Genomic DNA, 57,671 nt, shown 5'->3' on the forward strand with positions numbered 1-57,671 from the left:
CCCACAAGCAGCACCGCCGCCAACCCCAGAAGCGCAAACGGCCGCCGCCCCCGGCCTTCATCGAGGGGGACCTGCGTCGTTGCATCGATATCAGGGAGTACGTCCACCCGCGGCGGCTCAGGCACCTCGGCTTCAGGCACAGGCACAGCCGCGGCGATCGTCTCCACCGCTCCCAGAAACCGGTAGCCCCGCCGAGCGACGGTCTCCAGGTATCGCGGCCCTGCGGCGCTGTCCTGAAGCGCCTCCCGCAACTTCGCAGCAGCCACTCGCAGGTTGTTATCGAACTCTACAAATGTCTTCTCGCCCCACAGCCGGTTGCGCAACTCTTCACGCGTCACGATCTCGCCGGGAGTCTCCAGCAGCACCATCAGCATCCTAAAGGGGAGATCCTGGATGCGGACGCGGTGTCCATTCCTCAGCAGCAACCCAGCCGCAGGCTGAGCCTCAAAGTCGCCAAACAGAATCCGCCGCCCACCGCGCGCGGGACCCTCCGCAGCCCCTTCAGACGCAGTTCCAGACGGAGAGTTTCCAGATCCAGGAACGATGGCGGCCATGAGTCATCATAGCAATGGCCTTTTGGCAAGCCCCCCGCGTTCTTCGCGCGCGGTCATAATCAATTGATTACAAAAGCGATAGCTGTTACCACCCGCTTAATAATCAATTTCTTTGACTTAGCCCCTCCCGGTGCCGCCATCTATCTCCAATGTCAAAACTTAGCCTGGTCTCAAGTGCTCCCTCGCTCTTGCCGGATGCAGTGTCTCCCGGTCGTCTGGTAGGACGTCTTCTGGTTGCTGCCGCGCTCTGCCTCGGAAGCCTCTGTCCCGCGCACGCTCAGAAGGCCACCGAATCCCTGGTCTACTCCTTTGCCGGAACCACGGACAGCCAGGTCCCAGCCGCGAGCCTCATCCAGGCCGGCGACGGTCAGCTCTACGGAACTACCATCGGAAACTTCTTCACAGACTATGGCTCCGTCTACAAACTCGGCCTGAATGGTGCATACACCACCGTCTACAAATTCGGCGGCATCACGGACAGCGCCACGCCCTTCGCCCCGCTCTACCAGGCCGCGGACGGCAACCTTTACAGCACGACCTACGGCAATCTTCTCTTTGGCACTGACGGAACCGTCTTCTCCATCACTCCTGCCGGAAAGCTGACGACACTCTACAGCTTCACAGGAGCGACCGACGGTGCCAATCCTGAAGGCGGCCTCGTCCAGTTGAGTGACGGCACCTTCTTCGGTGCCACTCCCAATGCAGCCACAGGCTACGGAACGCTCTTCCAGATCGGCACAGCCAAACCCCTGACTACTCTTATCTCCTTCAACAAGTTCAACGGTGCAGGCGCAATTGCAGCCCCCGTAGAGGGAACCGATGGCAACTTTTACGGCGTAAGCGGGGTCGGCGGAGCCAGCGGCTTCGGTTCCATCTATCAACTCACACCGTCCGGAACGCTCACACCGATCTACAACTTCACCGGCCTGGGCGACGGAGCCTCCCCCTTCGGCCCGCTGATCGAGGGCCCGGACGGCAACTTCTACGGCGCAACAGGAGCCAACGGTACAGTCAAGGGCGCGGACAAGAACGGCACCATCTTCCGCATCACTACCGCTGGCGTCCTCACCACCCTGCACGTCATGAACCCAGCCACGGATGGATCGAGCCCCCTGGCTCTCTTTCTCGGCGGCGACGGCTTTCTCTACGGCAACACGACATCCGGCGGCGCCAACAGCGACGGCACCATCTTCCGCGTAAGCCTCACCGGCACCTTCACCAAGCTCTACGACTTCGCCACCGGTGATGCCACCGCCCCCCAGATGGGTCTCGTCCAGGCCAGCGACGGAACCTTCTGGGGCTCCGGTTCCTCAGGCGCTGCCAACAGCCTCGGCGGAGTCTTCAAACTCACGCTCTCCCCAGCTCCGCCCGCACCCGTTACCCTCACCGCCTCAGCCTCCACCATCAGCCTTGGAGACCCCGTCACCCTCACTTGGACCGTCACCAACGCCTTCTCCAACACCATGCGCCGCTGCAACGCGTCCATCTCGCCCGCGCCCGCATCCGCCGCCGGATGGTCCGGCACGCAGCCCGGAAAGTTTGACTCCACCACCAATCTCTGGAGCGGCTCCACCACCATCACGCCCGCCTACCCCGGCGTCTACACGTACGGCCTCACCTGCGGCGGCACAGAATCCACCACAGCCACCATTACCGTAGGCAACGCGGCCGCGCTCACCATCACCACGCAGTCTCCGCTCTCCACCGCTTACATCGGCGTCCCGTACGCTCAGACCATCGGCGTCAGCGGCGGCGTACAGCCTTACACCTTCGCCGTAACGGTAGGCTCGCTGCCCGCCGGCCTAGCGCTCAACCCCACCACCGGCGCAATCACCGGCACACCAACCCTCACCGACTCCAGCGACTTCACCGTCAAGGTCACGGACTCGGACGCCGCCGGCGCATCCTCCGCCACTGCGAACCTCTCCATCGCGGTCCTGCAACCCCTCAAGCTCGTAACATCCTCGCTGCCTGACGGACGCCTGGGAGTCGCCTACTCCCAGCAGTTGACCGCCTCAGGAGGAACCGCCCCCTACCGCTACACACTCTCCCCCGGCAGCGCCCTTCCGGCCGGCCTCACCCTCTCATCCGGAGGCCTTATTTCTGGAATACCCACTGCCGCCGCAACCAGCAACTTCGCCGTCCTCGTCTCTGACTCCGGCTCGCAGTCCATCTCTGCAAATCTCACCCTCACCATCGACCCGTTGATCACCACCACCGGCAAGCTGACCCTCACCCCCGCAGCCATCAGCGTCGGCGGCACCACAACCGCCTCACTTACCATCACCGCGCCCGCCGGCTCTCCAGCCATGACGGGAACCGTGCAGTTCACACAGAACGGCCAGCCCATTGGCTCACCCGTCGCGCTCACCAATGGCACCGCATCCCTGACGACCCCGGCCTTCACCACCACCGGCACCGTAGCCGTAACGGCCTTCTATAGTGGCGACGCCAACTTCCTCGCCCTCGGCTACCCCTCCGCGAACCTCACCGTCAGCGTCGCGGCCCAACCCGCACTCGTCATCGCTCCCGCTGTAGCCACGGTAGCAACCGGCGCTGATGTATCGGTGACCGCAACCCTCGCCAACTTCGCTTCAGGCGCAGCCGTAACCATGGCCTGCAGCCACCTCCCCACCGACGTCACCTGCTCCTTCTCAAACGTCACCACCACCTCCGCGACCATCACCATCCACACCTCCACAACCTCCGCCGCCCTCGCGCCTGAACCCAGGACCGCCACCAGCGAGCTGATGCTCTGCGCCCTGCCCGGAGTCATTCTGCTCGGCCTCGCAGGACGCCGCAGACGAAGGTCGTTGCATCGTCTCCTGATGCTCTCGGTCGTGACCCTCATAGGCCTTTCCATCGCAGGCTGCGGCAGTCACACCACCATCGACCACGCCGGCACCGGAACTTCCGCCATCACCGTCACCGCCACCGCGGGCGCCCAGACTGCAAGCGCACAGCTCTCCCTGGTGGTTCATAACTAAGCCGCCCGCCGCGCCGCCGCTCACGGATTCGATACCCATCACGCACGGAACAAGTTGGAGAGGACTGCCCATGATTCGCAGCTCATTTGAAGTTTCCACCATCGGCATGCGGCGCATCGCCCGCGCCATGATGGCTGCCGCCCTGCTCGCACTACCCGCCGTCTCACTCGCCCAGACCGCAGTACGAAACCTCGTCACCTCCCCGGTCGATAACGCCATCCGCAGCACGCTCCACGGCTCCACGCCACCGCTGGTCCGGCTCTCGCAGGATCACGGCGCGCTCCCGGACTCCACTCCCGCCAACCGCATGCTGCTCGTCCTCAAGCGCTCTGAACTCCAGCAAGCCCAGCTTGACCAGGCCCTCGCCGACCTCCAGAACCCTCACACCGCCAGCTATCACCACTGGCTCACGCCGGACACATTCGCCACCCGCTTCGGTCCCACCGACGCCGATATCACCGCAGCCAATACCTGGCTCACCAGCCAGGGCTTCGCCATCAACAAGCTCTCCAAGGGCCACACCGCCATCGAGTTCTCGGGCACCGTAGCCCAGGTCCGCAACGCCTTCGGCACACAGCTCCACAGCTACACCGCCCCGGACGGCCGCGCCTTCCACGCCAACAACACCGATCCCCAGATCCCCGCAGCTCTCGCGCCCGTAGTCGCAGGCGTAGCAGCGCTCAACAACATCCCCGCCCAGGCTTACTCGCACGTCGTAGGCCAGGCAAGGTTCGACGCCAAGACTCACGCCGCCACGCCAATCAACTCCGCCAACTGGACCTATCCCGTCTCCACCGGAGGCGTCTACCTCGTCACCGCACCCGGCGATCTCGCACTCCAGTACGACATCAACCCCCTCTACACCGCGGGCAACAAGGGTGACGGTGAGATCATCGGCATCGTCAGCCAGGCCGGCGTAGACAACACCATGGTGGCCAACTACCGCAAGCTCTTCGGCCTCTCCACCACCAACCTCCCCACTGAGATCGTCGACGGCTTCGACCCCGGCATCAATGGCGACGGCGCAGGCATTGAAGCAAACCTCGACGTAGACGTTGCAGGCTCCACCGCGCCCAACGCATCCCTCTACGTCTACACCGGTTACGACACCCTCGTCAGCCTCGGCCTCTTCAACGCCGCCATTCGCGCCGTCGATGACAACCGCGCAGACGTCATCGGCATGAGCTACGGCATCTGCGAGCCCACGCTTGGCCTCGCCGGCAATCTCCTCTTCAACCAGCTCTGGGCACAGGCCGCTGCACAAGGCCAGACCGTCATCGTCTCCTCCGGAGACAGCGGCGGAGCAGGCTGCGATAACGGCCAGTCCTCCGGCTTGCACGGCCTTTCCGTCAACGGCATCACCTCCACCCCCTACAACCTCTCCATGGGCGGCACAGACTTCTACTACGCCGCATACGGCAGCAGCGGTCTCGCCGCCACCGTCAATAGCTACTGGAACAAGACCGCCTCGCCTTCCCCCAGCACCAGCATCCTCAAGGTCATCCCGGAGCAGCCCTGGAACGATGCCTTCGGCCTCAATGCCGGCGGCCCACCCACCACGGGCACGATCGCCGCAGGCAGCGGCGGCCCCAGCAGTTGCGTCAGCGGAGTCTCAGCCCCGCCAACCGTAGGATCATCGGTAGACAGCTTCATCTCCTGTGCTGCCGGAACGCCCAAGCCCTCCTGGCAATCCGCGCCCGGCGTCCCCACGGACGGTGTACGCGACATCCCCGACATCAGCCTCTTCGCCGCCAACGGAGCCAACTACAGCTTCTATCCCATCTGCGCCGTCGCCGGTGACTGCCTCGCCTCCACCGTCGATCCCACCACCGGTGCCATGCAGATCACCGGCGTCGGCGGAACATCAGCCTCCACGCCCCTCATGGCCGGCATCATGGCCCTCATCGACCAGTCCCTCAAAGGCCGCCAGGGCAACATCAACTACGTCCTCTACTCCCTCGCCAACTCCACCCCGGCCGTCTTCCATGACATCACCGTTGGCAGCAATAACGTCAACTGCACCCAGGGCACGGCCAACTGCGCCCTCGATAAGAACGGCTTCTACTCCTACTCCAACTACGCGGCAGGGAAGGGCTATGACCTCGCAAGCGGTCTAGGCTCCATCGACGTAAACGCCCTCCTCACCAACTGGTCCAAGGCCACCTTCGCCACCACCACCACGTCTCTCTCCGCCTCATCCATGAGCTTCACCCACGGCTCCCCCACTATCCTGACCTCGGTCGTCTCCTCGACCACAGGAACCCCCACCGGAGTCGTCTCGCTGGTCGCCACCAGCACAGCCTCGCCGCAGACGGGATTCGGCACGATGGGTCTGTCGAACGGCACCGCCCAGTCCACCCTCACCTCGCTGCCCGCAGGCACCTATCAACTCCTCGCCCAGTACGGCGGCGACGCCACCTACGGCCCCAGCATCTCTGATCCCGTCACCATGACCGTCACCCCGGAGAACACCAGCCTCGCCGTCTCCGGCCTCTACTACGGCGTGACCAGCACCGGCGACACCGGCCCTATTCTCCCTATCTCCAACAACATGACCTCGCTCTACGGCAGCTTCTTCTTCATCGACGTAAAGCTCTTCGGCTCATCCTCCACCGCGGCCGCACCGGGCGGTCTCCCCTCCGGCATCGTCACCGTGCTCGATAACGGCAAGACCGTCACCACCCTCCCCACCTCTACCTCCGGCTTAGTCGAACTCCAGACCGGTTCGCTTGCCGTCGGCACCCACGCTCTCACCTTCGCTTACAGTGGCGATGGCAGCTTCAACGCCGCCACCTCCACGCCCTTCAACATCATCATCACCCCCGGCGTTCCGCAGATCAGCTTCGCTTACTCCGTTCCTGCGGGCATGCCCATCGGGGCCATCCTCAACGTTCCGGTAGAGGTCTCGAGCTCTGCCGGCCAACTGCCCCTGACTGGATCGTTGACGATCACCTTCGGCTCCCAGACCAGGACCATCTCAAACCTGCAGCAGTCCAGCTTCGGCGGTCTCTCGTCCATCGGCTACGGCACCGTCACCTTTGACACCAGCACCGCCGGGACCTTCACGCTGGATGCCTCTTACTCCGGGGATTCAAATCTCGCGCCCGTCGCCCACGCCTACAATCCAACCTCCGTCACCATCCTGAAGAGCGCCCTCACGCCGACGATCACGACCCTCACCATGAGCGCCAGCACCATTGGCCCCAACCAGACCATCAACGCCATCGTGAAGGTCACCGGCGGTGCCACCGCCCCCACCGGCTACCTCGCCCTTTTCCAGAACAGTAACTTCCAGACCATCCTCGTACCCCTGGACGCCACCGGCTCAGCCGTCATTCCCGTCAAAGACACCGCAATCCTCGGCAACGGCAACGTGCAGTTCCTCGCCAGCTACGGCGGTGACAGCTACAACTCGGCCAGCATCTCCAACGTCCAGGTCGTCGCCGCCAACACCGGTGAGTTCTCCCTCACCGTCTCCCAGCCCGCCGTCTCCATGTCCGCCGGCACCACTGCCACGTCCATGGTCGCCGTCGGCGCACCGTACGGTCTGCGACTCAGCGGCACCGTCGCCCTGAGCTGTGCCGTCTCCTCCCCAGCGCTCGCCTGCTCACTCTCGTCCTCCTCCCTTACCCTCCCCACCGACGGAGTCTCCGTCGCCAACTCCACCCTCACCATCACCTCCCAGGCCGGCACCGTAGCCGCCCTCCAACCTCACCCCGGACTTCCTCTCTCGATCCTCGGCGGCTCGGGCACCCTGTTAGCCCTCTGCATGATCGTCCTGCCCTCAGCCCAGCGCAAAAAGCTCCCCGCCATCCTCGCCATCTTCCTCCTGGCAGCGGCCTTGTGGCCCACCGCCGGCTGCGCCACCACCACCACGACCACCAATCAACCCCCCGTCAACACGGCATCCTCAAACGCCGGAACCTACACCGCCACCGTGACCTCCACCTCCGCCGGCATAACCAAAACCCTGCTCGTCAAGGTGGTCCTCAAGTAAACTGCCTCCAACCATGACCGCAGACGACTTCAAACGAATCGCCCTCAGCCTACCCGGCGCGGAAGCAGCCCAGCACATGGGCTCGCCTGACTTCCGCGTCGGCGGCCGAATCTTCGCCACCCTCGCCCACCTCAACCTGGGTTACGGCAACCTCATGCTCGACCCCCAGCACCAGCAGGACTTCCTCGCTGAAGCCCCAGACCTCTTCCTCCCCGTAAAAGGTGCATGGGGTCTCAAAGGCGCAACCCACATCCGCCTCGCAGCAGCCAATGAAGCCGTCCTCACCGGAGCCCTCCAAGCCGCATGGAAGCTCAGACTAGCCCGCAATAAAGGAACGCCTCGCCCCAAACCCTCATCCAACCACGGATGAGAACCATCACCCTTGAAGAGCACTTCGTCACCGACTCCTTTCTCCGCGCCACCGGCGCTTACGACAAACCCGCTCCCCCCTGGCTCGCCCAGCTCCAGCCCAAGCTCCTCGACCTCGGAGACGGCCGCATCGCCGCCATGGATGAAGCCGGCATCGACCTCCAGGTCCTCTCCCTCGCCGCCCTCGGCTTTGACGCGCTTGACGCCGCCACCGCCACACCCCTAGTCCATGACATCAACGACGAGCTGGCCGCCGCCGTTCGCGCCAATCCCACCCGCCTCGCCGCCTTCGCTTCGCTCGCCCTCAAAGACCCTCAATCCGCAGCCCGGGAGCTCGAACGCGCCATCCAGAAACTAGGCTTCCGCGGCGTCCTCCTCGACGGCACCACCGACGGCCTCTTCCTCGACGACCCCCGCTTCACCCCCGTCTTCGAAGCCGCCGTAGCCCTCAACGTCCCCATCTATCTCCACCCCGCGCCGCCCCCGGAGTCCGTCTTCGACACCTACTTCACCGGCCTCCCCGAAGGTGTAGGCCAGATGCTCTCCATCGCCGGCTGGGGCTGGCACGCCGAAACCGCGCTCCACACCCTCCGCCTCATCACCAACGGCGTCTTTGACCGCTACCCCACCCTCCAGCTCATCATCGGCCACATGGGCGAGATGCTCCCCATGGCCCTCGCCCGCACCTCCAAAGCCCTCTCCCACGCCGCCAGGCTCCGCCAGCCCGTCGCAGCTTACTTCCAATCCAACATCCACCTCACCACCAGCGGCTACTTCACCCAGCCCCCCCTGCGCTGCGCCCTGGACGTAGTCGGCATAGACCGCCTCATGTTCTCCATCGACTACCCCTTCAGCGCCAACACCCTCGGCCGAGACTACCTCACCGAACTCGAGCAGACCCTCACCCCGGAAGACCTCGCCAAGCTAATCCACCGCAACGCCGAGTCCCTCCTGAATCTTTCTTAGCCTTCAAAGGTCGAGGCCTTCTTTCATGTTCACTCGCCCGGTGCAGACCTTGGAAGAACTCGTTGTCAGTTATGCTTGAGCTTGCTTGGGTAGCCATCGCGTTTGGAAAAGCCCGGTAGTCCTTACCACTCAAGAGTACCGCCCACGCGACCCGCGCCAGCTTGTTCGCCATCGCGACAATCAACACGTTCTTCGGGCCCTCGTCTCCAGCGCTGTCATCCATCCACACAGAGCGATGCGGTCTCGCTTCGATCTCAGCACCACTGCCCGTGCTCCATGCACCAGGATCTTGCGAAGATAGCAGTTGCCGCGCTTGCCGATCCCATATAGCTTCGCCTTGCCGCCAGTCGAGTACTGCCTCGGCACCAGACCCATCCAAGCCGCGAACTCTCGCCCCTTCTGGAAGGCTGTCCCGTTGCCAATCGAAGCGATGATCGCGGTTTCCACCAGCGGCCCGATACCCGGGATTTGACGCAACCGGATGCAAGCTGCATCGATCGAAGCGATCCGTTTCACTTCATCGTTCCTCTCGACGATCTGAAGCTCCAGATCCTTCCACTCGCTCCGCAACATTGCGACCAGGTTCCGCATTCTCGAGGTGAGGTTCTCGCTCGCGTTCTCCAGCACCTCGGGGATCGCTTCTCTCAAGCGGATCGGGCTCTTCGTGAACACCATGCCGCATTCTAAGAGTAAGGCACGAATCTGGTTGATTACAGAAGTTGATGAGTTGCTTCTGGATAACTTCTTCTTAAACCGCACCTAGCCGTTATCGCCAAGGGCTACAAGATGAAAGGTTGTCTTACCAAGGTCAATGCCTACCGAACGAATCTGCATAGCGAAGTCTCCTGAAAGAACCTGCCTACAAGATGACTCACCCTTCAGTGAGAGATCAAGCGGCGCTCCATCTCAGTAACACCGTTTTATTTAACGAGTGACATAGAGGTAAATGGAGTCACCCGCACGCGATCCATCGGGTCTTCATATGTGGAGCGTTGCAATGTTGTCGCGCACAAGATGAGCTAGCGCAGGCACAACTTGGAGCCGTCCTGCGGAGCCCTTCAGCGCCCTGTTGCATACCGCATCCATTGCGATCACCATCATTAATCCACCCTTGCTTCACCTGCACTCAGGGAGTCAGCCCCTTGAGCCGGCTCCCTTCTTTTTGCAAGCTCTAGAGTAATCAACCGAAGCGACCACCCACCCCTACCAGACCTTGCTGACCACAATCTGAGGCCGCGCGCCATGCCCGTCGACCGCCTCGGTTTCGATGATCACCTCAAAGTTCGCATTCCCCTGGGCGATGGCACGGATCGATTCGAACTCAGGCGACGTCAACAACTTGCCCGCAGCCTGCGTACCCTGCGAAGAGATCCCCGCCACCACCACCACGGGCTCCCCCGTCAGCCGGCTGGTGAAGCGTGCCACAATCCCGTAGTCGTGAGCGATGCGCTTATGCGGCATATCGATGTCCACCGTCCAGCTCTTCGCACCGCCTGAGCTGGAATCGAGAATCCGCCCCGTCCGGTGATCCGGAGCCTCCTCAAAGACGAACGGCAGGTCCCGCATCAGCCGGATCGTCCACGCGTTATCGAGCGCCCCAATCAGAATCGCCGGCTCCGTCTGCAACTGATCCAGCGCCACCTCGGAGGACGACACGAACTGAAAACGCCGCCCTTGCCGATCGATCTGGCTGGCAATGCGCGCCCCGATGTCGGTGTCCTCAAGAGACAGATTCGGTGACACAGAAACACTCCGTCGCTGAGTCTCGGCGTCCTTAATATTGTCGCTGCCGATGACGGGCATCACGATCAACGCACGCTCGGAGTTCGCCATGAGGCCGGACCAGAACTGATCCTGTGGCGTATGTGACTGCTTCCACATCCGCTGGATCAGCGCTCCGGTCACCCCCACCAGAAGAACGCCTAGCGTCCCGGCGACCAGTGGCCAGCGCAAGCCGCTCAGGCGCTGCCGCCCAGTCCCCTCGGGCAGCTCCTGGACCGCTTCAACAGGAGTCTCACCAGCCGGCGTAACGGCTTCGGCTAAGTCAGCTTGCGGCTGCTCTGCCTGATCAGCAGCCGCGGCATCCTCCCGCACCGACCTCCGGAACCGGGGCAGATAAGACCCCGGCGGCAGCTCGATGCGGATCTCGTCGCTATGTCCGTCCTCGTAGTAGTACTGCGCCAGCTTCTTCCGCAGCTCGGTAGCGGTAACCCGCACGATGGGATCGGAGTTGTTGTCGTAGTCCGGCTTGCGCCCAAAGACCTCGATCCCGACGGTCCGTTCCTTGGTCGATCCCTGCCCGCCCTGCGCAAGTGAAGTGTCGACGATGTACCGCAGAAAGATAGGCAGACGCTTGCTCTGGTGAAAGAGCGGGTGCTCCAGAATGCGCTCCACCTGCCGGTCAATATCCTCCCGGTCCTTCGCGTTCATAGGTTCCGGCTCGACCGCCAACTTAGTCACCGCCCTGCCGCTCTCCACCATCGCATGCCTCTTGAAGCCTGTATTATACAGGCCCTTCCCGACGTGCGTAGCGGCAGTAAGCCATTGATAAAAATGGCCTTAGCTTCAGGACGAGAAGCTGCGCAGGGTACGTACTGTAATGCACGCTTCGGACGGTCCTATCAGCCGGTTAGAGTGTGCGGCGTTGCATAAGTAATCAAAAACGCGTCGCGAAAGGCAGCAGCCTTCGCCAGACGCGTTAGATCACAACCCGCATACGCCGGGTGCATCAGGTCCCCTTGGAGGTTTTGTGAAGCAGATCGTCTCAAACGTACGGCAGCATCGATTCGGCTCAGTCAAACTACAGGCAGCCGGGCTGACCTTAGGGCTCGGCTCTCTCTTGTCAACGCCCATCCTCCTGGCTGGATCGGCAACCGCCTTGGCGCAGAACACAAACGCCACTATCCGGGGTCAGGTGCTGGACCCCGCCGGCGCCCTGGTGCCTAACGCCACCGTCGTCATCGTCGAAAAGAACACCGGCGTCACAGCCTTCCGCGGCCCCACCGATTCAGCCGGTGTCTTCGTCGCCCCGCAGGTCATCCCCGGCACCTACACGATCACCGTAACGGCCACCGGCCTCAAAGCTGCGGTCATCGACAACCTCATCGCCAGCGTCGCACAGGTCGCCAATGTAGATGTGAACATGCAGATCGGAGCAACCTCCGAGGTCGTCACGGTCCAGGCCAAGGGAGAACAGTTGGCAACCAGCACCTCCGATATCTCCACCGCCATCTCCCCCGAAGACGTCCAGAACATCCCCGTCGTCGGTCGCACGGTCGAGTATCTCTTCGCCCTCGTCCCGGGCGTCACCCACGGCGGCTCGGGAGACACCCCCTCAACCTCCGCGATTTCGTTCAACGGCAGCCGCTCTCTCAACTCAGAGATACTCCTCAACGGCGTCTCGATGATCGTCGCTTCCACCGGCGCTCCCGTCGCCCTGCCTTCGCCGGACGGTATCGACCAGGTACGCATCTTCACCTCAAACGCCCCCGCTGAGTACGGGCGCACCTCAGGCGGCGTCGTCACCGCCAACTCAATCTCCGGCACGAACGTCTATCACGGCAACGCCTACTTCCTGATCCAGAACGAAGCACTCAACGCGAACTCTTACTTCAATAAGCTGACGCTGGTCAACGGGGCGGTGATTCCTCGCGCACGCGACCGGTTCTTTCAGGCGGGCGGCTCGCTCGGCGGCCCCGTCTGGATTCCGCATCTCTATGACGGGCATAACAAGACATTCTTCTTCGTGAACTACGACCGCACGATCTCCAATGCACCAACACTGCTATCTCTCACCGTCCCAACCGCCGCCCAGCGCACCGGAGATCTCTCCAACGCGCTTGCGACCACCGACGCACTCGGCAGAGCACGTACAGCGCAAAGGATCTTTCAACCAACCGGCGTAAACTCTCCTGCCTTCACCAACAACCAGATCAGTCCCATCGATCCCGCGGCCGCCAGAATCTTAGCGCTTCTGCCTCTGCCCAACACCCCGGGCACCTATGACGCGACCAACAACCGGTACACCGGGAACTGGACCTCGCAACAAGCGCCAGTCAACGATACCCTCCGTCTCGTCGCCCGGCTGAACCAGCAGATGACGACCGCCGACCGCATCAGCCTGAATCTGTACCGTTACAACTCCTCCGCGCCAAACCCGGTGTACTACAACAATCCGCTCCTCAATTCCACCTTCGATTGCACCTGCAGCAATGCGTGGCTGCCGTCGATCGACTACACCCGCGTCTGGAGCCCCTCGCTGGTGATGGACCTCAACCTCGGTTACTTCCGCAACGTCGTCATCCGCAACCCACCCGGAGCCGGTCTGAACGCCAAGCAGCAGACCGGCATCGCCTCCCTGCCGCTCGATCAGATGCCGGAGCTGACCTCCCCTGGCTTCAGCAACATCGGCTCCGATACCAACACCGATCAACTGAATACCACCAACACCTTCACCCCCTTCGGCTCGGTAACCAAGACCGTGGGTCCGCATACCTTGAAGTTTGGCGCGTCGCTGCGCAAGAATCAGTTCAACTCCTTCAACCCCTCCGGCAATCCGGAAGGAACGCTCGCCTTCAGCGGAACCCTTACCAATCACGGGACTACGGGCAACGCCAACACCGGTCTTGCCGACTTTCTCCTGGGCAAGATCACCACCGGCAACTATCAGCTCCCCATGCCGGAGACCGGCCGTCGCAACTACAGCCTGGGCGTCTTCGCGCAGGACGACTGGAGAGCCACCCCGCGGCTCACCATCAACGCGGGCCTTCGTTACGAGTATGAATCGCCCATGACGGTCAGCAAGAACATCTACACCCGCTTTGATCCGAACTCAGGCCAGTTGCTTGCAGCCGGCCTCAACGCCTCCAACTCGCTCAACATCAACACGCCCAAGATCGACATCTCGCCGCGTTTTGGCCTGGCTTTCAGCGTTGACGATAAGACTGTGATCCGCGCCGCATTCGGCACCTTCTACGGCACCGTCTTTCAGAACCTCGGAGGACAGGTAGCCTTCCCCGGCTACGACGTGGTCGATTCGTACAACAGTCTTGGAACCGCCGTCGGTCAGCCCTTCTCGCTCTCGCAGGGCTTCCCTCTGAACGCCACGCGCGACCTGAAGAATCCATTTGCCGCGCTCGTAGGCGCGTCAGCCTCCAACCCCTTCACCATCTCCGGAGTCTCCTTCAATCAACTGAATCATCTATCGCTGGTACAGCAATGGAACCTGGGCGTTCAGCGCAGGCTGCCGCTCTCTCTCATCCTGGAGGTCAACTACGTAGGCAACCACGCCCTGCACCTGCCGTATGTGATCCCGGTCAACATCGTGCCGTTCGGTCTATCGGACGCAGTCACCCAGACCAACACCACCACCGCAACGCAGAACGCCAAACCCTTCCCCACCCTCGGCAGCTTCACCGTCACCAACGATGTAGGCAACTCCAATTACAACGGACTCCAGGTGACCCTGCGCCGTCAGTTCAACACCCAGCTTGCCATCCTCTCCAACTACACCTTCGCCAAGAGCCTGGATGATGGCAGCAGCATCTTTGCCAACGGAGTCCCCAATGGAACGGCCAACCCGCAGTACATCGCGGACCCTGCCCTTCGGCGGCAGGACTACGCGGTCAGTAACTTCGATACCAAGCACACCCTGAACATCGCGGTCGTGTACACGACTCCCGGACCCAAGTGGCTGCACAACATTGTGATCTCGCCCATCTTCTACGGCCACACCGGCCTGCCGCTCAACATCACTCAGACCAACGAGGTCCCCAACGCCTCACAGCAACGGCCCAACGGAGATAGCTCGCGTCTTAAGCTCGCCCACACCACCCTCAACGGCTCAGCCTTGCAATATCTGGATAACCCTTCGATCGACAAGACAGCCTTCCCGCTCACTCCCACCGGCCCCATCTACTCCACCATCAACGGCGTTCGGACCCGCATCGTTGAAACCGGCCTGGGCAACGTTCCTCGGGACTCCATCCGCGCCCCCGGCGAGGTTGAGTTCGATGCATCCGTCTCCAGGTCGTTCACGGTCTACAAAGCGGTCAAGTTCCAATTCCGCGTAGATGCCTTCAACGTCCTCAATCACACCAACCTCTCTCCTCCCAGCACCTCACTCACCGTCACGGCCGTCGGCACCGCTGCCAGCTTCGTCAACAGCTCAACCTTTGGCGAAATCACCGCCGCACGCCCCACCAGAAGACTTCAGGCACTCGCCCGCTTCACCTTCTAGGGCCATTCACCACATACAGCCAGAAAAAAGAGAAAGCATCCCGTACATGAAGCCTCAACCAAATCGCCGCACCTTTCTTCAAACTGCAAGCGCCGGTCTCCTCGGATCGGCGCTCCCCGCCCCACTCCTCGCGCTCAGCGACAACAAACAGCCATGGACCCCACTCGGTCGCCTCGCCCAGGAAAAGAACATCTCCTTCGGCTTCGCGCTGAACTACCGCCTGCTCTCCGGCAACCAGGACTACGACGCCCTCGTCTCACGCGAGTGCACCATCGTCACCCCGGAAAACGCCATGAAATGGGAGGCAGTCCACCCGGAGCCTGACCGTTACACCTTCACCCAGGCCGATGCCATCCTGGACTTCGCCCAGCAGCACGCCATGAAGATCAGAGGCCACGCCTTCTGCTGGCACCGCGCTCTGCCCGCCTGGGTCACCCATGACGTAACTAAACAAAACGCGGAAGAAGTCCTGCGCCAGCACATCGCCACGGTAGCCGGCCGCTACAAAGGAAAACTCCACTCCTGGGACGTCGTCAACGAGGCCATTCAGCTAAAGGACAATCAACCCGGCGGCTGGCGAAACTCCTTCTGGTTCCAGCAGCTCGGTCCGGCATACCTGGACATCGCCTTCGACGCCGCAAGCCAGGCCGATCCCGCCGCCATCCTCACCTACAACGACTACGGCCTCGAGTACGAAAATCACTCGGACAGCGCCAAACGCAAGGCCGTCCTCACCATGCTGCACGATCTCAAAAAGCATGGCATCCCCGTCCGAGCCCTAGGCATGCAGTCTCATCTCCGCGCCGGCACAGGAGAGAGCTTCGGCAGCGACCTACCTTCCTTCATCAAGGAGGTCCGCGACCTGGGCCTGGAAATCTTCGTCACCGAGCTCGATGTCGACGACAGCCACCTCACCGTACCGGACCTCGCACGCGACAGCGCCATCGCCGACGTCTACAAGCGCTACCTCGATCTCGTCCTCTCAACCACCGCCGTATCGGTCGTCATCACCTGGGGAGCCTGGGACATCGTCAAGGTAACGGGAGCGGAAGCCACCTCCGGCCCAAGCGCCCAGCATCCCTTGCTCTTCGCCCCCGGCGGCCTCCCCAAGCTTGACGCGGCCTTAGTCGCACAAAGCTTTCGCACCGCTCCCCTGCAGCACCAGGTCCGCGGCTGAAGAACCATCGGCATCTATCCCGCCCGTTCGCGCGTGGAGACGCCAGCGCGGATTGTAGATCGAGGAAACAACCCAACGCTGTGCCGTTTGGAACACTGGCTGCATATCGTTCGTGGAATGGCTCCTGAGCTTTCATCGCGGCTATCTTGAGTTACCGAAGCATATTCGGACCTCCCGGCTTACAGAGTCTGCAGAGGTTGGAGGCCGCGAGATCCAACCTCTGCTCAGCCACCAATACTCGCTCGTGCCGTATCACCACGTTGGGAACCCTCCACATGACAGCCGCTCAAGAAACCTATCAGGCCAGCCCCAAAGAGGTCAGAACCCTGTTTGAGGAGCGGCACAAGCAACTCTGCGCCAGGACAGACCGCAGCATCGCCTTCATCATGTGCATGCAGTGGATCATCGCGATCCTCGCCGCCTACATCATCTCCCCACAGACCTGGCAGGGCTCCAGCCCCTCGATTCATCCCCACCTCATCGCCGCCATCTACATCGGCGGCCTCATCACCCTCTTCCCCGTCTACATGGTCATCCAGTTCAGGGGCGACCGCTTCACCCGTCACATCGTCGCCGCCTGTCAGTTGCTCATGTCCGCGCTCCTCATCCACATCACCGGCGGACGCATCGAGACCCACTTCCACATCTTCGGCTCGCTGGCATTCCTCGCCTTCTACCTCGACTGGCAAGTCCTCCTCACCGCCACCGTCACCACCCTCCTCCATCATTCTCTCTTCGGCTACTTCGCCCCCGTGTCCATCTTCGGCACCGTCAACGCCAGCGCCTGGCGCTTCTCTGAACACGTCCTCTGGGTCGTCTTCTTCGATATCTTTCTCATCATCTCCTGCACCAAAGGCATTCAGAACCTCAAAGACGTCGCCCAGCGTGAAGCCGACCACATCTTCCGTTCCTTCCACGACTCCCTCACCGGCCTCGCAAACCGCGCGCTCCTCCAGAAAGCATTTGAAGAAAACAACGCCACCTCGCCTGAAGACCGCGTCCTCATGGTCATGGATCTTGACCGCTTCAAGCAGGTCAACGACACCCTCGGTCACCGTGTCGGCGATCACGTCCTCGTAGAAGTCAGCCGAAGGATGAAGGACATCCTCGGCGAAGAAACCCTCCTCGTCAGAACCGGTGGCGACGAATTCGCCGCGCTCATCGACAACCCATCTTCCCTTCAGACAGTCGAGCTCCTAGCCTCTCGCATCGTCAGCATCCTCACACTCCCCATCCTCTCCGGCGAACACATCATCCAGATCGGCGTCAGCATCGGCATCTGCCCCCGCGATCAGGTCAACGCATCCCTCTCCGATCTTCTGCACTGCGCGGACCTCGCCCTCTATAAGGCGAAGAACACCGGCCGCAACCGCTACCTGGTCTTTGAGGAAAGCATGAAGGCCCGCTCCCTGCAGGAGATGAGCATCGAGTATCGCCTCCGCAGCGCCATCGACCAGGGCAGCTTCAAGCTCCACTATCAGCCCATCGTCAGCGCCGATGCAGTCCTGCTGGGTTTTGAGGCGCTCCTGCGCTGGGAAGACGGAGCCAACGGCGAGATCCCTCTCAGCGACTTCCTGCCCGTCGCCGAAGACACCGGCCTCATCGTTCCCCTCGGCGAGTGGGTCATCCGCGAGGCTTGTGCCCAGGCCGCCGCCTGGCATCGCTCCGGCAACAAGCTCGTCAAGATGTCCGTCAACGTCTCAGCCCGCCAGCTCGCCAGCGAGTCCTTCGTCGGCAACGTCCTGCGTTGTCTCGTCGAGTCCGGCCTTCCGCCGGCGCATCTCTGCCTTGAGATGACAGAGAACGTTCTCGCCCAGAACTATCCCGAAACCTCCGGCCCCCTGCGTCTCCTCAGCAACTACGGCGTAGAGCTTTCCATCGACGACTTCACCATCGATCCATCCTCATGGACCTACCCGGCCGACCTGCCCATCCACACCCTCAAGATCGACCGCCGCGTCACCAGGGCCATGATGCAGTCCGACGACTACGCGGAACGCATCGGCGCAGCCATCGGCATGGCCCACATGCGCCGGCTCACCGTCGTGGCAAAAGGAGTCGAAACCAGGGAGCAGTTGGAGCTCCTTAGAGGAATGGGCTGTGACGAGATTCAGGGCTTCCACATCTCACAAGCCGTCTCCTCAGAACGCGCCAAGGAACTCCTGGAAACCTACTCCAAGGTCGATTATCTCTCCACGAGCTAGTCGCACTCGTCCACAGTCTTGCCCCACCATCCCCCCCCGGAGCTGCGGTACACTTCAGCCAGGTATGCTCCTCCCTTTTTCAATCCGTAAGACCATTTCGATTAGCAGCCGTGGCGCGCCTTAGAGGCCAGCGACCCTGCTGCCCTGAGCCGCCAAACGCGAAAGCGATGGCGGCTTTTCTCTTGCCCTGAAAGGAGCCCACCGTGCAATGTACCTACCAGATCCTCGCCACTCCGCAGCCGCGTGTCCTCGCGCGTGTACTCCAGCTCTTCGACCAGCAACTCATGCTCATGCAATCTCTCGTCTTCACCCAAAGCGAGGTCGAGAGCCAGATCCGAATCTCCGCCGAGATATAGCCCGCGCTGGCCCATCGTCTCCAAGCAAAGCTCCTCCATCTCTTGGCGATCGAAGACGTTCAGCTTGAGATCTCCTCGAGTCACAACGAACCGGAGGCCTCTCAAGCGTGAGTCGGATAAAACCGAACCCAAAGCAATTCGTCTTACCGGCAACCTGAGCCCTCCGCACCCCAAAACAACAGAGTTGGTCAAACGCCGTTTTCCACGAACTAAGCAGGAACACAGGGTGCCCCATCCTCAGACGGCAGTTCATCGTCGGATAGGGTGGGGGACCGCTCCCCTTACCCCAGGCGCGCAAGAAGAAGCCGACCGATGATTGTTGACGGGTTCTGCTCGAGCGCCACTCCAAGATAGTCTGGCAAGATCCCGGGCGTTGAATCGGTACTTGCGGAGCTGGCGCACGGCTATCGAATAAACGCAACTTGAGAACAACGGATTTGAACATGTGGAAGCCTCAATCAGCAGATCGAAAGAAATTTCTTACATACAAATGAAGTCGGCTGGATCTTTAGCGCTCCCCTTTACTGCAGATGAGGGCGGCCAGCTCTTCATTGAAGAGCAATCAAAGTACATAGCCTTGTGGAAAGACCTATTTTCAGATTTTGCACATATTTATCATTTTTAGATTGAATACGATTATGTATACTATTGCGAAATCATTCGTCATTGAGGAGTCATTATGTGTACGTCTTTCAAAGGATCCAAACCCATATTTCTTGCGATGTTTGCTATGTGGGCGAGTATCCCCACCCCCGGGCTCTCGGGGCAGGGAACGCTTGCCGACTATCAGCGTGGGCATGAGTTGCAGGCGAAGGCGAAAGGGCTGGTGGTAAACACGCCGGGGCCGACGAACTGGATTGGAGAGACGGACCACTTCTGGTACACGCGGGCGGTAAAGGGCGGGACGGAGTTCGTGCTGGTGGATGCGGACGCTGGAACGAAGAAGGCCGCGTTCGACCAGGAGAGGCTCGCGGGCGCGATCTCAAAGGCGACGAATCATCCATACACGGCGTTGATGCTGCCGTTTGCGCCGATGACGGGGCGTGGGGGTGCGGCACGGCCGATGCCGGGTGCGGCGATGAGCGCTCCGCTGACATTTGTCGATGGGGAGAAGGCGATTCAGTTTGGAGTGAGTGGATCGTTGTACAAGTGTGGGTTGGCGGACTACTTGTGTGCCAAGACGGGGCCGGTTCCCGAGGAGGATGGGCGGGGTGGGCGTGGGGCGAGTCCGGAGGACGAGGCTCTGATCAGTCCGGAGGGTCCGGGGGGCGATCCTGTGGATGGGCTGGAGTATCAGCCGCCAGCTTCGCAGGCCAACGATGCTGGGCACTACGATCGGGTACAGCATGCTTGTGCGGAGGTTCCGCAGGGTGGTGCGGGACGTGGGCGCGGGCAAGTGCGTGGTGGCGCTGGTGGGGCGAGGTTGGGTGTGGGCTCGCAGTTCCTTGGGCAGTTGCCGGCAGAGGCTCCGGAGACGTGTGCTTCGTTCGATGGGAAGTGGGTGGCTTACATTGAAAACTTCAATGTGTTCCTGAAGCCGGTGGGCGGAAAGGAAGACGGTGTTCCATTGAGCTTCGATGGATCTGAGGGGAACTACTACTCGTTACGGACGCTGGCCTGGTCGCCTGACTCAAAGAAGCTTGTGGCTTACCACACGCGGCCTGGATATGACCGTGAGATCACGTATATCGAGTCCTCTCCAAAGGACCAGATCCAGCCAAAGCACACGACGATCCACTACGCGAAGCCGGGCGATACGCTGGACATTGCTTATCCGGCGCTGTTCGATGTGGCGACGAAGAAGGAGACGGAGATCGATCATGGGTTGTTCCCGAATCCATATTCGATCAGCGCTCCGGTGTGGTGGAAGGATGGACGCGGGTTTACGTTCGAGTACAACCAGCGCGGGCACCAGGCTTATACGGTGATCGAGGTGAATGCACAGACGGCACAGACCAGGCCCCTGATTGCAGAGGAGACGAAGACCTTCTTCTATTACAGCAATCTTGGACCGGGGCTTTCGGCGGGACGGAAGTATCGGTATGACGTCAACGATGGCAAAGAGATTATCTGGGCCTCCGAACGCGATGGATGGGAGCACCTTTATCTATATGACGGCGTGACCGGCAAGGTGAAGAATCAGATTACGAAGGGTGACTGGCTGGTGCGTGAGGTTGAGCACGTCGATGAGGCCAAGGGGCAGATCTGGTTTTATGCGGGCGGGATTGTGCCGGGGCAGGATCCCTACTTCACGCAGTTGTATCGGATCAACTTCGATGGGAAGGGCCTGACGAAGATGACGGATGCGGATGGGACGCATACGGTTTCGTTCTCGCATGACCGCAAGTTCTATACGGATACGTGGCAGCGGATCGACCTGGCTTCGGTGGCGCAGTTGCGGAAGGCGGACGATCAGAAGGTGGTGATGGACCTGGATAAGGGTGATACGTCCGCGCTAACGGCAGCTGGGTTCAAGTTCCCTGAGGTTTTCGTTGCGAAGGCGAGAGATGGAAAGACGGATATCTGGGGGACGATTACGCGGCCGATGAACTTCGATCCGGCGAAGAAGTATCCGGTGATCGAGAACATCTATGCGGGTCCGCAGGGGTCGTTTGTGCCGAAGACGTTCAGTGCTGTCGCGCCGGATCAGGCGATGGCCGAGCTTGGGTTCATCGTGGTGCATGTCGATGGAATGGGGACGAGCAATCGCTCGAAGGCGTTCCATGATGTGGCGTTCAAGAACCTGGGCGATGCGGGCTTTCCGGACCGGATTCTGTGGCATCAGGCTGCGGCGGCGAAGTATCCGTACTACGACATATCGCGGGTGGGGATCTTTGGGACTTCGGCGGGTGGGCAGAGCTCGCTGGGTGGGGTGCTGTTCCATCCGGAGTTCTATAAGGTCGTCGTGACGAACAGCGGATGCCATGACAACCGGATGGACAAGATGTGGTGGAACGAGCAGTGGATGGGGTGGCCGCTGGGACCGCAGTATGCGGCTTCTTCCAATGTGGACAATGCTTACCGGTTGCAAGGGCGAGCGTTGATCGTGATTGGTGAGATGGACAGTAATGTGGATCCGGCTTCGTCTTTGCAAGTGGTGAATGCGCTGGTGAAGGCACATAAGCACTTCGACATGATCTATATCCCGGGGCAGAACCATGGGGTTGCGAGCTTGGGGACGGAGCACTATCGGGATGATTACTTTGTGCATTACCTGCTGGGGGTCGAGCCTCCGGACTGGAACAAGGTTTCACTGCCTGCCGACGATGCTGCTGCTGGAAACTAAGGAGAGCACATGAGCTTTGGACGAGGAAGACTTCTGGCGCAGGCAGCGGTGTTGATGGTTCCGGCTTTTGGGCTGGCACAGTATCGGCAGGAGCCGGGGCACTCGCTTGGGACGGTGACGACGCAAGGGAACCTGATCGTACTGACGCTGGATGAGGGTGTCCTGGGGAAGGATCATCTGTTCAACCTGGCACATCGTACGATCCGGTTTACTCCTGATGGCGTGCGGTACAGGGCGGAGAACGTGGCGGAGCAGTGGGATGCGGATTTTGGTCCAGAGCTTCATGGCAATGAGGCGACGCTGACGAAGTTTGCGTTTCCCTTTTCGGGGAAGAGCTGGAGTTCGATCTCGGTGGGGATGACGGGGTCGATGACGTTTAGTGAGGCGCCGCTGGCTCCTGAAGGCGGACGGCGTGGGGGTGGGATAGAGATTGAGCGGTTTGCGGAGCTGTCGCAGGCTGCGGCGGGGCTGATCAATACGGTTCCGGCGATCAGCGTGTTCTTCAAGCCGCGGATGTCGGGGACCCGGTATGTGAAGGAGTTGGCGGACCGGGTGGTGTTGACGTGGAGCCTTACGGAGCCGGTGGGCGGGGTGCAGGATATGACGTGGACGCCTACGGTGAACAAATTCCAGGCAGTGCTTTGGAAGGATGGGCGGATCAATCTCACGTACGACGAGGTGCATGCGCAGGACGCGATCGTTGGGATCTATCCGATGGTGGCGGGTGGGTTTGAGAAGGAGATTGGGTCGGTTGCGGGGGAGGATAAGAGCGGGATCGCTCCGAACCTGGATGTGATGAAGGTGAAGCTGAGCGCGGTGGATGGACTCTTGTTGAAGGCGACACTGGAGACGAAGGGGCCGGTGCCGGCGGCGAACGATCCTGCCGCGATGGGGGTGACATATCGAGTCTGCCTCGACAAGAAGAAGCCGACTGGAGACTGTGCGGTGGGCGGTCAGTCTGATGCTGTGTGGACCGTGCAAGCTGGCGGCGGGCGTGGGGGACGCAGAGAAGGGGCGACTCCAAGGTATGTGGCTTCCGGGATGGGGATTGCTCCGGGCGTGAAGATTGACGGTAATACGATCTCTTTGCAGGGGACTCTGCCGGCTGGGTATAAGAGCGGCGATACGGTGTATGTTTCGGCTGGGGTGCAGACGGCTGGGAAGACTGTGGACCAGGTGGCGGCGCATGAGGTGAAGCTGGTGGGGCTTGGGAGTCCTGCGGTGGATCTGGCTACGGTGAAGAAGGGCGATGGACCGTTTGCGGTGGCCTATGAGTCGTTTCACTATATGAGGCCGCCGCGTGCCAACGATCTGACTTGCTCGGTGATCAAGGCGCTGGGGGATAAGTACGACATGCTGGCCTATTACTCGGATTTCAGGATCGATAATCCTGAGGCTGGGACTTCCAGTACCGGGCCGCTGGGGGGTGGGCCTGCGGGGGGTGAGGTGACGGGGATTGGGGCCAAGCAGCGGAATCTGGCGAGCTACTGCAGCCAGGGGCGGTTTCAGTGGCAGTTCATCCAGCCGGTGTATGTGGGGGCGAACCAGATGCAGGAATATCCGCCGGATGGGTTGAAGGAGGCGGATACGCATAACCTGGTGAGCTACTCGCACCAACTGGAGGAGCGGACGTCGAATGGGAAGATCCCGCCGTACGACTACGCGATGTCGCAAATTGGGCATGAGATGGGGCACCGGTGGTCTGCGTTTGTGTCCGCCAAGGTGAATGGGGAGACGATCCAACTTGGGCCGACGCACTGGGCCAAAGGCCTGCAGGCTCCGGTGGCGTTTCCGTATCAGCGGCCTACGGAGGCTTCTGCGATGGGTGGTGGAGTCTGGCAGGACAACTTCGACGGGACGTTTACGCAGCTCGATGATGACTACTATGTTCCTGCTACGGGCTGGTCTTATCTGGATCTGTATCTGATGGGGATGATCTCGCCTGCGGAGGTTCCGGAGTTCTTTATTCTGCGGAATATGGTGGCGGCGGGTAAGGATGCGAATGATCATGCGATCTACAAGGCAGACCGGACGAAGGTGACGGTGCAGGATGTGATTGCGGTGGAAGGGCCTCGGCTGCCGGCTGTGGATGCGGCGCAGAAGGGGTTTAATACCGGGATGGTGGTGGTGGTGGAGCATGGGAAGATGCCTAGTCCGCTGCTTGTCGAGCGGGTGAATGGGATTCGGGAGCGGTGGATGGATTACTGGACTACGACTACCGGTTACCGGTCCACGATGACGGCTGATCCGAAGTAAATGAGGGGGGGTGGGTTACCCCCCACCCCCCCGTAAATGATGCAAAGTCTTCATTCGATGTTACTTAGGTCTGGACTGCCAAGATAAAGTCTTTGTTTTGTTAGGTGTGTATCTGCAAAGTCTTCATTCCAGGGCACTTGACCGCATCATGGGACGCACTTTATTTCGGGTGCGCCTTGGGCTAGAAGACTAGCCCGAGGCGGAACTGGAAGGCTCGGGATGCGGGTGAGGTTCCGGGTGAGGTGGATGCGATGACCGCCGGGCTGGTGTTGATGGCGGCCGAGTTGCCAGGGCTGCCGGGTCCGTAGGTGAAGCTGGGATGGTTGAAGACGTTGAGCATCTCAGCCTGGAAGTTCAGCTTGACCCACTCGGTGACCGGGAGAATCTTTGAAACGGAGAAGTCCGTGTTGACGAACTGAGGAGCGGTCAGGAAGACCTGCTGACCAATAACGCCGGGGGTGGATTCGCTGGCGACCTGAGCGACGCCATTGGTCTTGGTGAGGACGGCCGGATTAAGCAGCAGAAGCGGGGTGGAGACGCTCGGGCCGGGATAGTAGCCGACCGATTTTTGGAGCTGTTTGGCGTTGATTCCCGTGAGCACGAGGCCGGAGTCCGAGGTGTTGACGGTTGCGGTGCCGCCGGTCAGTTTGAAGTTTCTCCCGGACTGCCAGGTCAGGATGGGTGAGACGGTCCAGTTGTTGAGGACCTGCTTCATGAAGTAGCTATGGCCGGAGAAGGGCAGGGTGTAGACCGCGTAGGCCTTGAGGGCGTTGCGGATGTCGGATGGAGCGGGGTTGCGGTTGAGGCGCAGGTTGCGCAAGGTGATGAAGTCTACGGTCCCCGAGTCCGAGGTGGTGGTGTAACGAGTGCTGAAGGCGTGGCTATAGGTGTAGTTGACCTGGAGGGTGAGACCGTGTCCGGGGGGGTGCTTGATCTGGGTCTGAAGACCATTGTATTGCGACGATCCGGGGTCGGAGGTGAGCCTTGCAGTTCCAGAGGAGTATGGATTGGCCTGGAAGAAGTTGATGGGGTAGGCTGTGGCACCGACATATCCGAGTTTCGTGCAGGGGGCGAAGGTTCCTCCGCCTACGAGATTGCAGAAGTAGGTGCTGTTGGTGGCGATGGCGTTGGCGAGTGCGCCTGCCTGGCCTGATTGAACGTAGTTGATGAAGGTGGAGTTCTTGAAACCAGCTCCGGCTGCGCCTCCGAAGGCCTGGTTGAGGATGGGGAGGTCGGCGCCGTAGAAGGAGGAATTTCCGCCTGTACTTTTGGCTAGATCTGCCTGAGCTTTCTGGAACTCGGCGAGGAAGCCGTTTTCATAGATGTTGACTTCATTGATGTTGAAGGTCTGCCAGGCGTGGATGACATGGTTTCCGACATAGTTGGCTTCAAAGGCGGTGTTATAGCCGAGCTTGTGCTGAACGCCGAAGTACCAGCTTTCAACGTAAGGCGAGCGGATCTTGGGGTCCATGGCTGACAAGGTGTTGGTGAAGGTGAAGTTGGACTCAGGCAACGGGAAGGCAAAGGTTGCGGGTGAGGTGTTGAGGGTGGGGATGGTGCCGAGGGTGATGGAGCCGGGCGTGTACTGGCCGGTGCCGGTCCCAGGGAGGATGCTGGCGCTCTGACGGATGCCGGGGTTGGTGCTTGATGCTGCTTCCCAGTCTCCCCAGCCTTCGTCATAGTGCGAGATGGAGAAACCGCCGCGGACGACCATCTTTCCACCATCAAAGCCGGGGTTCCAGGCGAATCCGGCGTTGGGTGCGGGCTGGTTGAGGTCTGCGGAGTAGGTAGAGGGACGGAGGTAGATCTGAGGGTTGGCGATGCCGCCGAGTGAGCCGGGTGCGAACTCTCCGGTGGAGGGGCCGTAGAGGTCTGCAATGGTCGGGCTGGTGTAGATGTTGTTGGTGTTGTGGGTGGTGCCGGAGAACTGATAGCGCATGCCATAGTTGAAGGCGAGATGCGAGGTTGGACGCCAGGAGTCCTGGAAATAAAAACCGCCTACGGTCTGGGCTTCCTTGATGACAAGATCGCCGAGGACCTTGTAGTTGCCGGATGCTGTGTCGTAGGCGTTGGAGCCGGCGATGGAACTGACGCGACCGGTGAGGGTGGCATAGAGAGACTTGAGGTTATTGAGGTCCGGTGTGCTGCTGCCGCTGGTAATGAGGCCGGGGAAGTTGGCTTGGTTGAAGAGGCCGGTGTTGGCGGGGTCCGTAGTGGATATGCCGAGGGTGCTGACGGGCGGGTTGGAGATGGAGAGATCATGCGCGGTGGAGTTGCGCAGGTCCCCGCCGAAGGTGAAGGTGTGCTTGCCCTTGTTCCAGGTGACGTTATCGAAGACGTCGCGGACGGGGTTGTTGCGGGGCTCCGGGAGCGCAGCGGTATAGAGAGTTGGCGCGGCGACTGAACCGCCGTTGGTGAAGGTTGGGCTGGCGTAGAGGATGTTGTTGATGGCGGCGTAGGGAGTGAAGGAGGCGGTGACGTTGTAGCGCTCCTGATCGTTGAGGAGGCCGAGGTTGACCTGGTTGACGATGTGTGGGGTGATGGTCCAATCGGTGCCGAAGGTGAGGGTGGAGTAGCTGGAACGGAACTCGGTGTGGGTGGGGTCACCGGCGTAGACCTGGGAGCCGGGCAGGCTGCGCCACCAGAGGTCGTAGGCGATGTGAGCGTCGAGCGTTGGGGTGATCTGGTAGTCGATGCGCTCCGTGGGGTAGACGTTCTTGGTGATGGTGTTGAAGGACCAGTTCTCAAGATTTTGATACGGCAGAGGCGTGGCCTTGGCGACGGCGCCCTGGTTGTAGGTGTTGATCTGGGAGAGCTCACTGGCGATACGGGGGTTGATGGTGGAGTTGAAACCGGCGGTAGCTGCGGCGTTCAGGACATTGACGGGGTGGACGACGTTGGCGGAGTCTGTGTACGTGATGTTGCCGGCCTGGGCTGCGGTGGTGAGGGCGTAGGCAGTTACCTGGGTTTTGCCGTTGGCGAAGTTTTGCTCGTAGTTGGAGAAGAAGAAGACCTTGTTCTTCCAGATGGGGCCGCCGATGTTGCCGCCTTCATCGTTGGTGTGGGTTTTGGTCTTGGCGATTCCGGCTGCGTCGTTGCCATAGCTGTTGGCGTTGAGTAAGCTGCTGGAGTACTGCCAAAAGGCGCTGCCGTGATACTTGTTGGTGCCGCGTTTGATCTGATAACGAAGGGCGACTGAGCCTTCCGCGCCAGCATCCGCGGTCAGGCTGGAGGTGGAGACGGAGATCTCTTCCACGGCTCCGAGGCGAACGGGGGAGGGGGAGTAGTTGCCGGAGGTGCTGGTGCGGAACTTCTGGAAGTTGCTGTTCATGCCGTCTACGGTGATGTTGATGGCGGCTGCGGGGAGGGCGTTGAAGGTGGCGTAGCGTGCGTCGCCGGCGCTTTGGGAGCCGGGGGCGAGCTGGGTGAGGCTGGAGGCGTCGCGACCGTTGAGGGGCAGGTCCTGTACGGCGTCGGGCTTGATGGTTGCGGCGAGGGTGTTGGTGGTGGTCTCGAGGACTTCACTGCCGGAGATGACCTCGACCTCCGTGTTGGCGGCTCCGAGGACGAGGGCGACGTTGAGGTTGATGCTTCGGCCGGTCTCGATGCCGATGTCTTTGGTGACCGTGGTGGCAAAGCCGGGGTAGGTGGTGGAGAGGATGTAGGTGCCGACCTGGAGATCCGAGAAGGTGTACGCGCCGACGGAGTTGGTGGTCTGGGTGTTGCGGGAGCCGGTGGCGGGGTCGGAGATGATGAGTTTGGCGTTGGGTATGGCTGCGCCGGAGGGGTCGGTCACGGTTCCTGCGAGATTGCCGGTGGTGGTGGCTTGCGCGCCTGCTGGAGGGGTGGCTGCGAGGAACATGGTGGCGAACGCGAGGAGGGTAAGGGTCAGTTTCCGGAGCATATCGTGGCCTTTCTTTTTATCTTGCGTATTCTCGCATGTACTCTATTTTGTATTTGTAAGAAATTGCGACGACAGATAACCGACAGCAGATGCGCCAAGATGGAGGCTTATCCTCCGATCCTGGAGATCGGCGTGAAGCTGGAGCGGTGGTTTTGAAATCAGGAAGTAAGTTGAATTTATTAGGAATATTGCGATGTGTCCATCTTTTTTCGAGTGCTTCGTACTTTTTCGTTCAGCGTCGATGGAGCGGGTCCGTAAGTTGAGCGGGCGATGAAGCGAAGGGTGAGGGGTGATCAGGGAGAGCGATTCGGGTCGACGGGGGCGCATATGGAACATCTTCATCATTCGAATTCCAGTAGCACCCATACTTTATTGAATACGCAGGCTGGGCATCTGGGAATTTTGCCGGCTGTCAAAAGCAGCTGTGTACGTTGGTGTATACATGGACACACGCTGCTTACTTTCTCCAAAGGACTTCCAATTGCATGCAAGGTCTACGAGTGGTTGCGGGACTTCTCCTGCTGATTTTCTGCACCGAGTGCAAGGCCGAGACGCTGCAGGATTTTGCGAAGGAGTTCTGGGCTTGGCGGGCGCGGGAGCAGCCGTTCAGCGCGGATGATATTCCGCGGATCGACCGGCCGGCGGATATGAAGATCGACTGGTCGCCCGCTGCGATCGAGCGGGACCGGTTGGAGTTGGCGGGGTTTGAGGTGCGGTTTGCGCGGCTGGCGGATGCGTCGGCTCCGGTGGCGCGACTGGTGGACTACCGGCTGATGGGGTCGGCGTTGGCGAGGGTGCATTGGGAGCTGGATATCGACAAGCGGTGGCAACGCGATCCGAGCTTTTATGTCGATCAGACGCTGGGTGCGATCTACCTGCCACTGCTGCCGCCGCCGCCGTTCGAGGTGGAACGGCAGAGTGTGCTGGTGGCAAGGATGCGTTCGTTTCCAGAGACGGTGAAGGCGGCGAAGGCGAATCTGACGGATATGCGGCAGCCGTTTGTGGACCTGGCGACGGGGGATCTGGATAGGATCGGCGAGCGGCTGGGTACGGTAGTGACGGAGGTGAAGCCGAAGCTGGATGCGGAGCATCGGCGGGCTCTGGAGGCTGCGCTGCCGGGGGCGGTAAAGGCTCTGGAGGAATACAGGGCGTGGTTGCTGGTGCAGAAGGGACTGAAGCAGGAGACGGCGATCGGGCGGGAGAACTATCTCTACTTCCTGCGGCAGGTGGCGCTGGTTCCTTATACGCCGGAGGAGATGGTGCTGATGAGCCGGCAGGAACTGGATCGGACGATGGCGTTCTCGGCGTATGAGGCGGCGCGTAATGGAGAGTTGGCTCCGCTGCCGGTGTTCAAGAGCGTGGACGAGCAGATGCAGCGGGAGGAACGGGATGAGGTGGCGATCCGTGCGTATATGGAGAGTCACCATATACTTACGGTTCCTAAATGGATGATGCATTACCGAAACTTTGAAGTGCCGGCTTATGTGAAGCCGCTGCAGGGGATGGGGCCGGCGGACGATCTGACGTCGCCGACGCGGCTGACGCAGAATGGGACGAGTTATATTTCTGCGCCGAAGCCGGGGCCGCAGGGGTTCTTTGCGACTTCGCTCGATCCGCGGCCGATCATTTTGCATGAAGGCGTGCCGGGGCACTACTTTCAGGAGTCGCTGGACTTTGCGAACGCGGATGCGATCCGGCGACACTACTATGACTCGGGGCCGAATGAGGGGATCGGGTTTTATTCGGAAGAGATGATGATGGTGGCTGGGCTATTCGACCAGGAGCCGAGGACGCGGCAGTTGATCTATAACTTCATGAAGCTGCGGTCGTTGCGGGTGGGCGTGGATGTGAAGCTGGCGCTGGGTGAGTTTACGCCGGCGCAGGCGATGGATTATCTGTCGAAGACGGTGCCGATGAGTATGGGGACGGCGCGGGGTGAGGTGGCGCTGTTTGCTTCGGCGCCTGGGCAGGCGATCACGTATCAGATTGGTAAACTGCAGATCATGAAGCTGCTGGCTGATGCGCGGTTGAAGCAGGGGAGTGCGTTCTTGCTGCTGACGTTTCATGATTTTGTGTGGGCGAATGGGAATGTGCCGCTGTCCCTGCAACGTTGGGAGTTGCTGGGGGATGCGAGCGAGGTTCCGGCGTTGAAGCTTCAGTAGATTGTTTGTGTGAGGGTTGGGATGCGTTCAGTCATGTTGGGCCTGGTGGTTTGTTTGTGTGCGGTGCATGGGCTGACTCAGGGCAGGCGACAGGCCAATGCCGCAGGGCCACATGTGTTTGGCGATCTGAAGGTTGAGCAGTATGCGCCGAGCAGGAGCTACCACGTTGAGAACTACAAGGTCACGGCGCGGATCGACATGGAGAAGGGTGAGATCTTTGGCGATGAGGTTGTGACACTGCGGCCTTTGGGGGCGGGGCTGAAGAGCTTCTATCTGGATAGCTCGCAGTTGCAGATCGATCATGTAACGCTGAAGGGGGCGGCGCTACCCTTTCATCTGGATGGGGATAAGCTTTGGGTCACGCTGGATCGTGGGTACTCGCCTGCCGATGCTCTGGATGTACGGATTGTCTATCATGGCAATCCGCAGGGACGTCCGTTTCCGGATGCGGGGTTGAGCTTCATTCGGCCGGATGCGGTAAACCCGAAACGACCGCTGGAGGTCTGGTCTTATGGGTGGCCGCAGAACAACCACTTCTGGTTCCCGTGCTGGGATTATCCGAATGATAAGTCGACCAGCGAGGTGATCCTGACGGTGCCCGAACCGCTGTCTGTTGTGTCGAATGGGGCGCTAGTGAAGGAGACTCATGCAAATGGGCTGGCTACCTATGACTGGGCGGAGCAGGTGCCGCATAGTGTTTATCTGGTTTCGATTGCGGTGGGGCCCTGGACGAAGTACAGCCAGAGGTATGGGTCGAAGGCGGTGGACTATTACGTGCCGCCGGGGGTGGATGAGGCGACCGCGCTGCGGTCGTTTGGACTGACGCCGGAGATGATGGCTTTCTACTCGAAGATCTATGGGGTGGACTATCCGTATGAGAAGTATGCGCAGACGGCGGATCATGCTTTCGGCGGGGGTACAGAGAACATCAGCGCGACCAGCCTGGCTGAAACGACGTTGCATGATGCGAGGGCAGAGCAGGATTTTCCGAGTCTCGATCTGGTGTCTCATGAGCTGGCGCACCAGTGGTTTGGTGATCTGATCACCGAGTGGAGCTGGGATGATGCGTGGTTGAGCGAAGGGTTCGCAACCTTTTCAGCGGCGTTGTATCGAGGTCATCATGAGGGTTACGATGCATTCCGGTATCAGATTTATGAGGATCAACAGACGGCGATGCGGGAGGATATAGGGCGGTATCGGCGGCCGATTGTGGATCGTCACTATACGAAGCCATGGGAGATTCTGGATCGGACGACGTATCAGAAGGGCGCGGCTGTGCTGGATATGCTGCGCTATGTGATGAACGATGGCGTGGAGAAGACACCGACTGCCGATGAGCCTTACTTCAGGGCGTTACAGGCTTATCTGACTGCGTATCGTGCGGGTAATGTGGATACGCAGAACCTGATCGATATGATTCGGAAGACGACTGGGCTGGAGTTGAGCTGGTTCTTCGATGAGTGGGTGTTCAAGGGTGGATATCCGGAGTACGAAGTCAGTACGGCCTATGACTCCGCCAGGAGGGACGAGGCTGTGACGGTGCGGCAGACGCAGACTGTCGATGCGGTGACGCCTTTGTTCGATATGCCGGTGCACCTGGTTTTTCATGGTGCGCATGGGGAGCGGCAGGATGAGATGGAGCGAGTGCATCAACTGGCGGAGACGTTTCATGTGACGGTTGGGTGGACGCCGGTATGGGTGGAGTTCGATCCGAACGATCATATTTACAAGACCCTGAAGATTGCGGAGCCGGTTGAGGCGCTGGTGGCTCGGGGGGAGCGTGGCGAGACGATGATGAGCCGGCTTTGGGCTGCGGAGCAGTTGGGGCTTGTCAAAGGCGAGGGTGGTAAGGCTGCGGAGGAGGCGCTAATGCGGATGCTTGAGCGGGACTCTTACTGGGGTGTGAGGGTAGCCAGTGCCAAGGCTCTGGGATCGATGGGTGGGGAGCCTGCCAAGAGTGCGTTACTGCTGGCGTTGAAGCAGCCGAACAGTCATGTGAGGACTGCGGCGGTGCAGGCTTTAGGACAATTTGCGAAGGATGCTGGTGTACGGGCGATGCTTATGGAGCATATGAGGGATGACGATAGCTATGCAGTTGAGGCGATGTGCGCTCGGACGCTGGGAAGCTCTGGCGGCGCGGAGGCTTTGACGGCGCTGGAGGCTGAGGTCGCGGTGAAGCCTTCGCACTATGTGATGGCTGGCGTGCTGGAGGGTCTTTCTCATTACAAGGATGCGACGGCGCAGGCGATTGTGATGGAACAGACGAAGACGGGGTCTACCGATGAGGTTCGGGAGATGGCTGCGTTTGCGTTGACGAAGATGAAGGCGGCTAAAGACTAGCGAGGTTCAGACTCGGTAAGTAGTTCTACGAGGTACTGTTGCCAGATGGCTGCCATGGTGTGGGTGCCGTGGCCTCGGGTTTGATCGGTGATGGGAGGAGAACGAACTTGCCAGGGAAGATGCTGCAGGCCGACGCCGATGGGCGTGGGCCAGCATGGGAGGGTGCCGTGACCGTCGGTCATGGCATCTCTTTCCATGCGAGTTTCGAGCTAGACCCACACTTTGGAGTCGATTTTGCGTGGCCCGCGTCGTCCAACGGGTGTGTTGGTGGTGGGTGCCACGCTGCCCGCATTGTTGTTGACGACGCCGGGATTGCTGTTCGTGTTGCTGGGTGCGGGGCCGGCGCTGGTGGTTGAGCCCGGCGCGTAGTTCACGGCGGGATCGCCAAGGAATTCACGCGGCGGGCCAACACGATTCATACGGGCGAAGTTTGGTATTGCCAGCATGGGTGAACCATCCTGCCAGGTGCCGGTGATGGTCATGACACCGCCGAGCAGGTCCGGACGCCAGACGGCCTTGAGCGGAGCCGAGCTGAGTGGTTGATTGATGTTGGGTTGATCGGCGGTCTCCACGTTATAGACCAGCGGACCGTACTTGAGCGCAAGTGTGCCGGTATCAGCTTTGACACGGCTATCGGCGACGATGCGCTGTGGCTCCATGGGGAGCTCGAGCTCGATGTGATCTCCTGCCTTCCACTCGCGGGTGACGACTGCATAACCCTTTTCTATCAGCGGCTGCACGGGCTTGCCGTTGACAGCAAAACGCTTGACCCCACTAATGGCCGGGGTTTCCGTATAGAGCTTGCTGGTATTGCGGTTGGGAATGCGGACGTATACCGAGAAGGTCTTTGCCTGATCAGGATTGACGGTAATCCTGACCGCACCTTCCCAGGGGTAGTTGGTCTTCTGAACCATCTCGACCCTGGTGCCGGCAACCTCGCCCACATGGATCTTGCTGCCGACGAACATGTTGACGTAGATCCCGCCGGCTCCCTTGACGTAGGCCCAGGTGGGGATCATCAGGAGGGTGCGAGGGATGTTGCCAACGCAACACGGACAGACATGCCACAGCGTTCGCTGGGAGTTGACCAGGGGATTGGTGTAACAGAAGCTCTTGCCTTCAAGGTCCACGCCGCCCAGCAGCGCGTTGTACATGGTCTGCTCGTAAAGGTCTGCATAACGTGCATCGTGGTAGGCGATGTTGAGTTTGTACTGGAAGAACACCAAGCCGCAGCTGGAGCAGGACTCGCAATAGGACTGGTTGCCGAGCGAGTAATTCGGGCCGAAACCTTCGGAGGTTTCTCCGCTGCCGATGCCGCCGGTCAGGTAGAACTTGCGGTTGACCATGTTGTCCCAGAGTGAGATGACTGCACTTTGGTAGTCGGTGTCCCCTGTTTCAGCGGCTATATCGGCCATCCCAGAGTAGAAGTAGGTGGCGCGCACGGCATGACCGACTGCCTCATACTGCTGTCCGGGGGGCAGATGGCTTTGATCGTATTCCTGTCCACCGCGGCGGGAGTCGAGAAGGAATTTGGCGAGTTGGATATAGCTATCGCCGCGATGATTGCCTTCCTGATCGTTGACGAAGCGCCCGAAGCGAACCAGGGCCTGCTCCATCTCCTGGTGCCCGTCGAACCACTCCTTTTTTCCGGGGCCGATGTTTGCAGCCCAGCAATCGGCCAGTTTCTTTGCGGCGTTGTAGAGTCGCAGGTCCTGGCCATCAGTCAACGTGTAGTGGTTGATGGCTGACTCAATGAAGTATCCGGAGACGTAGCCCTCATGGTTGCCACGCTGCGCGGGGGTCCAGTGTGCGGGCCATACAGTACGGTCGGCAAGGGTATACGCCGTCTGAAGGTAGCCGTCCGGCTCCTGCGCGGCGAGGATGATGGGAATCCACTTTTCTATCGTGGTGTGCATCCGGGCTTGCGCTGCGATGATCTCGGGGTCATCTTGCGGATCGACCATGAGGGCAATGCACATGGACTCCACGGTCTGATGCACCCATGCATTCGAGAAGACGTAGCCGATATGTTTGGCGTGAGGCTCCCCGCGCAGTGCCTTGGCGGCCTCCAGGAAGTTGTCGAGACCGCCCTGGCCTTCACGAAGGTCGCTGCGCTCGCAGTAGTCGATGCAATGGGGAATCCAATTGACGATCAGGGCTTTGGCCCGGACGTTCCAAAGCGGGCTGTCGATGGAGTACTTGCGGGTGTACACCACGTCCAAGCGTTTTTTTGGCGGAGACGGTTCAGCATGAACGCGGATAGTGGATGGGGGCTGGTCTTCAAGGCCGTTCGCACTCAGCTTCAGCACGTAGTCGCCCGATGCTGAAAAGGTGGCTGTCGTTACTGCTGCTGCAGGATTTGCAAAGGAAACAGTTCCGGGGCCGGACTCTTTGCCCCAGCGGACGACGTCCTGAGGCTTTGGGTCAAGCCAGGTGGCTTTTCCAGAGAGATAGGTCTTGCCGCCGAGTACGACGGAGCGATCCAGACCGGCATCGACCACGGGAGGCAGCGTAGGAATGGGCCCGGAGCTGTAGACCCTCCACTCCAGAATGGAGGCGGGGTGCATGCCATCGGGCTTGACTTCAATTCGCACCTTACTCGTGCGGACCTCGTCGAAGGTGGTGGTGTTAAACGCGTCCAGGCTGGTGCCGAGGCCCTTGGGGTTGGTGACGGGAACGAAGTCAGTGCCGTCCCAGTAAAGGACGCGATAGGAGGCTGGAAGCGCTATGTTGGCGCGGCTGTACTCAGGGTTCTTGCTGGTGCGATCTACGCCCCAGTAGAGATCGACCTTACTGGTGGCAACAGGGCGCGACCAGTCATACTGGACCCACTGCGCGTCTTCCAAGCGGGGCCGTAAAACGTATCCACCGTTCGTGCGGTCGTGTGAAGTGGCCGGAACGAAGCCGTCGTTCAGCGCAGAGACTTTATTCTCGCTGGTGCTATACAGGCTCGATGGCATGGCGACACGGGCGAGATTGGCCTGAAGCTCTGAGGCCTGAGCGAAGGCTGTGGAGCGCTGAACCGCCGTCAGGAGCGCGCTTCCGGCCATACCACCGAGGAATTTGCGACGATCAACTCGATGCTGCCCGGACGGGTCGTCTTGCGGGACATTCTGCGTCTGATCTGAGTTGCGGGGAGACGTTATGTGATGGGTACGCCTGGACATGATGGTTTCCTTCCTGTCAGACCTAAGTTCCAATACAATACATAAACTCTATGGATTGTATCCGAAATCGTATCCTTATCCGCAGTCAGCCTACAGGCGCCCCCGCCACTATGTCCAGCGGAAACGAGCCTTCCCGATCAGGTTACGCTGTCTCCCCGCGCTCTGCCAGTGGATTCGAGCCCGGGCAATGAGGAGGTATGAGTTGATCGCGATCCTAATTTAGTATACTTTTTTGTATTATTTAGAAACACTTCGGAGTTGCATGCGAACGCTTTCTCTTCAGGTCCTTCTTCTTTGCTCCTTCGTTCAGACGCTTCCCTCCGCGTTTTGTGCGCCTGCTCCTCATAAAGTTCAGTTGAAGGCGGTGCCTCTGCCCCTGAACAGCGTGCGGTTGACAGGCGGCCCACTGAAGAAGGCGCAGGATCTCGACGCACAGTATCTGCTGGAGCTTCAGCCGGAACGGATGCTGGCCTTTCTGCGTCAGCGCGCCGGTCTCGAGGCCAAGGCACAAGGATACGGCGGTTGGGACGGTCCGGGGCGGCAGCTTACCGGGCACATTGCGGGACATTATCTCTCTGCGATCAGCATGATGTATGCGACCACGGGCGATGTGCGTTTCAAGGAACGAGCCGACGAGTTTGTCGCCGAGTTGCAGACGATTCAAAACGCACAGGGCGATGGCTACATCGGTGCGCTGCTGGACGCCAAAGGTGTGGACGGCAAGGTGAAGTTCCAGGATCTGAGCAAGGGCGAGATCAAGTCTGGGGGCTTTGACCTCGACGGGCTCTGGTCTCCCTGGTACGTCGAGCACAAGCTCTTCGCCGGACTGCGCGATGCGTACCATCTCACCGGTGACCGCACGGCGCTTGAGGTCGAGATCGAGTTCGCTGGCTGGGTGGAGGGCATTCTCAAGAATCTCAATGAGGATCAGATTCAGCGCATGCTGGCGACCGAGTTCGGCGGCATGAACGAGGTGCTGGCGGATCTCTACGCAGACACTAACGACACGCGCTGGATGAAGCTATCAGACAAGTTTGAGCACCACGCCATCGTCGATCCGCTCTCGCAAGGACAGGACATCCTTGCTGGGAAGCACGCTAATACGAACATTCCGAAGATGATCGGCGAGCTTGCGCGCTACGAATACACGGGCGATGAGAAGGACGGCAAGGCGGCTAACTTCTTTTTCGATGAGGTGTCCCTGCATCACAGCTTCGCCACCGGCGGAGACGGCAAGAACGAGTACTTTGGCCAGCCCGACAAGATGAACGACATGATAGACGGCCGCACTGCCGAAAGCTGCGCCGCGTACAACATGATCAAGATGGCGCGGACGCTGTTCTCGCTCGATCCGCAGGCCCGTTACGCGGACTTCGTCGAGCGTGCCGATCTGAATGCCATCCTTGGCGGGCAAGACCCCGACGATGGGCGCGTCAGTTATATGGTTCCGGTCGGCCGCGGCGTGCAGCATGAGTATCAGAACAAGTTTGAAAGCTTCACCTGCTGCGTCGGATCGCAGATGGAGACGCACGCCTTTCATGCCTATGGAATCTATAACGAGTCCGGCAACAAGCTGTGGGTCAGCCAGTACGATCCCACCACCGTCGATTGGGCTTCGCAAGGAGTGAAGCTCGAGATGGTTACGGACCTGCCGATGGGCGATACCGCGACCCTGAAGATGACCTCCGGTCAGTCAAAGGTTTTCACGCTTGCGCTGCGGCGTCCGTACTGGGCGACCTCCGGTTTTGCGGTGAAGGTGAATGGGGTGTTGCTCAAGAATGTCTCCGGACCTGACACCTACATCGAGATCAACCGCAGATGGAAGGTGGGCGATGCCGTTGAAGTCGTCCTGCCGAAGACGCTGCGGAAGGAGCCCCTGCCGGACAATCCAAACCGCATGGCGATCATGTGGGGGCCGCTGGTGCTGGCAGGTGACCTGGGTCCGGAGGTAAGCCGCAGACGGAACGGCGGCGAGGGCAGTGCAAGCGCTGTCCCAGAAGCTGCCCCGGCGCTCATCACCGCGGAGCATAACGTCAATGGCTGGCTGAAGCCGGTTGCCGGCAAGCCCGGGATCTTCCGAACTGCCAATTTAGAGCAGAAACAGGAGGTCGAGTTCGAGCCGTTCTACGAGATGCCGCGCCGCCGTTATGCCATCTACTGGGACGTCTTTACTCCTAACGACTGGGCGAAAAAATCCGCCGACTATGAAGCTGAAGCGGTTAGCGATAAGAAGCTTACGGCGGCCACCATCGGCTTCGCCCAGCCTGGTCAGATGCAGACAGAGCGCGACTTCGGAGAGAAAGATGAAGACAGCACGCCGGTGCAGCTCCAGGGCCGCTATGGGCGGCAGGGAACAGCCTGGTTCTCGTATGACCTGCCGGTCGACTCCGCTTCTCCCGTGATCCTGGTTGTGACTTACAGCAACGATGCGAAAGGGCGTAAAGGCAGCTTCGACATTCTGGTCGATGGCACAAAGGTTGGGGAGCAGGCGATTGAAAGACGAACTCCAGAGCTGGATATTCGCTTCTTTGACGTCAAGTACTCACTTCCTCTTGACCTCGTAAAAGGCAAACAGAAGGTTACGGTACGCTTTCAGGCAAAAGACGGCGACACTATTCCAGGAGTTTTTGGAATTCGCACCGTGCGTACTGATGCTGCGCGATAAGAACCTAATGTGCCAGCAATGTAATGTTCGCTCAACGTTGCAAGGGTGATGCTGTCCCGGGCCTCAATGGGCGCGGGTCGATGCTCGTATGAAGACGGCTGCACCTCGTCTGCGAGGGAGGGCAATAAAACGCTCGTCAGTGTTGTGTACATAATCGTATACACTTAGTGTTGTGCTTATCAGAGTCGTGGTTGAATGGGTTAGCGCTGCCTCTGAAGACAGCAGTTTCGACTTTGTATAGAACTAGATAGATTAAGGAGTACAGGTTGGATTTGTCAGGCGTGTCACTTATCGGCGATCAGGCTGGAAGCACAGGGCAGGATGTTTTCCGGGGGATCAACCCGCAGACTGGCGCATCGCTCGAGCCTGCGTTTTATCCTGCAACGGCTACGGAGTTGGAACAGGCTACGGCCTTGGCGCAGGAAGCTTCGCCGGTCTTTGCCGCGCTTGATGGAGTTACTCGGGCTAAGCTGCTGCGGAGGATCGCTGACGGTCTGACAGAAGAGGGAGCCGCGATCGTGGAACGCGCTCACCTGGAGTCAGGCCTGCCGCTCCCCAGGCTCCAGGGCGAACTGGGACGAACCACAGGCCAGCTCAAACTCTTTGCGGATGTGCTGGAAGAGGGTTCGTGGGTCGATGCCCGCATCGATGAGGCTCTCCCGGAACGCAAGCCCTTGCCCCGCTCAGATATCCGTTCGATGCTGCGACCGCTCGGCCCCGTCGCGGTGTTTGGTGCGAGCAATTTTCCCCTGGCATTCTCCGTAGCGGGTGGCGATACAGCCTCCGCTCTGGCGGCAGGGAATCCAGTCATTGTGAAGGCCCACCCCGCGCATCCGGGAACCAGTGAGATCGTCGGGCAGGTTATACAGAAGGCGATTCAGGAGAGTGGCTTGCCGGCGGGGATCTTCTCCCTGCTCTTCGATTCAGGCATTGAGGTCGGTGTAGCGCTGGTGAAACATCCACAGATCAAGGCGGTGGCGTTTACCGGTTCGGCCCTCGGAGGTCAGGCGTTAATGCGTCTTGCGGCAGCGCGGCCTGAACCGATTCCGTGCTATGCGGAGATGGGCAGCACCAATCCACTCTTTATCCTGCCCGGCGCTCTGCGGGAGCGCGGCGCTTCGCTTGCACAAGGCTTGCAGGGATCGTTCACGCTTGGCTCAGGACAGTTCTGCACCAAGCCGGGCGTGGTCTTCGTACCGGACTCCGGCAGCGAGTCGTTTGTCGAGTCGTTATCCGGTGGCGTCGCCTCGCTCGGCGGTCACCAGATGCTGACGAATGGCATCGCGGCAAAGTACGGCAATGCCATTGAACAGCGCGTCTCCGAAGGTAAGGCGCAGTTGCTGGCATGCGCACAGAGCTTGCCAGACAACGGCGGCGCAGTTGGAGCGCCGGCCATCTTCAGCGTATCGCTTGAACAGTTTATGCAGCATCCGGAGCTGAGTGAAGAGGTCTTTGGGCCAACGACGCTTCTAGTTCACTACGGCGCTGAGAAGGATCTGCTTGCCGCCGCCACCAGCCTGCACGGCCATCTCACCGCGACGATCCACGGTACTGATGAAGATCTCGCGCAGGCACAGGAGTTGGTGGCCGTTCTTGAGACCAAGGTCGGCCGCATCCTCTTCAACGGTTATCCGACCGGGGTCGAGGTCTGCCACGCAATGGTGCATGGCGGTCCATTTCCGGCTACATCGGATGGCCGCTCCACCTCAGTCGGCACCCAGGCGATGCTGCGGTTTACGCGGCCGGTCTGCTACCAGGACTTCCCGAATGAGGCACTACCCGGGGAGCTTCGACGTGAAAATGTTTCCGGAATTATGCGCTTGGTGAATGGGAATCTGACTCGGGTTGCACAATCCTAAGTCCCTTTGTTTCCTATGGACTATAACCTTCGTCCAATGCCAGTATGCCCGGAGCCGGAGCTGCATTGTTTGAAGTTTCCAAGGTCTGGGCGAAGCGAATCTTTGAATCATAATAGTATCCAATTCTGTCGACAATACGGGTTATGATCAATCCATGAGCATGAACACTGCGGTACTGGTCGTCGATTCTCATACAGAAGGCGAACCCACTCGCGTCGTCGTGAGCGGCGGTCCTGACCTCGGGCAAGGCAGCTTGATGGAGCGCGTAGAGCGCTTTCGACGCGACTTCGACGGTTTTCGCTCAGGTGTCGTCTGTGAGCCGCGAGGATCTGAGGTCGTGGTCGGCGCACTGCTCGTCGAACCGCTTTCAGAAGACGCTTCGGCAGCGGTTCTCTTCTTCAACGACGTTGGATATCTTGGCATGTGCGGCCATGGAACGATCGGCGTCATCAAGACGCTGGCTTACCTGGGCAGAATCAAGCCGGGACAGCACAAGATTGAGACCTCTGTGGGAGATGTCTCGGCCTGTCTTCATGAGGATGGCAGTGTCACCGTCTCCAACGTGCCCAGCTATCGCCTGCAGGCCTCCGTTCCCGTGGACGTACCGGGACTGGGACGTTTTGTGGGGGATATCGCGTGGGGAGGGAATTGGTTCTTCCTCATCGGGGAACATCCGTTCGAGATCCTGCCCAGCAATAGAGCTGAGTTGGTTGCAGCTTCAACCGCGATTCGCAACGCTCTGCACGCCAGCGGCATCAAGGGCGTGCCGGGTGAACACTCCGACTATATCGACCACATCGAGTTCTTCTCGGAGCCGGTCGATCCCGCCAACTCCTCACGCAGCTTCGTGCTTTGCCCCGGAACCGCCTTTGACCGTTCCCCCTGCGGGACCGGCACCAGTGCGAAGATGGCCTGCCTATATGCGGATGGCAAGCTCGTACCGGGACAGACCTGGCGTCAGGAGAGCATTCTCGGAACTGTCTTTGAAGGGACAGTTGAGCCAGGAGAAGGCGAGATGGTGCTCCCCAGTATCCGTGGACGCGCATGGATTACAGGAGAGTCGAAGTTGATCTTTGCGGGTGACGATCCATTCTCCAAGGGGATTCAATTTTAAGATGGCGGCGTTTGATGTTGTAATTGTGGGGGCCGGGATCGTTGGAAGCGCGTGCGCTCGTGAGTGTGTGCGTGCCGGGTTTCGAGTGGCGATCGTCGAAGGCGGTGTCCCTGCCGGCGGAGCCACGGCGGCTGGGATGGGGCACGTCGTCGTCATGGACGATTCACCCGCGCAGCTTGCGTTGACGACATACTCCCGCGGGCTTTGGAACGCAGAGTTGCCGGAGCTTCCGCGCACCGTAGAGTATGAGGCGCGCGGCACCATCTGGGTCGCAGCCGATGACGAGGAGATGGTCGAGGTTCATGCCAAGCAGGCGACCTATGAAAGGGTCGGCGTGTGTGCTGAAGTGCTCGATTCCACTGACCTTGCCACGCAGGAGCCGAACCTTCGCAGCGGACTTGCGGGCGGACTGCTAGTGCCCGATGATGGCGTGATCTATCCCCCTGCTGCCGCGCAGTTTTACTTGTCGGAAGCACGCAGGCTCGGCGCGGAGTTTCATCTCTCTCGCGCCATCTCCGCCGCCAACGGCGTAGTTTTGTTGGCGGATGGAACCCGGCTTACTGCGCCGCACATCGTGCTGGCCGTGGGGACAGAATGCGATCTGCTGCCGGCCCTTCCGATCAAGAAGCGGAAAGGTCACCTCATCATCACGGATCGCTACCCGAATTTTCTGCACCATCAACTGGTCGAACTAGGCTATCTCAAGAGCGCGCACAAGGTTGTGACGGACTCGGTCGCCTTCAACATTCAACCGCGCCAGACGGGCCAGCTTCTGATCGGTTCCTCGCGTCAGTATGGTGATGAAGATCCAAGGGCGGATGCCGCCGTTCTACGCCAGATGCTTGAACGTTCCATGCTCTACATGCCCGCTCTCGCAAATATCTCGGCATTGCGAGTGTGGACGGGTTTTCGTGCTTCGACCGCGGATAAGCTGCCCTTGATCGGGCCGGCGGCCGGGCTCTCGGACGATAAATCGCTTTGGCTTGCCGCGGGCTTTGAAGGACTCGGCATCACGAACGCGCCCGGAGCAGCGAGGCTCCTGGTCGATGGTCTGCTGGGACATGCGTCGCAGATCGATGCCTCTCCGTATCTTCCCATCCGGCTTGCCGCGCAGGTGGAGGCGACCCATGCCTGATCTCTGCATCACGATCAACGGGATAGAGGTCCGCGTGGTCAAGGGCACGACTGTGGCTGCGGCGATGCTGCAAGTTGGTGTGGCCTGCCGCATCTCGGTCAGTGGGGAAGCCCGAACAGCGCTTTGCGGAATGGGCATCTGTTTTGAGTGCAGAGCCACTGTCGACGGCGTGCCCCATCGCACGACATGCCAGCTCCAGTGCGTGGAAGGTATGACCGCGGAGACGATGCGATGATCTGGACTGACGTATTGGTGATTGGTGCAGGCCCGGCTGGAATCGCTGCAGCCACGGCGGCTGGGGAGAACGGGCGCGAGGTCATCGTGCTCGATGACAATGCAGCTCCGGGTGGCCAGATCTGGCGTGGTGGTGTCGAAGCCCCGGTTGCAAAACCCGGTGGCGGCGAGGACGCAGCCAAGGATAAAGCCATCGCAAGGCTGAAGCGCTCGGGCGCCGAACTCCTCAGCGGATATCGAGTCTTCGACGCACAGAGCTCCTCCACGGTGCAGGCGATTCATCAAAATCAGACCGATCGCTTCAGCTATAAGCATCTGGTCCTGGCTACCGGCGCACGCGAGCGCTTTCTTCCGTTCCCGGGATGGACGCTGCCTGGCGTCTTTGGAGCAGGCGGCCTGCAGGCCCTGGTCAAAGGCGGCTTTCCGGTCAAAGGAAAACGCGTCGTCGTGGCTGGAACAGGACCGCTGTTGCTTGCGGTCGCCGCGCACTTGAAGGCTTATGGGGCGAAGGTTGTTTGCGTTGCGGAGCAAGCCAGCGTCTCGCAGCTTGCGCCCTTTGCCGCGTCGCTCTGGTCGCATCCGGCCAAGGTCTGGCAAGGTGTTCATTACCGTGCAACGCTGGCCTCCACGCCGTATCGCAATGGATGCTGGCCCGTTGCCGCCACGAGCAATCAAGACGCCTCAGCCCTTAGCAGCGTGACCTTGTCGGACGGTAAGCGCACATGGGATGAGCCCTGCGACCTGCTGGCTTGCGGCTTCCATCTCGTGCCTAATACCGAGCTTGCCTCGCTGCTGGGATGTGAGCTTGAGGGAGCCTTCGTCAAGGTCGATGAACAGCAGCGGACGTCTCTTCCAGAGGTCTTCTGTGCGGGTGAGCCCACAGGGATTGCCGGCTTGGAAGCGGCTCTAATTCAGGGCGAGATCGCAGGCCTGACCTGTGCTGGCAAGCCAACCAGCCAGCTCAAAAAGCGTGCGGCTGCGGAGCGCGGCTTTGGTCAGCGGCTGGAGAAGGCCTTCGCCCTGCGGCCGGAGGTGCTGAAGCTTGCCACGCCACAGACGATCGTCTGCCGCTGTGAAGATGTACCGCTCGGCAAGATCAGCGGGCACATCGGTTGGACTGACGCCAAGCTGCAAACCCGTTGTGGCATGGGTCCGTGCCAGGGCCGCATCTGCGGCCCGGCGGTTGAAGCACTGCTCGGATGGCGGCCTGTCTCCATCAGACAGCCGCTCTATCCGGTGCCGCTTGAAGTTTTCTGCTCTGAGCAGGAAGAGCCTGAGCCTGTCTCAGCAAGTTGAGCGAGTTATTCACTATTTCAAGGAGAAACATATGATCTGGTCCGGCGTAATGCCCGCAATGACGACACCGTTCGACGAAGCAATGAAGGTCGACCACAGCTTTTTAGCGCAGCACGCCGCATGGCAGCTCGGCAACGGATGCAAGGGCCTCGTCATGCTCGGATCACTCGGCGAGGGTGCAACGCTTGAGCACACTGAGAAGATTGCCATCCTCAAGACGGCTGTCCGCGTCGCAAAGGATGCGCCGGTAGTCGCGGCCATCTCTCATCTCTCAACCGAAGGTGCTGTGAAGCTGGCGCAGGAAGCTGAAGCTGCGGGTTGCGCCGGGCTTATGGTCCTGCCGCCCTATGTCTACACCTCTGACTGGCGCGAGATGAAGCAGCATGTCGCCACGGTCATCGCTGCCACCAAGCTGCCATGCATGCTTTACAACAACCCCGTTGCCTACAAGACGGACTTCCTACCCATCGAGATGGCAGAACTCGCAAGCGAGCATGAGAACCTCACCGCCGTGAAGGAATCCAGCGCGGACGTTCGTCGCGTCTCGGCCATCCGTGAGGTTCTTGGCGATCGTCTCCGCATCTGCGTCGGCGTCGATGACGTCCTCGTGGAAGGCGTCTATGCTGGCGCGGTTGGCTGGGTTGCGGGTCTCGTCAACGCTTATCCGGCTGAGTCGGTTCAACTGTTCGAGCTCGCAACCGCCGGCAAGACCGTGGAGGCCTTTGAGCTCTATCGCTGGTTCCTGCCGCTGCTCCGCATGGATACGGTGCCGAAGTTCGTGCAGCTCATCAAGTGGGTGCAGGAGCAGGTTGGCGTTGGCTCTGAACGCGTGCGCGCGCCTCGTCTCGTGCTGAACGGCAAGGAGCTTGAAGTCGCCAGGGCGGAGTTTGAGAAGGCCCATGCAACTCGTCCGCAGGTCACTTCCAAGGCGTTCTCGGAGTTTGCCGGAGCCTAGCTTCCGTCATTAGAAAAGAAAGCCGCACAGATCTTCTGTGCGGCTTTTGTTTTGACGCGAGTTTCCGGTGATCAGCCACACTAAATTTTGTATACGAGTTTGTATTTTGTTGTAGAGTTTCAGCATGGCCCGCGCGTCCAAGTTCCTGCATCTCGCAGCCCTCTTGCTGCCCCTCGGTTCGCTGGTATCGGTTGCCGCTCAAACTGCGCATCCCGCAAACATCCCTATGGCCGAAACCTTCACAGAAGCGGACCGGCTTCGCGGCAGCTATGGCCCGTATCGATCGAACAATGATCTGCTTTACTACCATCTCGATGTGAGGGTCGATCCGGCGAAGAAGTCCATCAGCGGGAAGAACAGTGTGCGTTTCAAGATGCTGGAGGACGGTCAGCGCATTCAACTGGACCTGGTTTCAACCCTTCAGATCGACAAGGTTCTCTTCGACAAGCCCAAAGGCGCAACCACGCCACTGCACTTTGAGCGTGCAGCCGGCAGGACCGTCTATATCGACTTCCCCAGAACCTTGCCTAAAGGCGAAACTGACACCATCGAGGTCTTCTATTCAGGTCATCCGGTTGAGATGGGCCGCTTTGGTGGCATCGTCTTCCGCAAGGACCCGATGGGCAGGCCGCTCGTCAACACCGCCTGCGAGGAGGAGGGCGCCAGTGTCTGGTGGCCCAATAAGGACCAGTGGCGAGATGAGGTTGAGAGCATGGACCTCAGCGTGGAAGCACCCAGCGACCTAGTGGAGGTCTCAGGCGGCAAGTTCCAGGGCAAGACCGATCTCCATGATGGCTTCACACGTTGGGACTGGAAGATTCAATACCCCATCAATAACTATGATGTGTCGCTGAATATTGGAACCTATGTTCATTTCAGCGATACCTATAAGACGCTTCCGCTTGATTACTTCGTCTTCCCGGAAGATATTGAGAAGGCGAAGCATCAGTTTGTCCAGGCCAAGCACATGCTCAAGGCATACGAGCATTACTTTGGTGAATATCCCTTCCTCAAAGACGGCTACAAGCTGGTTGAGGCTCTTTACTCCGGAGTGGAGAATCAGACCGCCATCACCTATGGCAACCACTTTGAAAATGGCTATCTGGGCCGGCCCAGGACCGGCATCGGAACCAGGTTCGACTTCATCATCATCCATGAGAGTGCGCACGAGTACTTTGGCAACAGCATCACCGCCAAGGATCGTTCCGATATGTGGATTCATGAAGGCTGGGCGAACTACTGCGAAGGCCTCTTCGTGGAGTTCATGTGGGGCAAGTCGGACGGCATCACCTACGTCAACACCGGTAAGGAGAACGTCAAGAATCAGTTCCCTGTGATCTCGCAGGAGGGTGTCTTCAGCACACCGCCCGGCGATCAGTACAAGAAGGGTGGCCTGTTCCTCAACACGCTTCGCAGCGTAGTGGGAGATGACGTCTGGTTCCCGCTGCTGCATGACTACTACCAACACTTCAAGTATCAGACCATCATGACCACGGACATGGTCGCCTTCTTCAACCAGCAGACGAAGATGGACCTGACCCCCATCTTCAATCAGTATCTGCGCCACGCCGCCATCCCTGTGCTGCAACTTCGCTTCGACGACGCGGCCCACACCGTCTCATATCGCTGGCAGGCCGACGAAGCAGCCTTTGCGATGCCGATTCGCGTAGGCAGCAAAGAGAACTGGCAACTGATCTATCCGACTACCAGCGAATGGAAGACACTTTCTACGCCGCTGACTAAGGATCAGTTCGAGGTAGCGACCGATATGTATTACGTTGGGATCAGCAAAGAGTAAGGGAGCGTTTGCCATGATGGACTATATACTTTGGCTCGTATTGGCGGCCCCATTCTGGCTCTCACATTATGCGCCAAAGGTCTTTCGCGTCCGTGTCGATACAACCGTCGGCAGCTTCGTGATCGAGACGCATCGCGCCTGGTCGCCTCATGGCGCAGACCGCTTCTATGAGCTTGTCCGAGCCCGCTACTACGATGACAATCGCTTCTTCCGCGTCGTCCCCGCCCATTGGGTACAGTTTGGCGTCAACGGCAATCCGCAGGTCGCGCAGCAGTGGCGTCACCGCACCATTGCTGACGATCCGCTGCTTTGTCACAACACGCCGGGCTTCATCGGCTTCTCAAATACCGCACCCAACACCCGCTCCACGCAGGTCTACATCAACACGGGAGACAACTCCGCACGCAATGATGTAGAGGCCGGCTTCGCTCCGTTTGGCCGCGTCGTCGAAGGCATGGACATTGTCGAAAAGATCTACAGCGGCTACGGCGAACACTCCGGCGGCGGCATGAGAGCCGGCCACCAGGATCAGATGTTTGCGGGCGGCAATGCATACTTCGATCGCGAGTTTCCCAGGCTCGACAAGCTTCTGAGCGTATCGCTGATCTCGTTCGATCAGCCCAGCCTCCCGGACAACATCTGTCATGCCGGCAACGAGCATCCCAAGCCAAAGGAAGACTGAAGACCCATGGAAGACTCAACCCAGAGCGCTACCGATACGACCCGCCGCCGCTTTCTCAAACAGATTGCCGCCGCACCCGCGCTGGCTCTCGCCTCAGGCGGCAGCGCTCTAAGCCAGGCCGCGACGAAGCCGGCAGCCAGTCCCGCCACAAAGACCAACAAGTTCGTCGCCATCCAGATTGGCGGCCGTTCGTTCGTCGATGAAGGCGTCGATCAGTGCCTTGACACGCTCCAGCAGGTGGGTGGAGTCAACGTCGTGATGGCGACGGTCTTCACCTACGGCTCCGGTCTTGCAGGCCGCCAGGTTCATGGCGAACCGCTCCCGGACCACGGCATCAAGGAGTACGACCGCGTCCAGGGCGGCAGCTTCACCAGGGTTCATCCAGAGTTTTATGCCGCCTCACCCATCAAGGACATCCGCGCCCCTGAACTGGGTGACTTCGACATCCTCGCCGACGTGATCCCCAAAACGAAGGCCAAGGGGATGCAGACCTATGCGCTCTTTGAAGAGAACTACAACCCTCGCCTCATCCCAAACTTTGCCGCCATTGCAGAGGTCGATCTCTACGGCCGCGTAGGCGGCACCACCTGCTTCAACAACCCCAATGCCCGCGCCTTCCTGTCGTCTATGGTCTCTGACTGGGTCACCAACAACGATATCGACGGGCTCATGTGGGAGTCTGAGCGGCAAGGTCCGCTCAACAACACCATCGGTGCCAGCTTCAACAAGATCTTCCCTCGCCGCTCTTCAACCGCAAACTGCTTCTGCGAGCATTGCATCCGCAAAGCCAAAGAAGTCGGCATCGACGGCAACCGCGCCAGACAGGGATACATCGCACTGGATCACTGGGTCATCCGCACACAAGCCGGCCCCGCAACCTCAGACGGCAGCTTCGTCGGTCTCTGGCGTCTCTTCCTGGAGTTCCCGGAGATCTTTGCATGGGAGCGCTTCTGGTACACCAGCCAGGAGGAGATGTACGCCCTCATCTACGGCACCGCCAAGGCCATCAAGCCGCGCCTGCAGGTCGGCTGGCACATCATGCACGTCGTGACCATGAGCCCTTTCTACTCTGCTGACACCAACTACGCGCGCCTGGTGCCGTTCTCCGATTACCTCAAGCCATGCCCATATAACAACTGTGCCGGACCCCGGCTCGCGCAGTACATCCGCAACGTTCAATCGACGATCTTCCGCGACCTCACCCCGGAGCGCGTACTTGACATGCACTACGCCTTCTTCGGCTATACCGGTGAGCCCACGCTCGACAAACTCCCCACCTCCGGTCTCTCGGGCGATACGGTCGGCATCGAAACCAAACGCGCCATCGCCGATGTGCAGGGAGCCATCCCCATCTACCCCGGCATCGATATCGACGTACCCACCGAGCTCAATGAAAAGCGCACCCAACCCTCTGACGTCCGGGCCGCTACGCTCTCTGCGTTGAAGGCCGGCGCCCCCGGTGTCGTGCTGTCTCGCAAGTACGCAGAGATGAAGCTGACGAACATCGCGGGAGCAAAGCAAGCCCTGCATGACTTTGGAGCGATCGGCTAACCAACCAGGAGGGAACTGATGACCACCCGACTCACAACGCTGCTCACTCTCCTCTTCCTGGCATTGGCCTTCGATGCCGCGGCACAACCAGTCCGCAACTCCTTTCCGCCGGAAGAGTTCGCAGCTCGTCGCGCCCACGTCTTTGAGAAGATCGGAGACGGCATCGCCATCCTTGAAGGCACAACCGAGCGCCCCGGCGAGCAGCCCTTCCGCCAGGGAAACCAGTTCTACTACCTCACCGGCGTCAGCGAAGCTCGCGCCATCGCCCTCCTAGACGGCCGCACCAAAGAGACGACCATCTTCCTGCTTCCCCTCAAGGCATTGGACGTGGATTCGAAGTATGGTCCCGGAGCGCTCTATCCCGGGGATGATAGCGCACGCACGTCAGGCGTTACCCGGGTCCTTCCCCGCGAGGAGCTGACGGCGATGCTCGCGCCCATCGCGCGTGAGGGCCGCACCATCTACACACCCTTCCGGCCGGAGGTCCTGGGCAGCGCCTCATCGTACGACACGCTCCTCCTCACCAGGCTGAATCATGACGATCCCTGGGACGGCCGCTTCGGAAGGGAAGAGGCCTTCCGTCTCAAGCTCATGACCGCCTCCCCAAAGTCTGAGATTCGCGACCTCGATCCCATCGTCGACGAGCTCCGCGCCATCAAGAGTGAGCGCGAGATCGCCGTGCTGCGTGAGGCCACGCGCATTGCTGACCGTGGAATCCTGCGCGCCATGCACGCAGCCAAACCCGGCCTGTACGAGTATCAGCTCCAGGCAGAGTCGGAGTATGAGTTCAAGCGAGACGGTGCCTATGGACCGGCATACTTTGCGCTGGTCGCGACCGGCAAAAACACCTGGTACACCCACTATCACTACGACACCGCACAGCTCGCACCAGGTGATCTCATCCAGTACGACTACGCGCCGGACTATCGCAACTACACGTCAGATGTGACGCGGATATTTCCCGCCAGCGGCAAATTCACCGCCCACCAGCGCGAGTACTATGTCATCTATCTGCGCCTGTACCAGGCCATCATGGGCTCAATCCAGGTTCATGAATCGCCCGTCACGGTAACCCAGCGGGCAGTCGCAAAGATGGACGCAATCGTTGCGGCCTATACCTTTACAGACCCTGCGATCAAGAAGGCTGTCCTGGAGTTTGTGGATACCTTCCGCGGCAAGAAGGGCGGCTTCCTGGGCCATGCGGTCGGCATGGAGGTCCATGACGTATATGGCTCTTACAGAACGCTGGAGCCCGGCATGGTCTTCACCATTGAGCCCATGCTGCGTCTGCCGGAGGAGCACGTCGCCGTTCGTCTGGAAGACATGCTCCTCATCACACCCAGCGGCTATGAAAACCTCTCCCGCTCGGTGCCTATCGAGGTCACCGACATAGAAAAGTTCATGGCCGCTCCCTTACCCAAAGACCTGCAGTAGCGCTTACCAGCTTCCGCGCTCGCCAAAGATCTCAATGACGTGGCCCAGCCGCTCAGAGCCTTTGAGCCAGTTCTGTTGCAGCCCCGCCTCAACGCGATCGGCGTCGCCCGCCAGGATGCTCTGGATGATGGCGTCATGCTCGCCCACCGAGAGGTGCAAATCCTTGATGATGGAGCTGGCATACAGCCGCCAGTAGCGCTCCGTCTGCGGCTCGATGGCAGTATGCAGTGTCGTCAGCCGCGCGCCCGCGCCATGCTTGATAACCAGCCGGTGGAAGTCGCGGTCGAGCTCGAAGATGTCGCCCGGATGCCCGTCGCGCCCCTTGGCAATCAACTCCAACCGCTCGTTCAGCTTCTTCAACTGCGAGCAGATCGCCTTGCGCTCCGCCAGCGGAAGCACCGCGACGCCGCGGCCTGCGATGCCTTCGATCCGCCCGATGATCATGTACAGTTCGTTGGCATCTTCCTTCGTCAACGGCGCGACGATCATGCGCGACTTTTTGACGTTCCGATGCTCCAGAATGTAGCCCTCGCGCTGGAGCCAGTGAATCGCTCCGCGGACCGGGGTTCTGCTCATGTTCAGCCGCTCCGCCAGCTCGGCTTCAAGGATCCAGGTGCCGGGCGAAAGCCTGCCATGCACAATCAGTTCACGAATCTCACGGAAGGCCGTCAGGAGGCTCGTCCCATGTTCTGCTTTGGCCCGGACGGTAGGCGGCGTCCCGGTTTTAGTCGTCTTCATAAGTTAAATTCCACTCAATCCAGGGAACTCTTCCCTGTCGCAACTGTAAACGTATTTTTCCCGTTCCGCAGCCACAACTGTCCTTCGGACTCTGCCGAAGGACCTGCTGGGTATTCAGTTCGGAATCTCTCATGTAGTTCCAAGCAAGGCATAACTCAGCGAAGTGGCTCACCCGGGTTGGTTTCGCGATGAACTTTTATCCTAAAAAGTACAAATCTGTATACGGTATGCCGATTGAGTGTACGAGTGTTCACTGTCAGAATGTGGCGCTACTAACCGATAAATCTCAATTTTAGAGTAGGTAGTCTCCGTTCTCCCCCGATGTCGAAAACAGCTCCAAGCGTTACTTGAGTCTTTTTCCCGGCAACCGATCCTGTATAACGCGACAATAATCATTGACACTGAATACATAAAAGGATACAAAACTAATCAATAGAGCTCAAGAAAACTGATGACCTCTCAACACTGCAAGTGGGAAGTGGGTCCTTGTGGCCTGAGAGAACGTTTACTCGCGTTGAATTTCATGCGGCACTCCTGGAGGAAGTTATGAAACCTAGCATCGTGCGACTGGTCTGTCACACAAGTCTTTCTGCAGCCGCTCTCGCCGTTGTCCCCGCCGCCTTACTGGCTCAGTCGGGCAACCAGGGCACAGTCATCATAACGGTTCAGGATCCCCAGGGCGCCGTCATCCCCGGCACCAGCCTCGAGCTCGTGGAGCGCAGCTCCAACAGTGTTCGCAAGGCCGTTAGCGATGGAAAGGGCTTGTATACCTTCATCAACCTCAACATCGGTTCCTATAGGCTTTCCCTCTCGCATGATGGCTACCAGACCAAGGTTTACGATGACGTCCTGGTTCAGTCTTCGACCGTCACCCCGCTTACTGTCAGCCTGCCCGTGGGCGCAGTCAGTGAAACTGTGAATGTGACCAGCGAGGCTACCGCCGTCCTGCAAACAAGCTCGACGGAGATCGGTACCGTCATCAACACCACCGACATCGAGAATCTGCCCATCTCCGGTCGCAGCATCAGCGGTCTGACGCAGCTCGCCGCAGGCTTCAACGGGACCTACAACGGTCTTCCGGAAGGCACGCAGGGCACCAACATCGACGGCGCTATCGCCAACAATGGCCGTACCAAGTATCAAGGCACTATCTCCACCATGATTTCGCCCCGCATCGAATCGTTCGAGCAGGTCAGCGTCGTCACCGATGGCCTGAGCCTGGGCAACGGCTTCGGCACCGCTACCACGCAACTCAACTACGTCACCCGCCGAGGCAGCAACCAGTTCCATGGCCGCGCCTACTACGACTTCCGCAACAGCGGCCTCAACGCAAACTCCTGGGCGAATAATGCGACGGTTAACTCCGCCGGCGTCTGGGCACCGGTTCGCAGGCCTAAACTCATCGAGCATGACTTCGGCGGTAGCGTCGGCGGTCCCATCTTCCGTGACAAGCTATTCTTCTTCGCTACCTTTGCTGAGTTCAGACAGCCTGGCAACCTCACAGCCAGCAACAATATCTTTGCTAACTCCGCTGTGCAGGGCAACTTCACCTACACAGGAACCGACAAGGCAAACCATACCGTCAACGTCTTCCAGCTTGCACAAGCCAACAATCCTGCAAACCCGGGTACGATCAACCCTGGTGTTAGCACTCTTATTCAGAATGCGATCGCTTCAACGAATGGGCAGGGCCTTGCCTACGGTACGGACCCGACCATTATCCAGACCTCCTTCAACGTTCCCGGAGCTCAACTCCAGTATTACCCCGTGGCTCGTCTTGATTACAACGCCACCGATAAGCTTCGGATGTACGCCTCATTCATCATGTCGCAGAGCAATCCAGTGGGCAGCTATCCTGCGCCATTTCTGGGTGCTGCATACGCCAGTCAGAACGGAAATAACTTCAGCCGCAGCTTCAACGTGAACTCCGGACTCGACTACATCGTGAATCCTCACCTGATCAACCAGTTCAAGTTCGGTTTCCTGTATAACGTTCAGCAGTTCGCCGCCTCAGCCGCTCCCAACTGGCTCACAGTGCCACCCGTGGTCTTCAACATGACGGGCGACACCAACAACAGGATGTCGGGCATCAACTACTCGCTCCCCACCGGTTACGAGTATCCAGTATTCAGCCTATCGGACAGCCTTAGTCTTCAGAAGGGTGCTCACAACTACAACTTTGGCTTCCAAGGCTATCGCGAGCAAGATCACTACTACAATGCTCCCCAGGGTTTCCCGTACACCTACTTCGGCATCGCCTCCGGTGACCCCATCGTCAACGCCTTCGGGATCGGTACAGCGCTGCCCGCTGCAAGCAGTACTAACCAGTCTGAAGCGGAGCAGCTTTATGCTGTCCTGACCGGCCGCATCTCCAGTGTGTCCGGAAACAACGGCTACAGCCAATCTACTGGTGCCTATGGACCTCACTCCTTCAACCTGGATGAAGTTGCTTTGGCCACCGGAGTCTGGTTCCAGGACTCGTGGAAGGTCCTCCCGACATTGACCCTCAATTACGGTCTCCGGTGGGACTTCACGGTCGACCCGCATGACGTGAAAGCCGCTTACCACAACGCGCTGATCGACAGCATCTACGGCCCAACCGCACAGGGCAATCTCTTCCAGCCTGGCACGCTCGCTGGAAACCAAAATCCTGGTTTTTCTCTCAATCCTCGTCCCTTCCACGGCTTCGATAAGACACCTCAGCCCCAAGTCGCCCTCAACTGGAACCCCAAGCCGAACGACGGTGGATTCCTTGCCAAGCTTCTCGGCAACGGTGCCACTGCTATCCGAGCCAGCTTCGGGCTGCGTGACTTCACCGAACCTTATCAGTTTTACTGGGATGCCTCTTCCGCGCAGGGCCTGCTCTATAACCAAAGCTTTTCTTTGACGGCAAATACCAGCGGTGCAACCGGCACCTTCACCCCTGGTTCATTGGCGTACGGACAGGCGCTTCCGCCTTATGCGGTCAGTCCGACGAGTTTCCCGTCGACTGCCCCGTTGGCCAACTTCACCTTCATCGGCGGTGGCAAGAATGTGGAGGGAATCAAGGCCAATATTCGCGAGCCATATTCGGAGTCATGGAGCCTTGGGATTCAGCGCGCCATTAACCGGACGAGCGTCCTTGAAGTTCGCTACAACGGCAATCGTTCCGTGCATGACTGGACTGCGTTGAACTACAACGAGGTCAACATCGTTGAGAACGGATTCACCACCGAATTCCAGAACGCTCAGAAGAACCTGGCGGCTAACGGCGGTAAGTCCTTCGCGGATACCGGGTTGATCCATACCCCAATCCTGGACGCCGCCTTTGCCAACACCCCCACTAACTTCACCGCGACACAGTTCATCAACTACCTGAACAACGGACAAGCTGGAACATTTGCCACACAACTCGCGGGCAATGGTCAAAGCACGCCGGCCTACTTTTGCGCGCTTGTCGGCTCCAAGTTCGCACCATGCGCGACGAACGCTAAATTCACCGGTGCTGGTGCCGGCTACCCTATCAATTTCTTCCAAGCTAACCCCTACGCAGCCGGTTCCAGTACGGCCTATATGACGGACGCCGGTTACTCCAACTACAACGGCTTGCAGGTAGATTTCCGCCAAGCAAACTGGCATGGTCTGCAAGGCGACGTTAACTACACCTACAGCAAGACGCTGGGCTTCGGAACCAACAATAACGACTACTTAGCCACTGCGGACAACTTCTACACCTTGCGAAACCTGGGCAAGTCGTATGTCCCGCAGTCCTTCGATCTTCGCAACGTAGGCCATGCTTACGGAACCTACGATCTACCCTTCGGCAAGAACCGCGCGTTCCTCAATAACAGCACGCTGCTCAACGAGATCGCGGGCGGCTTCACGCTCGGCACTGTTGTCACCTATTCGTCGGGTGCGCCATTCTTGCTCACCGGTGGATACGACACCTTCAACCAAAATGACGGCGGCGTCACGCTCAAAGGCGTCACCGCGAACGATCTTCAGAGTGCCGTAGGGATTCACCATATCGCGGGGCACACTACGGCGCTCGCTCTGGATCCCAAGTACTTCACCGGCGGTGCAGCCGGTGGAACGGCTAACACTGCGCTGGTTGCACCGAACACCACTGCTGGAACCATCGGCAGTGTCGTCTGGCTGCATGGACCAAACCAGTTCACCCAGAACATGGCTTTGAGCAAGCTGATTCCCATCAAGGAGCGTTATGCACTTAGCCTACAGGGAGAGTTCATCAACGTTTGGAATCACCCAACCTGGGGTACGCCCTCTGGATCGCTTCAGTCGACGACATTTGGGACCTCGAGCATCGTAACTGGGGCACGCCAGGTTGAACTCCGCGGCAACATCACCTTCTAACCCTTTCAGTTTTCTGAGCGGATGCGGCGAGGAATCGCCGCATCCATTTTTTGGCTCGGGACTCATCTTGACCACCAAGACACAACGTAAGACGATACTATCGCTGAACCATGTCTGCGGCTCGGCCAGCGATAGTATCATCTTGCGCGAGAACGCGGGAGCTAACTTAGCTGCGCCACAACCTCAAACCGCCGTTGTCCATTAGGAGAGATCACAACCGCATCGTTGTGTGGCCCGGCAAACGGCATGGCCGTGCCATTCACTGTCGCGTCCTTTAGCGTCTTGCCTGTACCTGGCCGGAAGCTCACACTTAACTCCTTCGGCAGATCACCCTTCGCAGGTAGCGTGATGATTGCAGCCAGCGCATCGCCACGTGTCTCCAGCCTGTAGTCGACACGCCCCCAGCGAGTCGGCGCACCCACAATCCCAATCGGCTTACCCGTAGCCACCCAGTCCCGCGGCAGAGCTCGCCCAAAATGCAGGTGTTCCTCATCCGAGTCCTCGAACACCATCATCCACCGCACCAGGAGCGGGATCGTCTGCTGCGCTGGGATGCAGAACAGCGCGCCACCGCCAGTAATACCGGACACCTCGCCCGCCGTCCAGCTCCCGCGCGAGTGATCGTGATACCGGTGTGCATATAGGAAGAGTATGTACTCCTCAATGCGATTTAAGCGCAGCAGCATCGCCGCATAACCATACGAGACAAAGCCCAGGATTGCTCGCCCATTAGGATTCGCACGTCCTACATTCGCCACAACGCCAACCGTTGTAGCGCCGTAAGCGCGCATGCAGTCGATGACGATATTGGCTTGCTCTGCCGGCAGCACATCAGGCTGTAACAACTCCGCGTAGCAGCGATGCGTCCAGCCCTGCTCGCTCGGATGCTCGGTCTCGATCGACTCACGAAACGTCAGCTTCACGCCCGGCATCGGGCCAATGTAAGCCGGCTTCATGTCGCGCCGGATGTTGGCTTCGATGCTCTTCGTTAGTGTGTCCTGAAGCTGCTGGCTGCGCCTCATCCATTCGGCCGCCGTCGGTTCGGCGCCGCTCAACTTCAGCTTGCGCCAGGTCCCTGCGATATCCCGCCATCCCCGCACCGTAAACGCGCTGTTGGAAAAATAAGGCTTCCACCAGACGGAAGGATCGGGCATCAGGCATGAGTCAGACTCACACCAGCCATGCAACAGTCCGTAGCCAGGATCGCTTGTAGGCAGCTTGAGAGCTTCATCCTGCAACTCTGCAAGCAGTGTGGCCGTGGCTTCGATCTTTTCGCGATGCTTGAGCAGCAGCGACCTGTCACCGGTCAACTGGTAGTAACGCGAGATGAGAAACAGCGTCAGCCCAAACTGCGCCGTCTCCGCTCCACGCATGTTCACCATGCCCTTGCTGTTGGTGAAGTCTGAGAAGTAGTTATCGAAGATATCGTGTGCAACCTGGAAGCGCCCGCACTCCAGGTTGGCATACAGCGCCATGGTGAAGATATCCTGGAAGCCGTCATACTCCGGCCCGTAGTAGTCGCGGTCCACCGCTCCATACTTCGGATAGACACCACCCGGCCGCACGATCTGTTCCTTCACGAAAGCATAGCGAACCATGTCGCTCCAACTCGTATCCGGTAACGTCATGGGAGTCACGTCATGCGTCTGCCGCTCCCAGTACTCAGCAAACTCCAGCATCCCGGCATAGAACTCCTCGGGCTTCGGATCCTGTTGCCGCCGTGTATACGCAGGATAGCTATAGCCATACTCCACCTTGCTGATCGCACCATTCTGAATGTGCGCCGTACGATGCCACGTCTGTACGATAAAGCGGTCCTTCGCCAATACGTCGCCAAACACGACGATCTCGTAATGCGAGCCATCGTCTCCCGGGAGCACCTTGCGCACCGCAG

At 59.7% G+C, this 57,671-nt stretch carries 32 protein-coding genes (2 of these 32 cut by a window edge); 24 read left to right on the forward strand and 8 right to left on the reverse strand.

The window, feature by feature from the left end:
- Window positions 1-554 carry the beginning of a winged helix-turn-helix domain-containing protein gene (locus ACIX9_RS20045; protein ID WP_013572915.1) on the reverse strand. It extends 1,876 nt beyond the left edge of the window, so the window shows 554 of its 2,430 coding nt (coding positions 1-554); the start codon lies at window positions 552-554; its stop codon lies off the left edge, out of view.
- 200 nt (window positions 555-754) lie between these two features.
- On the opposite strand from ACIX9_RS20045, the gene ACIX9_RS27485 reads away from it, so the two are divergent.
- The 4 genes from ACIX9_RS27485 (at window position 755) to ACIX9_RS20065 (ending at window position 8,873) form a co-directional block, all read left to right on the forward strand.
- On the forward strand, window positions 755-3,541 hold the full coding sequence (locus ACIX9_RS27485; protein ID WP_198152232.1) for a beta strand repeat-containing protein: 2,787 nt from the start codon (window positions 755-757) through the stop codon (window positions 3,539-3,541).
- A 70-nt stretch (window positions 3,542-3,611) separates the two neighbouring features.
- On the forward strand, window positions 3,612-7,538 hold the full coding sequence (locus ACIX9_RS27490) for a protease pro-enzyme activation domain-containing protein (protein ID WP_013572917.1): 3,927 nt from the start codon (window positions 3,612-3,614) through the stop codon (window positions 7,536-7,538).
- Between the two features lie 13 nt (window positions 7,539-7,551).
- Window positions 7,552-7,908, forward strand: coding sequence for an MmcQ/YjbR family DNA-binding protein (locus tag ACIX9_RS20060; RefSeq protein ID WP_013572918.1), 357 nt, complete (start codon window positions 7,552-7,554; stop codon window positions 7,906-7,908).
- Window positions 7,905-8,873, forward strand: a complete 969-nt coding sequence (locus tag ACIX9_RS20065; RefSeq protein ID WP_013572919.1) for an amidohydrolase family protein — start codon at window positions 7,905-7,907, stop codon at window positions 8,871-8,873. The genes ACIX9_RS20060 and ACIX9_RS20065 overlap by 4 nt, the downstream gene beginning before the upstream one ends.
- Window positions 8,874-9,053: 180 nt before the next feature.
- Here the strand turns inward: ACIX9_RS20065 and ACIX9_RS20070 are convergent, their stop codons facing one another.
- Both ACIX9_RS20070 and ACIX9_RS20075 read right to left on the reverse strand, forming a co-directional pair.
- Complete coding sequence (locus ACIX9_RS20070) at window positions 9,054-9,548, reverse strand: IS110 family transposase (protein ID WP_049789456.1); 495 nt, start codon at window positions 9,546-9,548, stop codon at window positions 9,054-9,056.
- A gap of 528 nt (window positions 9,549-10,076) precedes the next feature.
- Complete coding sequence (locus ACIX9_RS20075; protein ID WP_157478168.1) at window positions 10,077-11,333, reverse strand: hypothetical protein; 1,257 nt, start codon at window positions 11,331-11,333, stop codon at window positions 10,077-10,079.
- 289 nt (window positions 11,334-11,622) lie between these two features.
- Between ACIX9_RS20075 and ACIX9_RS20080 the strand changes: the two genes are divergently transcribed.
- From ACIX9_RS20080 to ACIX9_RS20105, 6 genes are all read left to right on the forward strand, one after another.
- On the forward strand, window positions 11,623-15,111 hold the full coding sequence (locus tag ACIX9_RS20080) for a TonB-dependent receptor (RefSeq protein WP_013572921.1): 3,489 nt from the start codon (window positions 11,623-11,625) through the stop codon (window positions 15,109-15,111).
- A 46-nt stretch (window positions 15,112-15,157) separates the two neighbouring features.
- The gene (locus ACIX9_RS20085) at window positions 15,158-16,288 is read left to right on the forward strand and encodes an endo-1,4-beta-xylanase (RefSeq protein ID WP_013572922.1); all 1,131 of its coding nucleotides are present in this window, start codon (window positions 15,158-15,160) and stop codon (window positions 16,286-16,288) included.
- A 275-nt stretch (window positions 16,289-16,563) separates the two neighbouring features.
- Entirely contained in the window at window positions 16,564-18,492 is a 1,929-nt protein-coding gene (locus tag ACIX9_RS20090) for a putative bifunctional diguanylate cyclase/phosphodiesterase (protein WP_013572923.1), read from the forward strand.
- Window positions 18,493-18,695: 203 nt separating this feature from the next.
- Window positions 18,696-18,848, forward strand: a complete 153-nt coding sequence (locus ACIX9_RS26070) for a hypothetical protein (protein ID WP_013572924.1) — start codon at window positions 18,696-18,698, stop codon at window positions 18,846-18,848.
- Window positions 18,849-19,569: 721 nt separating this feature from the next.
- Window positions 19,570-22,134, forward strand: a complete 2,565-nt coding sequence (locus tag ACIX9_RS20100; protein ID WP_157478170.1) for a DPP IV N-terminal domain-containing protein — start codon at window positions 19,570-19,572, stop codon at window positions 22,132-22,134.
- Window positions 22,135-22,143: 9 nt separating this feature from the next.
- Window positions 22,144-24,390 (forward strand): CheW domain-containing protein, encoded by a 2,247-nt coding sequence (locus ACIX9_RS20105; protein WP_013572926.1) that lies wholly within the window; start codon window positions 22,144-22,146, stop codon window positions 24,388-24,390.
- 181 nt (window positions 24,391-24,571) lie between these two features.
- Here the strand turns inward: ACIX9_RS20105 and ACIX9_RS20110 are convergent, their stop codons facing one another.
- On the reverse strand, window positions 24,572-28,294 hold the full coding sequence (locus ACIX9_RS20110) for a TonB-dependent receptor (RefSeq protein ID WP_013572927.1): 3,723 nt from the start codon (window positions 28,292-28,294) through the stop codon (window positions 24,572-24,574).
- A 485-nt stretch (window positions 28,295-28,779) separates the two neighbouring features.
- On the opposite strand from ACIX9_RS20110, the gene ACIX9_RS20115 reads away from it, so the two are divergent.
- Together ACIX9_RS20115 and ACIX9_RS20120 are read left to right on the forward strand one after the other, a co-directional pair.
- Window positions 28,780-30,456 (forward strand): DUF885 family protein, encoded by a 1,677-nt coding sequence (locus ACIX9_RS20115; RefSeq protein WP_013572928.1) that lies wholly within the window; start codon window positions 28,780-28,782, stop codon window positions 30,454-30,456.
- Window positions 30,457-30,477: 21 nt separating this feature from the next.
- A complete protein-coding gene (locus tag ACIX9_RS20120) occupies window positions 30,478-32,796 on the forward strand; it encodes a M1 family metallopeptidase (protein ID WP_013572929.1) in 2,319 nt (772 codons plus the stop codon).
- On the opposite strand, the gene ACIX9_RS20125 is transcribed toward ACIX9_RS20120, so the two are convergent.
- Both ACIX9_RS20125 and ACIX9_RS20130 read right to left on the reverse strand, forming a co-directional pair.
- Complete coding sequence (locus tag ACIX9_RS20125; protein ID WP_013572930.1) at window positions 32,793-32,978, reverse strand: hypothetical protein; 186 nt, start codon at window positions 32,976-32,978, stop codon at window positions 32,793-32,795. The genes ACIX9_RS20120 and ACIX9_RS20125 overlap by 4 nt on opposite strands.
- A 27-nt stretch (window positions 32,979-33,005) precedes the next feature.
- Entirely contained in the window at window positions 33,006-35,846 is a 2,841-nt protein-coding gene (locus ACIX9_RS20130; protein WP_232298889.1) for a glycoside hydrolase family 127 protein, read from the reverse strand.
- Between the two features lie 379 nt (window positions 35,847-36,225).
- Here ACIX9_RS20130 and ACIX9_RS20135 point away from each other — a divergent pair, with 379 nt between their 5' ends.
- The 11 genes from ACIX9_RS20135 (at window position 36,226) to ACIX9_RS20185 (ending at window position 50,686) form a co-directional block, all read left to right on the forward strand.
- On the forward strand, window positions 36,226-38,628 hold the full coding sequence (locus ACIX9_RS20135; RefSeq protein WP_013572932.1) for a glycoside hydrolase family 127 protein: 2,403 nt from the start codon (window positions 36,226-36,228) through the stop codon (window positions 38,626-38,628).
- A 266-nt stretch (window positions 38,629-38,894) separates the two neighbouring features.
- A complete protein-coding gene (locus tag ACIX9_RS20140) occupies window positions 38,895-40,487 on the forward strand; it encodes an aldehyde dehydrogenase (NADP(+)) (RefSeq protein ID WP_013572933.1) in 1,593 nt (530 codons plus the stop codon).
- 154 nt (window positions 40,488-40,641) lie between these two features.
- A complete protein-coding gene (locus ACIX9_RS20145) occupies window positions 40,642-41,601 on the forward strand; it encodes a proline racemase family protein (RefSeq protein ID WP_013572934.1) in 960 nt (319 codons plus the stop codon).
- Between the two features lies 1 nt (window position 41,602).
- Complete coding sequence (locus ACIX9_RS20150; protein ID WP_013572935.1) at window positions 41,603-42,736, forward strand: NAD(P)/FAD-dependent oxidoreductase; 1,134 nt, start codon at window positions 41,603-41,605, stop codon at window positions 42,734-42,736.
- Complete coding sequence (locus ACIX9_RS20155; protein WP_013572936.1) at window positions 42,729-42,971, forward strand: 2Fe-2S iron-sulfur cluster-binding protein; 243 nt, start codon at window positions 42,729-42,731, stop codon at window positions 42,969-42,971. The genes ACIX9_RS20150 and ACIX9_RS20155 overlap by 8 nt, the downstream gene beginning before the upstream one ends.
- Window positions 42,968-44,266: an FAD/NAD(P)-dependent oxidoreductase gene (locus ACIX9_RS20160; RefSeq protein ID WP_013572937.1), complete on the forward strand. Its 1,299-nt coding sequence runs from the start codon at window positions 42,968-42,970 to the stop codon at window positions 44,264-44,266. Before ACIX9_RS20155 ends, ACIX9_RS20160 begins: the two co-directional genes overlap by 4 nt.
- A 31-nt stretch (window positions 44,267-44,297) precedes the next feature.
- Window positions 44,298-45,221 carry a dihydrodipicolinate synthase family protein gene (locus ACIX9_RS20165; protein WP_013572938.1) on the forward strand — a complete coding sequence of 308 codons (924 nt, stop codon included), beginning with the start codon at window positions 44,298-44,300 and terminating at the stop codon, window positions 45,219-45,221.
- A 124-nt stretch (window positions 45,222-45,345) separates the two neighbouring features.
- Window positions 45,346-47,019: a M1 family metallopeptidase gene (locus tag ACIX9_RS20170; RefSeq protein ID WP_013572939.1), complete on the forward strand. Its 1,674-nt coding sequence runs from the start codon at window positions 45,346-45,348 to the stop codon at window positions 47,017-47,019.
- Between the two features lie 13 nt (window positions 47,020-47,032).
- Window positions 47,033-47,701 carry a peptidylprolyl isomerase gene (locus tag ACIX9_RS20175; RefSeq protein WP_013572940.1) on the forward strand — a complete coding sequence of 223 codons (669 nt, stop codon included), beginning with the start codon at window positions 47,033-47,035 and terminating at the stop codon, window positions 47,699-47,701.
- A gap of 6 nt (window positions 47,702-47,707) precedes the next feature.
- Window positions 47,708-49,252 (forward strand): hypothetical protein, encoded by a 1,545-nt coding sequence (locus tag ACIX9_RS20180; RefSeq protein WP_013572941.1) that lies wholly within the window; start codon window positions 47,708-47,710, stop codon window positions 49,250-49,252.
- Window positions 49,253-49,270: 18 nt separating this feature from the next.
- Window positions 49,271-50,686 (forward strand): aminopeptidase P N-terminal domain-containing protein, encoded by a 1,416-nt coding sequence (locus tag ACIX9_RS20185; protein WP_013572942.1) that lies wholly within the window; start codon window positions 49,271-49,273, stop codon window positions 50,684-50,686.
- 3 nt (window positions 50,687-50,689) lie between these two features.
- Here the strand turns inward: ACIX9_RS20185 and ACIX9_RS20190 are convergent, their stop codons facing one another.
- Window positions 50,690-51,424: a GntR family transcriptional regulator gene (locus ACIX9_RS20190; RefSeq protein WP_013572943.1), complete on the reverse strand. Its 735-nt coding sequence runs from the start codon at window positions 51,422-51,424 to the stop codon at window positions 50,690-50,692.
- Window positions 51,425-51,970: 546 nt separating this feature from the next.
- Here ACIX9_RS20190 and ACIX9_RS20195 point away from each other — a divergent pair.
- A complete protein-coding gene (locus ACIX9_RS20195) occupies window positions 51,971-55,777 on the forward strand; it encodes a TonB-dependent receptor (protein ID WP_013572944.1) in 3,807 nt (1,268 codons plus the stop codon).
- 161 nt (window positions 55,778-55,938) lie between these two features.
- On the opposite strand, the gene ACIX9_RS20200 is transcribed toward ACIX9_RS20195, so the two are convergent.
- Window positions 55,939-57,671: the 3' portion of a hypothetical protein gene (locus ACIX9_RS20200; protein ID WP_013572945.1), read on the reverse strand. The gene runs 616 nt beyond the window's last position; 1,733 of the gene's 2,349 nt are visible here — the last part of the coding sequence; its start codon lies beyond the right edge, outside the window; the stop codon is at window positions 55,939-55,941.

The sequence above is a fragment of the Granulicella tundricola MP5ACTX9 genome, assembly GCF_000178975.2.
GTDB lineage: Bacteria > Acidobacteriota > Terriglobia > Terriglobales > Acidobacteriaceae > Edaphobacter > Edaphobacter tundricola.

Coding starts and splice junctions, on each gene's coding strand:
- ACIX9_RS20170 (WP_013572939.1), top strand. CDS start 45,346: ATGGCCCGCGCGTCCAAGTTCCTGCATCTCGCAGCCCTCTTGCTGCCC.
- ACIX9_RS20150 (WP_013572935.1), top strand. CDS start 41,603: ATGGCGGCGTTTGATGTTGTAATTGTGGGGGCCGGGATCGTTGGAAGC.
- ACIX9_RS20185 (WP_013572942.1), top strand. CDS start 49,271: ATGACCACCCGACTCACAACGCTGCTCACTCTCCTCTTCCTGGCATTG.
- ACIX9_RS20090 (WP_013572923.1), top strand. CDS start 16,564: ATGACAGCCGCTCAAGAAACCTATCAGGCCAGCCCCAAAGAGGTCAGA.
- ACIX9_RS20085 (WP_013572922.1), top strand. CDS start 15,158: ATGAAGCCTCAACCAAATCGCCGCACCTTTCTTCAAACTGCAAGCGCC.
- ACIX9_RS20115 (WP_013572928.1), top strand. CDS start 28,780: ATGCAAGGTCTACGAGTGGTTGCGGGACTTCTCCTGCTGATTTTCTGC.
- ACIX9_RS20155 (WP_013572936.1), top strand. CDS start 42,729: ATGCCTGATCTCTGCATCACGATCAACGGGATAGAGGTCCGCGTGGTC.
- ACIX9_RS27490 (WP_013572917.1), top strand. CDS start 3,612: ATGATTCGCAGCTCATTTGAAGTTTCCACCATCGGCATGCGGCGCATC.
- ACIX9_RS20190 (WP_013572943.1), bottom strand. CDS start 51,424: ATGAAGACGACTAAAACCGGGACGCCGCCTACCGTCCGGGCCAAAGCA.
- ACIX9_RS20130 (WP_232298889.1), bottom strand. CDS start 35,846: ATGGCCGGAAGCGCGCTCCTGACGGCGGTTCAGCGCTCCACAGCCTTC.
- ACIX9_RS20160 (WP_013572937.1), top strand. CDS start 42,968: ATGATCTGGACTGACGTATTGGTGATTGGTGCAGGCCCGGCTGGAATC.
- ACIX9_RS20065 (WP_013572919.1), top strand. CDS start 7,905: ATGAGAACCATCACCCTTGAAGAGCACTTCGTCACCGACTCCTTTCTC.
- ACIX9_RS20195 (WP_013572944.1), top strand. CDS start 51,971: ATGAAACCTAGCATCGTGCGACTGGTCTGTCACACAAGTCTTTCTGCA.
- ACIX9_RS20175 (WP_013572940.1), top strand. CDS start 47,033: ATGATGGACTATATACTTTGGCTCGTATTGGCGGCCCCATTCTGGCTC.
- ACIX9_RS20100 (WP_157478170.1), top strand. CDS start 19,570: ATGTTTGCTATGTGGGCGAGTATCCCCACCCCCGGGCTCTCGGGGCAG.
- ACIX9_RS20070 (WP_049789456.1), bottom strand. CDS start 9,548: ATGGTGTTCACGAAGAGCCCGATCCGCTTGAGAGAAGCGATCCCCGAG.
- ACIX9_RS20120 (WP_013572929.1), top strand. CDS start 30,478: ATGCGTTCAGTCATGTTGGGCCTGGTGGTTTGTTTGTGTGCGGTGCAT.
- ACIX9_RS20110 (WP_013572927.1), bottom strand. CDS start 28,294: ATGCTCCGGAAACTGACCCTTACCCTCCTCGCGTTCGCCACCATGTTC.
- ACIX9_RS20145 (WP_013572934.1), top strand. CDS start 40,642: ATGAGCATGAACACTGCGGTACTGGTCGTCGATTCTCATACAGAAGGC.
- ACIX9_RS20165 (WP_013572938.1), top strand. CDS start 44,298: ATGATCTGGTCCGGCGTAATGCCCGCAATGACGACACCGTTCGACGAA.
- ACIX9_RS20180 (WP_013572941.1), top strand. CDS start 47,708: ATGGAAGACTCAACCCAGAGCGCTACCGATACGACCCGCCGCCGCTTT.
- ACIX9_RS20060 (WP_013572918.1), top strand. CDS start 7,552: ATGACCGCAGACGACTTCAAACGAATCGCCCTCAGCCTACCCGGCGCG.
- ACIX9_RS20125 (WP_013572930.1), bottom strand. CDS start 32,978: ATGACCGACGGTCACGGCACCCTCCCATGCTGGCCCACGCCCATCGGC.
- ACIX9_RS20135 (WP_013572932.1), top strand. CDS start 36,226: ATGCGAACGCTTTCTCTTCAGGTCCTTCTTCTTTGCTCCTTCGTTCAG.
- ACIX9_RS20105 (WP_013572926.1), top strand. CDS start 22,144: ATGAGCTTTGGACGAGGAAGACTTCTGGCGCAGGCAGCGGTGTTGATG.